This window comes from Nodosilinea sp. AN01ver1, assembly GCF_050565655.1.
Lineage (GTDB): Bacteria > Cyanobacteriota > Cyanobacteriia > Phormidesmidales > Phormidesmidaceae > Nodosilinea.
Map to the genome: position 1 here is coordinate 1 of NZ_JBNXVS010000043.1, position 53,681 is coordinate 53,681.

General features: G+C 53.0%; 52 protein-coding genes. 31 read left to right on the plus strand and 21 right to left on the minus strand.

Going from position 1 to position 53,681, the window contains the following annotated elements:
* The first annotated feature begins 115 nt into the window (after nt 1-115).
* Nucleotides 116-1,438: a hypothetical protein gene (locus ACQ4N7_RS24035; protein WP_430713983.1), complete on the plus strand. Its 1,323-nt coding sequence runs from the start codon at nt 116-118 to the stop codon at nt 1,436-1,438.
* A gap of 796 nt (nt 1,439-2,234) precedes the next feature.
* Here the strand turns inward: ACQ4N7_RS24035 and ACQ4N7_RS24040 are convergent.
* From ACQ4N7_RS24040 to ACQ4N7_RS24050, 3 genes are all read right to left on the minus strand, one after another.
* Nucleotides 2,235-3,290 (minus strand): PDDEXK nuclease domain-containing protein, encoded by a 1,056-nt coding sequence (locus ACQ4N7_RS24040; RefSeq protein ID WP_430713984.1) that lies wholly within the window; start codon nt 3,288-3,290, stop codon nt 2,235-2,237.
* A gap of 323 nt (nt 3,291-3,613) precedes the next feature.
* Nucleotides 3,614-3,931, minus strand: a complete 318-nt coding sequence (locus tag ACQ4N7_RS24045) for a hypothetical protein (protein WP_430713985.1) — start codon at nt 3,929-3,931, stop codon at nt 3,614-3,616.
* On the minus strand, nt 3,928-4,527 hold the full coding sequence (locus tag ACQ4N7_RS24050; protein ID WP_430713986.1) for a ParA family protein: 600 nt from the start codon (nt 4,525-4,527) through the stop codon (nt 3,928-3,930). The genes ACQ4N7_RS24045 and ACQ4N7_RS24050 overlap by 4 nt, the downstream gene beginning before the upstream one ends.
* Nucleotides 4,528-4,912: 385 nt before the next feature.
* Between ACQ4N7_RS24050 and ACQ4N7_RS24055 the strand changes: the two genes are divergently transcribed.
* The 3 genes from ACQ4N7_RS24055 to ACQ4N7_RS24065 all read left to right on the plus strand — a co-directional run bounded on the left by ACQ4N7_RS24055 (nt 4,913) and on the right by ACQ4N7_RS24065 (nt 6,701).
* Nucleotides 4,913-5,461, plus strand: coding sequence for a tyrosine-type recombinase/integrase (locus ACQ4N7_RS24055; protein WP_430713987.1), 549 nt, complete (start codon nt 4,913-4,915; stop codon nt 5,459-5,461).
* 170 nt (nt 5,462-5,631) lie between these two features.
* Nucleotides 5,632-6,321, plus strand: coding sequence for a hypothetical protein (locus tag ACQ4N7_RS24060; RefSeq protein WP_430713988.1), 690 nt, complete (start codon nt 5,632-5,634; stop codon nt 6,319-6,321).
* On the plus strand, nt 6,321-6,701 hold the full coding sequence (locus tag ACQ4N7_RS24065; RefSeq protein WP_430714031.1) for a type I restriction-modification enzyme R subunit C-terminal domain-containing protein: 381 nt from the start codon (nt 6,321-6,323) through the stop codon (nt 6,699-6,701). The genes ACQ4N7_RS24060 and ACQ4N7_RS24065 overlap by 1 nt, the downstream gene beginning before the upstream one ends.
* Here the strand turns inward: ACQ4N7_RS24065 and ACQ4N7_RS24070 are convergent.
* Nucleotides 6,604-7,023 (minus strand): ribonuclease III family protein, encoded by a 420-nt coding sequence (locus ACQ4N7_RS24070; protein ID WP_430713989.1) that lies wholly within the window; start codon nt 7,021-7,023, stop codon nt 6,604-6,606. The two genes, ACQ4N7_RS24065 and ACQ4N7_RS24070, sit on opposite strands and share 98 nt — an antisense overlap.
* Before the next feature lie 946 nt (nt 7,024-7,969).
* Here ACQ4N7_RS24070 and ACQ4N7_RS24075 point away from each other — a divergent pair.
* The 11 genes from ACQ4N7_RS24075 to ACQ4N7_RS24125 all read left to right on the plus strand — a co-directional run bounded on the left by ACQ4N7_RS24075 (nt 7,970) and on the right by ACQ4N7_RS24125 (nt 19,094).
* Nucleotides 7,970-8,524: a hypothetical protein gene (locus ACQ4N7_RS24075; protein WP_430713990.1), complete on the plus strand. Its 555-nt coding sequence runs from the start codon at nt 7,970-7,972 to the stop codon at nt 8,522-8,524.
* Nucleotides 8,525-8,738: 214 nt separating this feature from the next.
* The gene (locus tag ACQ4N7_RS24080; protein WP_430713991.1) at nt 8,739-9,137 is read left to right on the plus strand and encodes a hypothetical protein; all 399 of its coding nucleotides are present in this window, start codon (nt 8,739-8,741) and stop codon (nt 9,135-9,137) included.
* Nucleotides 9,138-9,343: 206 nt separating this feature from the next.
* Entirely contained in the window at nt 9,344-10,018 is a 675-nt protein-coding gene (locus tag ACQ4N7_RS24085; protein ID WP_430713992.1) for a PD-(D/E)XK nuclease family protein, read from the plus strand.
* A gap of 72 nt (nt 10,019-10,090) precedes the next feature.
* A complete protein-coding gene (locus ACQ4N7_RS24090) occupies nt 10,091-10,702 on the plus strand; it encodes a restriction endonuclease subunit S (RefSeq protein ID WP_430713993.1) in 612 nt (203 codons plus the stop codon).
* Entirely contained in the window at nt 10,702-12,276 is a 1,575-nt protein-coding gene (locus ACQ4N7_RS24095) for a type I restriction-modification system subunit M (RefSeq protein WP_430713994.1), read from the plus strand. Before ACQ4N7_RS24090 ends, ACQ4N7_RS24095 begins: the two co-directional genes overlap by 1 nt.
* Nucleotides 12,277-12,356: 80 nt before the next feature.
* Nucleotides 12,357-12,971: a Uma2 family endonuclease gene (locus tag ACQ4N7_RS24100; protein WP_430713995.1), complete on the plus strand. Its 615-nt coding sequence runs from the start codon at nt 12,357-12,359 to the stop codon at nt 12,969-12,971.
* The gene (locus ACQ4N7_RS24105) at nt 12,968-13,603 is read left to right on the plus strand and encodes a Uma2 family endonuclease (protein WP_430713996.1); all 636 of its coding nucleotides are present in this window, start codon (nt 12,968-12,970) and stop codon (nt 13,601-13,603) included. Before ACQ4N7_RS24100 ends, ACQ4N7_RS24105 begins: the two co-directional genes overlap by 4 nt.
* Before the next feature lie 50 nt (nt 13,604-13,653).
* A complete protein-coding gene (locus tag ACQ4N7_RS24110; protein WP_430713997.1) occupies nt 13,654-14,838 on the plus strand; it encodes a restriction endonuclease subunit S in 1,185 nt (394 codons plus the stop codon).
* Nucleotides 14,838-15,140, plus strand: coding sequence for a nucleotidyltransferase family protein (locus ACQ4N7_RS24115; protein WP_430713998.1), 303 nt, complete (start codon nt 14,838-14,840; stop codon nt 15,138-15,140). Before ACQ4N7_RS24110 ends, ACQ4N7_RS24115 begins: the two co-directional genes overlap by 1 nt.
* On the plus strand, nt 15,130-18,384 hold the full coding sequence (locus ACQ4N7_RS24120; RefSeq protein ID WP_430713999.1) for a type I restriction endonuclease subunit R: 3,255 nt from the start codon (nt 15,130-15,132) through the stop codon (nt 18,382-18,384). Before ACQ4N7_RS24115 ends, ACQ4N7_RS24120 begins: the two co-directional genes overlap by 11 nt.
* Nucleotides 18,381-19,094: a M48 family metallopeptidase gene (locus ACQ4N7_RS24125; RefSeq protein ID WP_430714000.1), complete on the plus strand. Its 714-nt coding sequence runs from the start codon at nt 18,381-18,383 to the stop codon at nt 19,092-19,094. Before ACQ4N7_RS24120 ends, ACQ4N7_RS24125 begins: the two co-directional genes overlap by 4 nt.
* Before the next feature lie 170 nt (nt 19,095-19,264).
* Here the strand turns inward: ACQ4N7_RS24125 and ACQ4N7_RS24130 are convergent, their stop codons facing one another.
* From ACQ4N7_RS24130 to ACQ4N7_RS24170, 9 genes are all read right to left on the minus strand, one after another.
* On the minus strand, nt 19,265-20,386 hold the full coding sequence (locus ACQ4N7_RS24130) for a hypothetical protein (protein WP_430714001.1): 1,122 nt from the start codon (nt 20,384-20,386) through the stop codon (nt 19,265-19,267).
* Nucleotides 20,379-20,750, minus strand: coding sequence for a hypothetical protein (locus ACQ4N7_RS24135; RefSeq protein ID WP_430714002.1), 372 nt, complete (start codon nt 20,748-20,750; stop codon nt 20,379-20,381). The genes ACQ4N7_RS24130 and ACQ4N7_RS24135 overlap by 8 nt, the downstream gene beginning before the upstream one ends.
* A complete protein-coding gene (locus ACQ4N7_RS24140; protein WP_430714003.1) occupies nt 20,747-23,197 on the minus strand; it encodes a Piwi domain-containing protein in 2,451 nt (816 codons plus the stop codon). Before ACQ4N7_RS24140 ends, ACQ4N7_RS24135 begins: the two co-directional genes overlap by 4 nt.
* The gene (locus ACQ4N7_RS24145; RefSeq protein ID WP_430714004.1) at nt 23,194-24,120 is read right to left on the minus strand and encodes a PD-(D/E)XK nuclease family protein; all 927 of its coding nucleotides are present in this window, start codon (nt 24,118-24,120) and stop codon (nt 23,194-23,196) included. The genes ACQ4N7_RS24140 and ACQ4N7_RS24145 overlap by 4 nt, the downstream gene beginning before the upstream one ends.
* A gap of 5 nt (nt 24,121-24,125) precedes the next feature.
* The gene (locus ACQ4N7_RS24150; protein ID WP_430714005.1) at nt 24,126-24,482 is read right to left on the minus strand and encodes a helix-turn-helix domain-containing protein; all 357 of its coding nucleotides are present in this window, start codon (nt 24,480-24,482) and stop codon (nt 24,126-24,128) included.
* 221 nt (nt 24,483-24,703) lie between these two features.
* Nucleotides 24,704-25,723, minus strand: a complete 1,020-nt coding sequence (locus ACQ4N7_RS24155; RefSeq protein WP_430714006.1) for a sensor histidine kinase — start codon at nt 25,721-25,723, stop codon at nt 24,704-24,706.
* Nucleotides 25,710-26,453 carry a response regulator transcription factor gene (locus tag ACQ4N7_RS24160; RefSeq protein ID WP_430714007.1) on the minus strand — a complete coding sequence of 248 codons (744 nt, stop codon included), beginning with the start codon at nt 26,451-26,453 and terminating at the stop codon, nt 25,710-25,712. The genes ACQ4N7_RS24155 and ACQ4N7_RS24160 overlap by 14 nt, the downstream gene beginning before the upstream one ends.
* A 112-nt stretch (nt 26,454-26,565) precedes the next feature.
* Nucleotides 26,566-26,982 carry a hypothetical protein gene (locus tag ACQ4N7_RS24165; protein WP_430714008.1) on the minus strand — a complete coding sequence of 139 codons (417 nt, stop codon included), beginning with the start codon at nt 26,980-26,982 and terminating at the stop codon, nt 26,566-26,568.
* The gene (locus ACQ4N7_RS24170) at nt 26,979-28,097 is read right to left on the minus strand and encodes a ParM/StbA family protein (RefSeq protein WP_430714009.1); all 1,119 of its coding nucleotides are present in this window, start codon (nt 28,095-28,097) and stop codon (nt 26,979-26,981) included. The genes ACQ4N7_RS24165 and ACQ4N7_RS24170 overlap by 4 nt, the downstream gene beginning before the upstream one ends.
* 310 nt (nt 28,098-28,407) lie before the next feature.
* Here ACQ4N7_RS24170 and mobF point away from each other — a divergent pair, with 310 nt between their 5' ends.
* The 8 genes from mobF (at nt 28,408) to ACQ4N7_RS24210 (ending at nt 38,865) form a co-directional block, all read left to right on the plus strand.
* Nucleotides 28,408-31,863: a MobF family relaxase gene (gene mobF / locus ACQ4N7_RS24175; RefSeq protein WP_430714010.1), complete on the plus strand. Its 3,456-nt coding sequence runs from the start codon at nt 28,408-28,410 to the stop codon at nt 31,861-31,863.
* 480 nt (nt 31,864-32,343) lie between these two features.
* Entirely contained in the window at nt 32,344-33,207 is an 864-nt protein-coding gene (locus ACQ4N7_RS24180; protein WP_430714011.1) for a class I SAM-dependent methyltransferase, read from the plus strand.
* 439 nt (nt 33,208-33,646) lie between these two features.
* Nucleotides 33,647-34,129, plus strand: a complete 483-nt coding sequence (locus ACQ4N7_RS24185) for an AAA family ATPase (RefSeq protein ID WP_193965931.1) — start codon at nt 33,647-33,649, stop codon at nt 34,127-34,129.
* 581 nt (nt 34,130-34,710) lie between these two features.
* Nucleotides 34,711-35,313: an arsinothricin resistance N-acetyltransferase ArsN1 family B gene (locus ACQ4N7_RS24190; RefSeq protein ID WP_193965932.1), complete on the plus strand. Its 603-nt coding sequence runs from the start codon at nt 34,711-34,713 to the stop codon at nt 35,311-35,313.
* A gap of 318 nt (nt 35,314-35,631) precedes the next feature.
* Nucleotides 35,632-36,294 carry a hypothetical protein gene (locus ACQ4N7_RS24195; RefSeq protein ID WP_430714012.1) on the plus strand — a complete coding sequence of 221 codons (663 nt, stop codon included), beginning with the start codon at nt 35,632-35,634 and terminating at the stop codon, nt 36,292-36,294.
* 127 nt (nt 36,295-36,421) lie between these two features.
* Complete coding sequence (locus ACQ4N7_RS24200; protein ID WP_430714013.1) at nt 36,422-37,396, plus strand: alpha/beta hydrolase; 975 nt, start codon at nt 36,422-36,424, stop codon at nt 37,394-37,396.
* Nucleotides 37,397-37,450: 54 nt separating this feature from the next.
* Complete coding sequence (locus ACQ4N7_RS24205; RefSeq protein WP_430714014.1) at nt 37,451-38,011, plus strand: DUF3916 domain-containing protein; 561 nt, start codon at nt 37,451-37,453, stop codon at nt 38,009-38,011.
* A 140-nt stretch (nt 38,012-38,151) separates the two neighbouring features.
* Nucleotides 38,152-38,865, plus strand: a complete 714-nt coding sequence (locus tag ACQ4N7_RS24210) for a tetratricopeptide repeat protein (protein ID WP_430714015.1) — start codon at nt 38,152-38,154, stop codon at nt 38,863-38,865.
* 219 nt (nt 38,866-39,084) lie between these two features.
* Here the strand turns inward: ACQ4N7_RS24210 and ACQ4N7_RS24215 are convergent, their stop codons facing one another.
* Nucleotides 39,085-40,356 (minus strand): hypothetical protein, encoded by a 1,272-nt coding sequence (locus ACQ4N7_RS24215; protein WP_430714016.1) that lies wholly within the window; start codon nt 40,354-40,356, stop codon nt 39,085-39,087.
* 363 nt (nt 40,357-40,719) lie between these two features.
* Here ACQ4N7_RS24215 and ACQ4N7_RS24220 point away from each other — a divergent pair, with 363 nt between their 5' ends.
* Nucleotides 40,720-41,337, plus strand: coding sequence for a TrmH family RNA methyltransferase (locus tag ACQ4N7_RS24220; RefSeq protein WP_430714017.1), 618 nt, complete (start codon nt 40,720-40,722; stop codon nt 41,335-41,337).
* Nucleotides 41,338-41,436: 99 nt separating this feature from the next.
* On the plus strand, nt 41,437-41,931 hold the full coding sequence (locus ACQ4N7_RS24225; protein ID WP_430714018.1) for a DUF4279 domain-containing protein: 495 nt from the start codon (nt 41,437-41,439) through the stop codon (nt 41,929-41,931).
* A 339-nt stretch (nt 41,932-42,270) separates the two neighbouring features.
* Here ACQ4N7_RS24225 and crtL read toward each other — a convergent pair whose 3' ends face one another.
* Nucleotides 42,271-43,524: a lycopene beta cyclase gene (crtL, locus tag ACQ4N7_RS24230; RefSeq protein ID WP_430714019.1), complete on the minus strand. Its 1,254-nt coding sequence runs from the start codon at nt 43,522-43,524 to the stop codon at nt 42,271-42,273.
* 819 nt (nt 43,525-44,343) lie between these two features.
* On the opposite strand from crtL, the gene ACQ4N7_RS24235 reads away from it, so the two are divergent.
* Nucleotides 44,344-45,564, plus strand: coding sequence for an ankyrin repeat domain-containing protein (locus ACQ4N7_RS24235; RefSeq protein ID WP_430714020.1), 1,221 nt, complete (start codon nt 44,344-44,346; stop codon nt 45,562-45,564).
* A 629-nt stretch (nt 45,565-46,193) separates the two neighbouring features.
* Entirely contained in the window at nt 46,194-47,072 is an 879-nt protein-coding gene (locus ACQ4N7_RS24240) for an IS982 family transposase (RefSeq protein ID WP_430714021.1), read from the plus strand.
* Between the two features lie 62 nt (nt 47,073-47,134).
* Here the strand turns inward: ACQ4N7_RS24240 and ACQ4N7_RS24245 are convergent, their stop codons facing one another.
* The 6 genes from ACQ4N7_RS24245 to ACQ4N7_RS24270 form a co-directional block, all read right to left on the minus strand.
* Complete coding sequence (locus tag ACQ4N7_RS24245) at nt 47,135-48,262, minus strand: peptidoglycan DD-metalloendopeptidase family protein (RefSeq protein WP_430714022.1); 1,128 nt, start codon at nt 48,260-48,262, stop codon at nt 47,135-47,137.
* Nucleotides 48,246-48,668, minus strand: coding sequence for a hypothetical protein (locus ACQ4N7_RS24250; RefSeq protein WP_430714023.1), 423 nt, complete (start codon nt 48,666-48,668; stop codon nt 48,246-48,248). Before ACQ4N7_RS24250 ends, ACQ4N7_RS24245 begins: the two co-directional genes overlap by 17 nt.
* Nucleotides 48,669-48,670: 2 nt before the next feature.
* A complete protein-coding gene (locus ACQ4N7_RS24255; RefSeq protein ID WP_430714024.1) occupies nt 48,671-49,219 on the minus strand; it encodes a hypothetical protein in 549 nt (182 codons plus the stop codon).
* Entirely contained in the window at nt 49,219-50,487 is a 1,269-nt protein-coding gene (locus ACQ4N7_RS24260) for a hypothetical protein (protein WP_430714025.1), read from the minus strand. The genes ACQ4N7_RS24255 and ACQ4N7_RS24260 overlap by 1 nt, the downstream gene beginning before the upstream one ends.
* Nucleotides 50,471-51,133, minus strand: coding sequence for a hypothetical protein (locus ACQ4N7_RS24265; protein ID WP_430714026.1), 663 nt, complete (start codon nt 51,131-51,133; stop codon nt 50,471-50,473). Before ACQ4N7_RS24265 ends, ACQ4N7_RS24260 begins: the two co-directional genes overlap by 17 nt.
* Nucleotides 51,134-51,196: 63 nt before the next feature.
* Nucleotides 51,197-51,715: a hypothetical protein gene (locus tag ACQ4N7_RS24270; RefSeq protein WP_430714027.1), complete on the minus strand. Its 519-nt coding sequence runs from the start codon at nt 51,713-51,715 to the stop codon at nt 51,197-51,199.
* A gap of 200 nt (nt 51,716-51,915) precedes the next feature.
* Here ACQ4N7_RS24270 and ACQ4N7_RS24275 point away from each other — a divergent pair, with 200 nt between their 5' ends.
* The 4 genes from ACQ4N7_RS24275 (at nt 51,916) to ACQ4N7_RS24290 (ending at nt 53,609) form a co-directional block, all read left to right on the plus strand.
* Entirely contained in the window at nt 51,916-52,104 is a 189-nt protein-coding gene (locus ACQ4N7_RS24275; protein ID WP_323351522.1) for a ribbon-helix-helix domain-containing protein, read from the plus strand.
* Complete coding sequence (locus ACQ4N7_RS24280; RefSeq protein ID WP_430714028.1) at nt 52,105-52,563, plus strand: hypothetical protein; 459 nt, start codon at nt 52,105-52,107, stop codon at nt 52,561-52,563.
* Nucleotides 52,560-52,868, plus strand: a complete 309-nt coding sequence (locus tag ACQ4N7_RS24285) for a hypothetical protein (RefSeq protein WP_430714029.1) — start codon at nt 52,560-52,562, stop codon at nt 52,866-52,868. Before ACQ4N7_RS24280 ends, ACQ4N7_RS24285 begins: the two co-directional genes overlap by 4 nt.
* A 345-nt stretch (nt 52,869-53,213) precedes the next feature.
* On the plus strand, nt 53,214-53,609 hold the full coding sequence (locus ACQ4N7_RS24290) for a hypothetical protein (protein WP_430714030.1): 396 nt from the start codon (nt 53,214-53,216) through the stop codon (nt 53,607-53,609).
* Nucleotides 53,610-53,681 lie beyond the last annotated feature (72 nt).

Genomic DNA, 53,681 nt, shown 5'->3' on the forward strand with positions numbered 1-53,681 from the left:
GGTGTATCAGCCACAGTAAAGAGACGTGACCAGTGCAGAATTCCTGAATTTTTGAGTCTCGTAGTCACTGCCCTATAAAGGTTTCAGGAGATGTGGCCCATTTTTACACGAATCGGTGCCATACCCCCTAGAGACCATCGGCATCACCCGCACCCTGCTGATTCGCTCCAGCTGGAGCGGTGGCCTGCACCTCTACCTCCCCTTTGCCGAGCTTGTCAACACCTTTAACCTGGCCGTCACCCTCAAAGAATGCCTCACAGCCCAAGGATTTCGGCTCCAAGCAGGTCAGCTCGAAATCTTCCCCAACGTCAAAGCCTACGGCGTTCAGACCTTCATCGAATACATGGGGCACCGGCTGCCCCTCCAGCCGGGCAGCGGCTCCTGCCTGCTTGACGATGCCCTCAACCCCATCGGCAGCAGCCTAGCCCGGTTCTTCTGGCTTTGGGATGGCGCAGCTGGTCACCAAGACATGGAGGCCCTACTCCATGCGATGAAAATTGGCCGTGACAACCACCGCAAGCGACCCAAGCGCCGCAGCCACCCAGTCGAAAGCTGGCGACACGACCTCGACCTTGAGATTACCGAAGGCTGGACAGACTACGGCCAGACCAACCACCTGCTCAAAACCATCGCCTGCTATGGCCGCGTCTTCGATGGCCTCGAAGGCCAAGCCCTGATCGACTACACCCTGCGCATCGCCCTCCACTGCCCTGGCTACGAGCAATACTGCCGCCACCAGCACGACATTGAGCGCAAAGTCACCGCTTGGGTTAGAGCCGTCGAAGGCTACTACTGGCCCCTAGGTACGACACCCACCCGTGACACCAGCCAGCCCAAAAACAACCTGGTGCCCTTCAACCAGCAGCAGGCCGAAGATGCCCAGCACCGCATCTGTACGGCCTATACCGAGCTAGAGCAGGCCGGAGAGCTGCCTGAGCAGATTACCGCACGAGCCAAGGCGATCGCTCAGGTGGCCAAAGTCAGCCAGCAGACCCTCTACAAGCACCTCAGCCTCTGGCACCCTGCCTACCAAAAGGGTGTAATAGCCCAGCTAGTAAGCGTTCTAGCCCCTGAAGAGGTGAATTCTGAATCCGTACCAGAATCGTCAGAACCTTTTGAAATCAAGGAATTACACCCTTCGGGAAGATATATGAAGGGTGAGGCGCTTTGCGCCGGTGATTTGGGCTCGGCTTCAAACTCTTTTTTTCCGGAAGGGGGGGTGCGGGGGGATGAGCCTGCTTTTCCACAAGAGGTAGAGCCTGCGGCCTACGACCCAGCTCTACATGAGCAGATTCAACAGCAGATTAGGAGTCTGGGGTGGTCTGCGCTGGTGATTCGCCAGTTTATTGCTGACCAGTTTGAGGGCAAACGCTGGTCTGAGCTGACTGAGGATGAGCGATTGCTATTGCTCTATCATCTGCGTGTGGTCGATAGATAAACAGGGTGATTCAAATTAGAGGGTCTAGGCCCCTCAACCCCTTACCTGTCAGTCTTTTCAGGGTGACCCAAATTAGCTTACCAGAGACGTTGCTCCAGTCTGTCGAGTTTGTTCATCAGTGTCTGATTCTGCCCCCAGGGTATTTATCCTGCAAGGCGTAGGACAAATTGCTCGTCTGGATAGGCCTCAGCAAATGCCCGTATGTGTCAGGTTGGTTCGCGAAAGGCCCTTTATATTTGGGAATTCCCGTTTTAGGTCGTTGGCCAAGCGCCCAATTTAGTTCCTATGTATTGTGTCTAATGTCGCTGCTATTTCAGAGAATAATACAAATGATCTATATTGTCGGATGAGTATGGACACCCCAGATTTGACTAAGCAATTGCTGGCTTTAGCTGATTGTCTATCGGAGCCAGGACTCAGTGAGCTGACTATCCGGAGAGAAGATGGCGAACGCGTTCGTATCGTCGTAGGCGATGAATTCACACACATGAGACAAGACTACAAAAAAAGACGTGATCGTGATTGAGATGTCTTTATTAGGGTGCTGTGGTGCGTGTATGGGTTTTTTGGGATGGGTGACAGCATTGGGGTACCCCAGTAGACCCTGATAAATAGGGTGACCGACATTGGGGAAGTGAGGTGCCCCAAATGGCTGTATGGCAATACTTTCAGGGTGACCGAAATCGACACGGAAGCCCGCATCTGTGATGGACTATCTCAATTCTGGGGATCCGATTCTGCAATAAGAAGCCTGGATTTGGCTTTAGTAAGGAAGGGTATGGGTAAGCTACAGGATTTAGGGCTCATCAGGCTGATCGTCCCCTAGCTCTTTCACAGCGGCTTCCAACTCCATTTCTAGCTGCTCGGCAGTCGGCAGGCTTTCCTGGAGCTGTTTGGGTAGCTTGTGGGTTGACACAGCAATCGGCGTGTTGACGTTGCGCAGGGCGTATTCAGCGATCGTCTTGTTCTTCGACTTGCATAGGATGATGCCGATCGTCGGGTTGTCGTGCTTCTTCCGGAGGAGGTCATCAACAGCCGAGACATAGAGGTTCATTTTGCCGGAATACTCGGCCTTGAACTCCCCCATCTTGAGGTCGATGATGATGAAGCAGCGCAGTTCCAGGTGGTAGAACAGCAGGTCGAGATAGAAATCTTCGCCACCGATGTTGAGATAGTACTGGCTGCCAACAAACGCGAAGCCAACTCCCAGCTCCATGAGGAAGTCCCGGATGTGGGCGACTAGGGCGTTCTCCAGTTCCCGTTCCTGAAACTTCTTGCCCAGAGGCAGAAACTCCAGATGATAGGGATCCTTGATTAGCTGTTGCACCAGATCGGACTGGGGCGAGGGTAGGGTGCGCTCGAAGTTTGTGATCGCACCACCTTGGCGTTGAAACAGGCCGCTCTCGATTTGTAAGACCAGCACATTGCGACTCCAGCCGTTTTCAACGGTTTGCTGGATGTACCAGAGTCGTTCGGTGGGGTCTTTGACCTTTTCGAGAATGACGCAATTATGCTTCCACGGAATTTGTCCACCAGCCTGGTGGACAAATTGCTCGTCAGGCCATGCTTCCGCAAAAGCTCTCATATACATGAGGTTTGAGCGCGAGAAACCCTTCATATCGGGGAACTCTCGCTTCAGGTCTTGAGCCAGGCGTTCAATGACCTTGCCGCCCCAACCTTCTGCCTGCTGCCGTGCGAGAATCTCACGACCAATCTGCCAGTAGAGCAGGATTAGCTCCCTATTGACCGCTAGGACTGCTTTAATCTGTGCTGACTGGATCCGCTTCTTCAGTCCACTGAGCAGGGCAAAGTAGTTTTCTTCCTCAGGGAATAGGGCTGGAGTTTTGGGCATAAAGTAATAGTCATTTTGGGGATCGGCGGCAATGAAGGGACGTGCTCAGCACAGGAATCTCGAATCTTGTAACCACTGTTCTATAAGGGCTTCAGGTGATGTGGCCCATTCTCACATGAATCGGTGCGATCTCCCTTAGATGTCGAACCGCTTAGATGTTCAGCTGTCCAAACATTCAGCCGTCTAAACATCGGAATGTTTGGACACTTGCAAGGCTCCCAAGTAAATGTTCTTGTGCCACCGTTCTCCAGCTATTGCAAATCCAACTGCAATAAAGGTGTCTACTCTAAAATAAATGTCCAATCATCTAGGCGTCTAAACATCTAAGCATCTGAATGTTCGTCAAGCCAAGCTGCGATCGCAGCTTCGGCAATGTCGCTCATTTCCATTTCCTCATCTAGACTGGCCCGCTTCAGCCTGCGGTGCAGATCCTGAGTCAAATAAACAGTAGTGCGCTTAAAATCCTTGCTGCTGCTTTTGGCTTTGGATGCTGAGACGCCTGGCTGATTAGATGCTTGGATGTCCAAATGTTCAGGCGTCTGAGCATTTGGAGCGGTTGTGGATGTCTCGAAGTTTTCTGCTTCGGCGGGCTTCTGCTGAGCTACTTTAAGCAGGTTGGCAAATCGGTTTTGGTCACTCACGGTAATATCTCCTTTCCGATCGCGGTGTAGCAGCTCCAGGCGATACCCGCGTAACTATCACCTTTCACATCTTTAACAAGGCACCCATCGAGCGCTGCCCTTTGGAAAGCGTTTAACCTGCGAATGCCACCGGTGAACAGAGGCAGTCCTGCGGCCAGCAGGGACGCTCTAGCCTCTGCCCCGGCTGTATTAGGTTTTGGGGGAATAATGGTAAGCAGCACCCTGTATTCTGCCTTGAGCCCTTGCAGCGGTTCCACCATTTGGAGCATCGCCCCCATGCTGAGCGCGTCGGGGCTGCATGGAATAATCAGCAGGTCACACCCCTGGGCCAGGCTGGCCAGCTCATCAGACGATGGCCGAGCGGCTGTATCGATGACAACGTGGGAGAACTTGCCAGACATTAGCAGCTTGGGCGCTTGCATCTCATCAGCCACGGTGAAGGGTAGGCGATCGTTAGCCGCCCACTGGAGAGCAGAGCGGTTGCTGTCGCCATCGACTACCAGCGTTTCCTCCAGTCCTTGCAGATACCCTCCCATGTGAATAGCGGTTGTGGTCTTGCCCACTCCACCCTTAAAGCTGACGACGGTTATGATCACTGCCTCAACTCCTAAATTATGCTGTGAGGATAGCAGATGTCTGGGAGACCGAACGTTTAATCGTCTAAATTTCTGGATTTCTGAGCATTCAGGTGCTTAAGTGCTCAGACATCTAAACATCTAAACATCTAAACATCTAAACGCCTGAACGTCTGAACCTTCTTCAGGCTCATTCAATGTAAGCAAGGCTCGCGGTGACTTGCTCCATCTCGCGATTCTAACTGTGAGACGACACAACGAAAGATCAAGGGTTTTGAGGCTGTCTCACCTGAGACACCAAGCCGCCCCGTGCCCCAATACCCCGAAACCCTTATAAACCGTTGATTTCTACTCTACGAAATCTCAATTTTGTCGAGTAAGATAGGGCAGGCGCACTACGGATCCGATGAGCACGAACGGACAGGCGAAGGTATTGACCCACGACGAAATTGCCCGGCTGTTTGCGGCGATGGACTCTCCCCGTGATCGGGCGCTATTCGGCATCATGCTCTACTGTGGGCTGCGGGTGAGTGAGGCGATCGCCCTGCGCCCTAGCGATATCAAGGGAGAGGTGCTGGTGCTGCCGGCGAAGGCGACCAAGGGTAAGCTGGCCACTCGGCAGATCGACATCCACCCCCGGCTGGCGGCGTTGCTGGCGGCCTACGACAACGGCGGTACTGAGTACCTGTTTCCCGGTCGCCATGGTCGCGGTAAGCTGGCGCGATCTTCGGCAGACTGGCTGCTCGGCCAGTCTCTGGCCTGTGTCGGACTGGAGGGGGTGGGGATTAGCACCCACAGCTTTAGGCGCACGGCGCTGACCAACTTGAGCAATGCGGGGGTGCCGCTGCGGGTGATTCAGGAGATTAGCGGCCACCGGAGCTTGGCTAGTTTGCAGCGGTATCTGGAGGTGAGCCCGGAGCAGAAGAAGAGGGCGATCGCGGCGCTGTCGTTTTAAGACCCTAAAGTATCGCAGCTTCTCCAGTTTAGGGGCTACCAAGTGTTGGGCCTCTATCCTCACGCGATTGCCAACTGCCCCTGCGTAATGCCTTAAAAAATCATGAATTGATTATCTCGTGCATGAAAACGCTATAATGTGCGTGGATGACTTAACTTATGGAGTTGGGTATGGCGTTTCGAGCAGATGAAGCAGTCCAACGGGGGTATGAAGAAGCGGAAGCGTACCTTATTCCAAGGGGGCAAGACGTTGATCAATCCGTTAGGGAACACAGCAAACAGGTCTTGGCGCAGATTGTGGATGAGATCGGCCCTGCGGTTGACAGTTACCCGTCATGGCATCCATTAGTTTTTAATCATGATGGACGGCACCCCATAACGACGCCGGGAAGAGAGTGTGGATATAAAGGCCTTGACCACACACGGTATTTTGCGCATGGGTTCATCACGTGCCCCTATGGTGATGGTCAAGAAGTAATTGATTCAGTAGAGGCGCTGCCAGCTCACCCAGTCGCTTACATCGAAGCAGAGCGGATAGACGCCAAACTCTACCATCCTCGTACAACACCTATATTGGTCAAGTGCACTTGGGATATACCTGCATCCAAGGTCAATCAAAAAGACCTTTCTACAAAAACAATACCCTTGGCTGTTGCCATGCCTCTGCTACTTAGCCAGGAGCTGCCGTGCTGGGAATGGGCTGACGTCGCAGAGACTTGGGAAAATATGCGCCCCTACTTTTTAGGTAGCCCCCATGGTGCGCGGTCTTCCCTGTTCGTAAGCCAAGAAACTGGCCAAGCCATGAAGCGAATATGGAACTCAATTATCAATACCGGGATGTTTGGGCCAATCAAAGTTTGATGCCTTACCCTAGCTCCCCGGTAAGGCCGCTGCGCTTCGTGCGGACCAGACCTCTGAGGAATTGCCAGCGGCAGTGGCTAGAGCGCATTGGCCAGCAACTGAAGAAAGAAACGGTGATGGATAAAGCTGCCCTAGACCAGGGACAGTTCAAGGCCCAGGGCGGCTTTAAGCGCATCGACAAGGTGTTTGGAGGCCGGATAGAGCAAGCACTAACCGACCTCAATGCCCAAATCTGGCTGGATGCGAGCTATTATCAGCAGCAAGCTGTCGCCGTCAATGCTCTTAGCATTTGTGGAAAAGCTGTTGGATATAAGCAGTTGCTTCCTCATATCCAGAATCTAAAAAATAGGCTCCGATCACAGCTTCAAAAGCACCGCTAAGATTTTTTTCATTATCACGTCCACCTTGTAGTTCTTCACCTCGGCCAAGGCGAAGTTGCTCACCAATCTGAAGTAACCTGGCAACCTTAGCCAATTTTTTGTTCTTAACCAATGGTTTTCTCGTCTCCGTGAGTAGTCCTTCTTTAAATTGTGGGTATTGCTCATAAAGCATGGCCGTAACCACACTACCCAACAGTGCATCTCCTAAATGCTCCATACGTTCGTTGTCTTCACCGGCATTCAGGTGCTCATTGACGTATGAGCTATGGGTCAAGGCTTGCAGTAGAAGTTCAGGATTATGGAAGACAGGTAACTGATACATGAGGTTTTTCTCGTCGTAATGGTTTACATTACGCACCACGCGTAGCCCAAATTAGCCCACACCAAAATGTGGGCTGAGACGTTGCCTAAAGGCTCAATGAACGAAAACGGGAACGCTTGAAATATTTATGCCTCAAGCTCGCGACTGCTAAAGTTCTAAGACTTTAACTAGCTAATCTCCATAAAACAGAGCATTCGGTAGAACCGAACAGCGAGGAGTCAAACCAAGCAAGGTGTGCTGTCTAAAAGCGCATCTTGTTCCTAGCATTCAGGGGATCCGCTCCGCTAAGGGAGTAGTTGCTGCTTGGGGCATAAATATTGCAAGTGTTCTAAAGCACGTCCAGTTGAACAGCTAGAACAACGCTGGGTTTTTCGAGGTACGTAGCTACTGGTGTAACCTTTCAAACATAGAAATGTCAATACGGGCTTAGCGAAACTACAGCTACCCTCTTTGATTGCGCATCTCAGTCTCCAGCCCGATCGCGTTGGCGGTCCAGCTTCGCCTCTAGCAGTCCTTCATACAAGGCCCTAAAGTAACGAAGCTGCGATTTGGGGCAATTTAGTTCCTTTGTATTGTCTGGATAGCTGTACCGCAGGCAACTCTTCAACGAAAAAATGAGAGTTTCAGCCTCTAAAAACGATAAATATAGGCCGTGTACTACTCAGTTCCGAAGAAAATTAGCTCAGGGCTAGTCCAAGTGGTGTATTACCTGAATACCCTGCTGCTTAAGGGATTGACCGGTAAGTTGCCCCAGATTGCAGCTCCGCCACTTTAATGCCTGCTAGTTGGAACCAGGTGAGGGGGCTGAACGGACGGTCACGGTTCACTTAGGTTACGCGGAGGTATGTTGGGGCATCAACAACGCTAAGAGGGGGTAGTGGCGAGAGATTCTGAAGTCCTGGGCATCTTAAATCCAGCCACTCCGCTAATGTATACGGCCCAGACAATGCAAGAAATCGACCGCAAAAACTTTGCCTCAAAATTTGGTGCCTTTCTCAAAAAGTTTAAGATTCCCGCGCGATCAGCTGCGGCTGCCATTGGCTGCTCGGAGGCGACGATGAACCGTCTCTTGCGGAAAGAGGTGCATCACTTGTTGAAGAAGCCCTCGCTACCCACAGACGAGATGCTAAAACAGGCCGGAGCCATGATGGCCATTGGGTATATTCGCTATTCAAAATTGTCCAAAGCTGAGAAGCGGAAGATCTCTGAGTCGATCGGCGGATTGGCAGGGGGTGTTATTGGCTTGGGTAGCATTACCTCCGTGATTGCAGGGCTGGGGTCTGTAGCGGGTCTCTCAGCAGCTGGCATTTCGTCTGGGCTGGCGGCTATGGGAGGTCTGGTGGGGAGCGGTATGGCGGCGGGAGTGGCGGTCGCAGCAGTTATTCCTGTGGCCGTGGGGGCTGTGGGAGTAGGCGTAGGAGTTGGCATCAATCAGGTTTGGAGACAAACTTCCTTAAATTTCACTAACTTCGACTCCTACTGGGAGATGGTTGAGGCCTGATAGACGTGGCGTTGTAAATCTCAGCGTAGATAGGTCTGACTATGGCGATGGAGTGGTCAGAGGTTGAAATGGCAGCGGCTCAGATTTTCCGGGTCTGGGCTAGTGGCGGTGACCTGGATTGGGCTAGGCGGGCCTGGGCGTTGCTTACAGAAGCAGGGTTAGCGGACGGTACCAACGGACTGGAGCGCTGCAAGGGTCGCTTCGCCTGCTGGGGTTGGCTGACTACTACTACAACTTCTGCAAGATCTATCGAGATGAGCCGTTGGAGCCCGACTACCTGAACTGGGCCGAGGAATTGTCGATCGCACCTTTTCGCCTAGGACAGTTGGTGGACGCAGAGACTGCACTGAATGACGAAGCGGACGAGGGCAGGCTCTACCAGGACGCTCTTGATGAGCTGGTGCCCATCTTTGAGGATGAGGTGATTGAAGCCCTCCATCAGGGGTATGGCGATCGCCGTCGGCTTTTTATCGCTCTATGGCGCAGCAGCCTGCCCGAAGAGGCTAATGACCCAAACCACCCTGGCTACCTGCCAGACCAGGCTGTGCTGAGTGCGCGAATGAGCTGTGGGGAAACGGCTTCAGCCGCCTTTGGCTGTTGCGTAATGCCGTAGGTCAATGACACCTTTGCCGGCCTCTAAAATTTCAGTAACCCGATTTTAGAAGTAAATGCTTGACGCTGCTAAACGACTGTGCCAGGATAGACCTGGTTGCAGGAAATTCTGCACCAATCCGTTTTTAGAAAGCGGAGAGGCTACGAAAAAAGGAGCGCTGCCGCTTTGGCTAAAGCTCCTTTGTACTTTTACTTTATGGACTCATTATGACAGCACGCGTTCTCAATTCAAGCGACTTCGACGATTACTCCCGTCGGGGCGATCCGTTCTTGCATCCCAACTGGTTAGCTAAGTATCTGGCTGGAGATCGCCAGTGTCTCTATGCCATGTACGGGCAAGCTAACTACCTGTTGCCCAAGCCCGACAGCGATTTTGACCTGGAAGGTTATAAATTGCGGCATCAGGCTGCCTTGATGGACTACGTTGAGCAGCTGCGTCAGGAGGGCTGGACGGTATACACCGAAGACTCCAACGCTTGCAAGCTTACCTCCAAGGCTGGGGCAGTTATCTCGGGGCAGATGGATATCGTGGCCATTCGCGGCGACGAGGTTTTGATCGCTGACATCAAAACTGGCCGACCGGCCTCGAAGGATATTGCCCAGGTGCAGCTCTATATGGCGATTGCTCCGGCAATTAAGCTCCATGGGATTGACCAGGTTCCAGCAGGGCGGTTGGTGTATCCCGAAGGACCTTTTGACCTTGACCCGGCAGAAATCACGCCAGAGTTTAAGGCTCGCATTGCCGAGCTGATTCAGCCGGTGACCCAGGCAGAGCCGCCGCTGCCTACCCCCAGCGCTCGTGAGTGCCGCTGGTGCCCCATTGCCCATGTGTGTTCGCACAAAGTGGGTGACGTGGCCGAGGGTGAGGCCGACTGGCTGTAACCCAGTTCTCTGCTGGTGGCCGGGCATGGGCCTGTGTCACCAGCGAACCCCTATGATCAGGGTCTACCTACTATGAAATTTGTTCCGATAAAAGATATTGCTGTCCTCCGCTCGGGGTTTACGGTGCGGGGCAAAGTTGAGCCCATCCCTCTAGACGAGGTGACGAAGGATAATGTGCGCCTTGTGCAAATGAAAGATCTCGATGAATACAACCGCTTTCACCTGGATGAGGTGTATGCCGTTGACCTCGACAACGTCAAGCCGAGCCACTATTTGAAGCCGGGCGATGTGTTGTTTCGCTCTCGGGGGGTGACCAACACCGCCGTCCACATCGGTGATATTCCCTTTGGTCTGGTGGCGGCTTCGCCTCTGGTGGTGCTGCGGGTGGAGCCAGGTCGGGCCGATCCGGCCTATGTAACCTGGTACCTCAATTACCCAGGGCAGCGGCAGATTAGCCGCCTGTCGGCAGGCACCTCCGTCCCTGGTGTGAATGTTGCTGATCTGGGCGATGTTCAGGTACCACTGCCGCCTCTTGCTACTCAGCGGGCCATTGCCGACCTGGCTGATCTGGGCCAACAGGAGCAAGCCCTGATGGCCCAGCTAGCTGACAAACGACAGACCTATCTCCATGCCCTGCTGAGCCAGTGCGCCCAGGGCCAAACCAAACTAGGAGCCTTAGCCTAATGACCACCACGGTATCGACATCAGACCCCAAAGCTGCCAAAAAAATCAGGCAGGAAGAGATTCAGGGGGTGCTCTGGGCGGCCTGTGACACCTTTCGTGGTGTCGTTGACCCGTCGGAATACAAGAACTACATCCTGGTGATGCTGTTTTTGAAGTACATCAGCGACATCTGGCGCGATAAGTATGCCCAGTACGCCAAAGAGTTTGAGGGCGACGATCGCCGCATTCAGCGCCGGATGGAGCGCGAGCGGTTTGTGCTGCCAGCGGGGGCTAGTTTCTATGACCTCTACGAGCAGCGCGGGGCCGACAACATTGGTGAGCTGATCAACATTGCCCTGGAGGCCATTGAAGAGCATCCCCAAAACAAGGCCAAGCTCGACGGGGTGTTTCGCAACATCGACTTTAACTCAGAGGCCAACCTAGGCAAGACCAAAGACCGCAACCGACGGCTGAAGAACCTGCTCGAAGACTTCAACAAGCCGGTGATGGATCTGAGCCCGTCGCGGGTGGATGGCGACATTATTGGCAATGCCTACATCTATTTAATTGAGCGGTTTGCCTCCGGGGCGGGGAAGAAAGCTGGGGAGTTCTTTACCCCTGCCCAGGTGTCGAAGCTAGTGGCCAAGCTGGCTCAGCCCAAACCGGGCGATCGCATTTGTGACCCTGCCTGTGGTTCTGGCTCGCTGCTGGTCTATGTGGCCAACGAAGTTGAGAGCGACAACTGTTCCCTCTATGGCCAGGAGGTGAACGGCAGCACCTGGGCGCTGGCCCGCATGAACATGTTTCTCCACGGCAAAGATGGAGCCCGTATTGAGTGGAGTGACACCCTCAACTCCCCCGCCCTGGTGGAGCTGGATGATCTGATGCGGTTCAACGTAGTGGTTGCGAATCCGCCCTTTTCGCTGGATAAGTGGGGTGCTGAGGAAGCCGCCGAAGACCGGTTTAACCGCTTTTGGCGTGGGGTGCCACCCAAGACCAAGGGCGATTTTGCCTTTATCACCCATATGATCGAGACGGCGCTCCCCCGCGAGGGCCGGGTGGCGGTGATTGTGCCCCACGGGGTGCTGTTTCGCGGGTCGAGCGAGGGCCGTATTCGCCAAACTCTGATCGAAGAAAACCTACTGGATGCGGTGATTGGTCTGCCGCCCAACCTGTTTCCCAGTACGTCGATTCCAGTGGCGGTGCTGGTGTTTGACCGGGGCCGTGAGGGCGGCGGTGCCCACGCCGCTCGCCGCGATGTCATGTTCATCGATGCCAGCCGCGAGTTTCAGCCTGGCAAAAATCAAAACACCCTGCTCGACAAACACATTGAGCATATCGTCGATACTTATCTGGCTAGGCAGGATGAGGACAAGTACGCCCACGCCGCCCCCATTGAAGAAATTGAAGAAAATGACTACAACCTCAACATTCCTCGATATGTGGATACCTTTGAAGAGGAGGAAGAGATCGACATTGCCGCTGTGCAAAAGGAGATCGAAAGCCTAGAGGGCCAGCTTGCCCAGGTGCGCAGCAAAATGGTGGGCTACCTCCAGCGGCTGGGCGTTGAAGTTGGCACTGGGGGCGATGCCTAGCCCCTCATCCCCAGGTTGAGGGGCAGGGGTGAGGACATAGCAGGAATGCTGGATGAGTTAGAGGATTTCAGGAGGTTGACATGATTGTTCAGGTCGCCAAACGACACTACAGCCCCAAAGAGTATTTAGAACGAGAGACTCAGGCTGATTTTCGCAGCGAATATCGCAATGGGGACATTGTGCCAATGGCCGGAGGAACGACCAACCACAACGAGGTTGTGACTAATCTGTGCGTGCTGAAGCCGCAGCTGCGGGCCAAGGGGTATCGGCTGTTTACCGAAAACGTGCGGGTGTGGGTCGAGCGCTACCGCATCTACACCTACCCGGATGTGATGGTGATTGCCGGAGAGCCGGTCTACCACGGCACGGGCACCACCACCGTTACCAACCCCAGTTTGATTGTGGAAGTGGCCTCTAAATCGACCAAAAACTACGACCAGGGTGACAAGTTCGACTACTATCGCTCGCTGCCCAGTTTTAAGGAATATCTGCTGGTGGAGCAGTACCGCTGGCGGGTGATGCAGCACCTGAGAACCGAAAACGGCCAGTGGTTGCTGACCGACTACGAAGCTGAGGATGCCGTGGTTGACCTAGTCACCCTTGGGCTAAAGCTACCTCTCGGCGATATCTATGCCGGGGTAGATTTTAGCCTGCCCGAAGAAGAGAACGCCCCAAACCCGGAGGGCATTGTATGACGGCAACGTTAACCGCCCCCAGCCGCTGCATGGTGCTGCAAGGGGTGAGCTGGAGCACCTACCAGGCGCTGATCCACGATTTGGAGTCGGATGCTGGCAAGCGCTTGACCTATGACCAAGGAACGTTAGAAATTATGGTGCCGCTGCCGCCCCACGAACGGTATAAAAGCCGTCTGAGCCGCATTGTTGAGGTGACGACGGAGGAAACGGAAACTGAAATTGCCAGCCTGGGCTCGACTACCTGGAACCGGGAAGACTTGCAGAAGGGGCTAGAGCCCGATGCCTGTTTTTACATTCAAAACGAGCGGTTGGTACGTAGCAAGGACGAGATCGATCTGGCAGTAGACCCACCGCCTGACCTGGCGATTGAAGTGGACTATACCAGTAGCTCAATTGACCGCATGGCGATCTATGCGGCACTGGGGGTGCCGGAGGTGTGGCGGTTTGATGGTGAAACGCTGACCCTCTATGGTCTAGAGGCTGGAGAATATTGCCCCCAAGAAGCCTCTGCCGTGCTGCCGCTGTTGCAACGAGCCGACATTTTACGCTTTTTGCAGGCTAGCCAAACGATGGGCGAAACTACCTGGGTAAGAGAGTTTCGTAAATGGGTCAGAGGAAAACTAGCCGAATAGCACAACTATAATTAACGAGATTTTGGAAATAGATTATTGAGGCTAAGAGATTGTCTAAAGGAATTTGGCCGTTAAAAAAACTAGAAAATTTATCTATTAAACCCATCTCTTATGGAATTGTTCAAACGGGCGAAGGAATTAAGGACGGTATTCCTTGCGTTCGAGTTATTGATCTGGCAAATCGATTAATTGATGTTTCCCGAATGATTACGACAACTGAGGAGATTAGTAATAGCTATAAGCGAACAATTCTGGAGAAAGACGAGTTGTTGATCGCGCTTCGTGGAGAAATTGGGCTGGCAAAGCTTGCTGACTCCAAGCTCATTGGTTGTAATTTAACAAGGGGAATCGCAAGAATCTCTCCTAACCGTAAAATTATTGATCCAAGGTATTTGCTTTGGGCTATTCGATCTGATCACGTTCGCGGCGATTTACTCAGACGAGTGAATGGTTCGGCATTACAGGAAATTCCTATTAAAGAGCTTAGAAAAGTACTTGTTCCTGTTCCTGCTCTAGAAGATCAGAGGCGGATAGTTGAGGTGCTTGAGGCTTGGGATAGTGCGATTGCCCTCACCGAACAACTCATCACCGCCAAGCAGAAGCTTAAGAAAAATATCTCTCAGGTGCTTTTTGAAAGTCTGCCATGTGAATCAATAAAAGTTAAAAATATCTGTTCTAGCATCGTTCCTGCTAGAAATAAGCCCAAGAAATTTGATGGAGATATACCTTGGATTACGACGGTAGATTTGGAGGATGAGTTTTGGGTGGAAAAGTCAAAACTAAATTTAGCTGTCAGCCGTCAAGAGCTAAATTCAATTAAGGGGAAAACTGTACCTAGTAATACGGTTATCATGACCTGTGTTGGGAAATTTGGAATTGTTGCTGTAGCGGCACGAGAATTAGTAATCAATCAGCAGCTTCATGGCTTTGTCTGTGGTGGTGAAGTCATTCCTGAATATCTATGTTGGGCTTTGCGCTCAAAAGAAAAAGAAATGCTGGCTATTGCGGGTCAGACAACAGTTTCATATTTGAATAGTTCTAAGTGCGAATCTATATCTGTAAAGCTGCCGTCGATTTCTATTCAAAAGAGAATTGTAGAAATCTTAGGTAATGCTCAAGACGAGATTAATAGTCTGATGAAATATAGGAAAAAATTGCAGAGGCAAAAACAAGGTCTAATGCAAAAGCTTTTGACTGGAGAATGGCGGGTTCCGGTTGATGAGGTGGCGGCGTGATGGCTGAGGTATTGACCAAGCAGGCTATTTTGGGACGGCTGCGAGAGCAGTTAAACACTGTCCAGAGTTTCGGGGTGCAATCTCTAGCCCTATTTGGCTCCGTAGCCCGCGACGAAGCTACCGAAACCAGCGACCTCGACTTTTTGGTCGAGTTTGAAGGCGCAGCAACCTTTGATCGCTACATGGATCTCAAATTCTTTCTCGAAGACCTGTTTGAGAAGCCTGTTGATCTGGTGATTAAACATACCCTAAAGCCGCAAATTCAACAGTCTGTTTTAGCAGAGGTGATTTATGTCACCTAACCAGGTTTCTGACGTTGGTGGGTTTTATGAGTCAGGGTATGCCCAGTTTCGGTTAGACGAAATGTGTCAATCACAGATTCCGGCGCTGCAACTCTTGATGCAGATGGGCTACACCTATCTGCCCCCCGAAAAAGCCCTTGCCCTGCGCCAGGGCAAACGCAGCACCGTCCTGCTAGAGCCCATTCTGCGCCAGCAACTACAAGCCCTCAACCACATCACCACCCGCGACCAAACCTACCGCTTCAGCGAAGCCAACATTCAAGAGGCCATACAGCGGCTCAAAAACGTTAAATACGACGGCCTGCTCAAAACTAACGAAACTCTCTACGACCTGCTCACCCTGGGCACCAGCCTAGAGCAAACCATAGACGGCAACACCAAAAGCTATAGCCTGCGCTATGTCGACTGGCGCAACTGGCAAAACAACACCTTCCACGTCACCGCCGAGTTCCCTGTCGAGCGCACCCGCAGCGCCGACACCAAACGACCCGATATTGTCGCCTTCGTCAACGGCATTCCCTTCATCATCATCGAGTGCAAATCGCCCAAGGTCGATGTAGACGACGCGGTTAAGCAGCTGATCGACTACCAGCGCGACGAAAACATTCCCAAACTGTTTACCTACGCCCAGCTGCTGGTGGCCACCAACAAAAACGCCATCAAATACGCCACCGTGGGCACCGGCTCCAAATTTTGGGCTGTCTGGAAAGAGGAGCTGATCCCCGACGACACCATTGCCCAAACGATTAACACCCCCCTGCCCGCTGATCAAACCCCGCCCCTGTTTACCGAACCCTTTGCCTCAGCCCGGCTTTTCTTTGAGCAGTTGGCCAGCGGCGGAGAGCGGTTGCTCACCGATCAAGACCGCACCCTCTACCGCCTCTGCCGCCCCGACCGGCTACTAGAGCTGGCTTACCAGTTCACTGTGTTTGACGGTGGCATTCGCAAAATTGCCCGCTACCAGCAGTTTTTGGCCGTACACAAAATCTTGCGGCGCATTGCCGAGGTTGACGGCGAAGGGCGACGCCAGGGCGGTGTGGTCTGGCACACCCAAGGCTCGGGCAAATCGCTCACCATGGTGATGATGGCCAAGGCCCTGGCCCTCAATACCGAGATTCCTAACCCTCGGGTAATTGTCGTAACCGACCGCACCGACCTCGACCGGCAGATCAAAAACACCTTTCACAGCTGCGGCCTCTACCCCGAACAGGCCAAATCGGGCCGCCACCTGATTGACCTGGTAGAAGAGCGCCAGGCCGACGTGATCATCACCCTGATCAACAAATTTGCTGCCGCCCTCAACGTGCGCAACTTTGCCGACCCCTCCCCCAACGTGTTTGTGCTGGTGGATGAGAGCCACCGCAGCCAGCACGGCAACTTTCACCCCCGCATGCGGCAGGTCTTCCCCAACGGCTGCTACCTGGGCTTTACCGGCACCCCCCTGATGCGGAAGGAGAAGAGCACCTTCACCAAATTTGGTGGCCTGGTGGATACCTACACCATCGACCAGGCGGTGGCCGACGGGGCGGTGGTGCCCCTGCTCTACGAAGGTCGCCACAGCGAAACCGAGGTCAACCAAAAGGTGATCGACACCTGGTTTGAGCGCTACTGCCAGGGCCTAACTGACAGACAAAAAGCTGACTTGAAAAAGAAATACAGCCGCATTTCTTCGATTAACAAAGCCGATCAGGTGATCTACGCCCGCGCTTTTGACATCAGCGAGCACTACCGCCAAAACTGGCAGGGCACCGGCTTCAAGGCTCAGCTGGTGGCCCCCGGCAAGCGCGAGGCGCTGAAGTATTGGCAGTATTTAGAGCAGTTTGGCCATGTGGCCTCAGAGGTGATTATTTCGCCCCCCGAGGTGCCCGAGGGGGATGACGAATCGGTGGATCGCTCCTCTGACGATGCTGTGGTGCAGTTTTGGCAGCAGATGATGCGCCGCTACGGCTCTGAGAAAACCTACAACGAACAGCTGATCAACAGCTTTGAGCATGGCGACGAACCCGAAATTTTGATCGTGGTGGATAAGCTTCTGACCGGCTTCGACTCGCCCCCTAACACCGTGCTGTACCTGACTCGCACCCTGAAGGAGCACACCCTCTTGCAGGCGATCGCTCGGGTCAACCGCCTCTATGCCGACGATGCCACCGGACGAGAAAAAGAGTTTGGCTACATCATCGATTACGTGGGCGTTTTAGAAGAACTGGAGACCGCCCTGGCGGCCTACAGCAACTGGCAGGGGTTCGATGCCGAAGACCTGAAGGGCACGGTGGCCCATGTGCAGAGCGAGATCGATAAGCTGTCCCAGCGCCATGCCAACCTACTTGATCTGTTTAAGACCATTGCCAACCGGCACGACGAGGAAGCCTACGAGCAGCTCCTGGCCGACGAGGATCTGCGGGAAGACTTCTACGAAAAGCTCTCGATCTTTGCGCGGACCTTGGCGATCGCCCTATCTTCCGAGCAGTTTCTAAACGAGACTCCCCAACGCACCATTGACAACTACCGAGCCGACCTGAAGCGTTTCCAAAATCTGAAGGCCGCCGTTAAACTCCGCTACTCCGATGTCGTCGATTACCGTGACATTGAGCCCCAGGTGCGCAAGCTGCTAGACACCCACCTGTCCTCTACGGAGGTCACGCAAATCGTCGGCATCTTCAATATCTTTGACGATGTGGCCTACGAAGCGGCCCTGGGCCAGCAAAAGACACCCGCTTCCAAGGCCGACCTGATTGCCAGCGCCACCAAGCGCAGCATCACCGACAAAATGGAGGAAGACCCCGCCTTCTACCAGCGGTTCTCGGAGATGATTCAGCAGACCATCGACGACTTTCGCGCCAAGCGCATCTCCGAAGCCGAGTACCTAGAGCGGGCCAAAGACATTCGCGAAGCGGTGGTCAACCGCAAGCACAGCGACCTACCAGCCGAAGTCGCCGCCGATCCAGACCTGATGGCCTTCTATGGCCTGGTGAAACCCCAAATTGAGGCCCACGTCACCGAGGCCGAGGCCGTGCAGCCCACGGTGATTGAGACCGCCCAGGCCATTTTGACCATCATCAAAGACCAGGCGATCGTTGACTGGATGGACAATGACGACATCCAAAAAGTCATGATGAACCGCATTGATGATTACCTCTATGATGTCTTGGGTGATCACCACGGCATTCACCTCGCCCCCGAAGAGATGGATGCCATCATCGAAGCCTCACTGCATCTAGCCCGCCAGCGACAACTCAAAAAATGAGCCCCTCCAGCCAGACCGTTACCTACGGCGCAGACACTATCAGCTATGCCGTTCAGTACAGCGATCGCAAAACCCTGGATATTTCCGTCTATCCCGATGCACAGGTGATCGTCACTGCTCCCACCGGCGCTGACCCAGACACCATCGAAGACCGCGTCAAACACCGCGCCCGCTGGATTCTCAAACAGCAGCAGTACTTTACCCAGTTCGCGCCCCGCACCCCGCCCCGCCGCTACATCAGCGGTGAAACTCACCTCTACCTGGGCCGCCAATACCGCCTCAAAGTTTTGCCCGCCGCCGACACCGCCGTAAAACTGATCGGCGGCTACATCCGCATCCACACCCCCCACCCCGAGAACGCCGACCACACCTGCCAGATGCTAGAGCACTGGTACCTCAACCGCGCCCAGCTCAAATTCCCAGAGCGCCTACAAGCCTGCCTGCCCCCGTTTACCCGGCGAGGGCACGCCGCTCCACCCCTGCACATTCGCCGCCTCACCCGCCGCTGGGGCAGCCTCACCGCTACCGGTACCCTCATCCTCAACCGAGATCTAATTCGGGCCTCGACAAGGGCGATCGATTACGTCATCACCCATGAACTCTGCCACCTGGTCTACCCCGACCATGGCCGCGACTTTGTCGAACTCCTCACCCGCACCCTCCCCGACTGGGAACTCCGCAAACACCGCCTAGAACAGCAGCTCTGTTAATGCGAGATTTTTGGGCGATCGCTGAACACTAAGGCTTGGCCCAAGCTAGATAGGGTTTCCTGAAAAAAGTTGGGAAGCTTATGGAGCAGGTTATTCAGAGTGGATCAAATAACCTTGACTCTCATCAATAACCTCTATACCGTCCGCACTAACGCAGTGTTAGCCTGTAGTTACTGACGAGCACACTCAGTTAGTAGTGTTGCAACTGCTTGCTTTTCCCATTCAACATAACCAGATGGATTTCTCCAGAATTGCTCCCATGCTTCATTGAGGAGTGTATGAACAGGATCATTAACTGACGGGGTCGCAATTCTAACCTTCATATCTTTTACTGCACCCCATGCATACTCTGCAACTTTACTAATAAGATGGCTTGGATAACAGCGATGATACTCTGGCTCTCCAGTCGCTGAGATTTCTTCTAAAAACTCACCCCACTGCAATTGAATCCGTTCTGCTACATCATGAAAGCCAGAAAGTTTTAATGCATAGAGCATTGCAATCATTCGCGCATTATCACAGGGGTGAGAAGTTGCATGCATAAGCGACAACTCAAAAGGATCAGTGCCACGCTTGATTGCTAGATGAAGATGGGACCATACAAATGCAGGCCCCAAAGTATAAACTCCATACAGATCACAGAAAAACTCCTCTATCCAGAACTTAATCCATGAACGCTGCCAAGCATGAAGCATGTCATAAATATTAGGACCACGTCGCTCTTCAGCTTTAAGCTTCTCTTCCTCAAAATAATTAAGTACATGCATTAAGGCATCTCGATAGCGATTCTGAAATAGTTCTAAAAGAGGATCATTTTTTTCTGTAAATAAAGGGTGAGCTAACTCATGATATAAATCAGGAAGATGTAGTAAAAACCTTCCTTCAATCAAGGGAACGCACATTAAGTTAAAGCTTGGGTATATGCAAAAATAATTCTGAGATAAAGTTGTGACTGTTGGAATCAAACGAGGATAATTAATTTCACGTGCGATTTTATCAATCAACATATTTAATTGATGGTCTGTGTCAGAGGCTCGATTTAATGCTGCAATCCCCACAGTCTCAATTAAATCCATATCTGACACAATTCTTTTAAACACACGAAGGTGCTCAGGGCTAAATGCCTGATTCTCAAGAGATTCGAGTGCTAGAATTGATTCATCGACATACTGTTTGCATGTTGATCTAAGAGCATCATAATCTCTAGGAAGATTTCTCGGTATACTATCTGTTAAGACTCGCCCTCTTTCAATCATTTGTGGAATTACGCCTGCAAGATAATCACTAAGCATTATTGCCTCTCATTCTTGCAAAAGTATTTGCGCGCTCGTACTCTAGAGATTTTGCCAACTTTTCAAGCTTCAAAATATCACTCTGCGCAACTTTATTTTCCAACAAGGCTTGGCCTAGTCTAGCCCATTCAGCCATATTTTTTTTTGGGCTATCTTGGAGCAATGTAATTAACAGTTGAACATCCAGATCACTTGACTTCTTAGCCAAGCCAATCAGCAAATGTCCTAATTTTTTCTGCTGGTCAGAAATATCTCTAGATGCGTTTTCTTGTTGCTGCTTTAACTCGATTAGAGTCTGGTCTAGGAGCTTAGCACATTCTGCAAGTCGGGCATATAGCGTCGAATATAAACCGATAGTGCTCATTTAATTGCCTCATTGTTTGTCGAATTATTGTTAGCAATTTCGTCAGGATTTTCTTCGGTCTCTAAACCTTCAGAAAAATCAAAGCGAAGTGCATCTTCATCATATTCACTAGCATCTTCACCTAGTCTTCGATCATTAATCTTGGTTGTAATAGGATAACGACTACAATCATCAGGCTTTGTCCATGCCAAGGCTGTCAAATAGAAAATATCTTCAAGACAATTCTCGAATGGCATTCCACCTTCAATATATTTGACATGCAAAGGCTTGGATGTTCCTCGATTTAGAAAAGGTTTTCCTGTTGAAGAAAGATATCCATCATTCCCAAAAACATAATGGAACCCAATTTCAGGATTGTCAGTAGCTTCTTGAATCTGGTAAACAACCTTATTAGATCCAGTAACAGTTTTTTTATTTTTTGTTGTGGAACTAAATATACGCAGGGAAACTGGTTCAGATTTGGAAATTTCTAGCATTGTAAGATTGACATTTTCTGGCAGTACTCCTTTTTGCTTCAACGAATTTATTGATTGCTTTACACCCTCGATTTCGCACATGTACATTCGGCCATCACGATGGATGACAATATTTGATATTGGGTAGTTTACCCGTTCTAATTCCTTAGTTAAAATATCGTTTAGGCAAGTTTTAATCTGCTCACTAGTCAATTGCTCTTTCTGCTTTGAGGTTACTGGTGGTAGAGTCCAAATTCGACTACCATCTTTGTTGACAACAATGTAGCCCGCTGTATTGTGTTTGACATCAATTCCGATAGTAATATCTGCATGTAAGGACGTTGCCAAAACAAATGGCCATCGTTCATTTGTGAGTAACACCTTATTTAAAGCAACATTACGAAGATACCCTTGCAGTTTTCCACGCTTCTCAGGGCGCACTGTATAGAATGGTTGACCATCCGCCTGATACTGTGACTCATAACATTCTTTGCCAGTTGAAGAGTGAATTGTAGCTACATACAGTTCGTGATCCTTAAGTTCTCTAAGAACTAAAGCTGCTAACAGATCATGTTGACGGGGAAAGGCAAATTTGTCAGGCAGCATAACGACGCCATATCCGAGACAAAGCTGGTTAAGTTCTACAGTCTCCAGAATTGCTCTGCCTTGCTCTATATAAGTACGGAAACCACGATCCTGATAAAAGAAGACTTGAGGGTCATAGCCACCACCTTGAGGGTAGAGCTTATCAACTGCTTTTTTTAGATCTTTGATAAACTCAGAGCCGAAGCTGTCTCCAACAGTCTGAGGTAGTAAAAAGTACTGGCGCTCAAATGGTTCTTGCACATAGACACCAGCTTTTGGGTCACTTAATAACTCTAATCTCTTCTTTCCTACGCACTCAAGAGTCACTTGCTGAGAATCATGGCTGCCACGAACTGACAAGCGATGCCCATTCCCAAAGCGATAATCTGGGAGAGTGAAAAATTGTTCTGAGAGCTTTTCTGAATTGTTACTGACTTCAAGCGTAAGATCGCCAAAAGAAATTCTTTGGAGATAATTCTCCACCGATTGTTGAATTAAAGAGCGGCGGTTGTCAGGCTCTAAAACAGTATGTGGATGATACTTTTGGACGGCAGAATCCGTTGTTCCATAAACCAGGTGACATAATGCAGCAATTGCTGCTCGATCATTATTTCGGTTGTCAAAGTAGTGGACTACTGCTGAATTTTGAGCAACCAAAGCCAGGTCTCGAGGAATCGGTTTGCGAGAATGACTGATTGCATAATCTAGGAGAGAAGTAAAAGTATCACCATCTGGGATCATCTCCTCTGTTACGTTTAAATCTGAAAGCTCACTCAACTGTATTTCATACCACTGATGTCCAAAACGATAGATACAGCGCTTTGCTTTGTATTGCTGGAATGTTTGTTCATTCAAATAGTTTGGAAGTGGTTTTTTGCTAACAAATTTGTGTTGTACGTCAACACAAAGGCCGATTCCACTATCTTTAGTAAAAGTTGGGCGTGCAGAAAAACCTCTAAACAAAGATATGCTTCCAAAATCTCGGCATGGCTGTTTTTCAAAAAACGGTTTTCCAGCACCAGGTTGCCAAAGCTTCGAATGATTAAATAAGTGGGACTGAACCATGAAATGGAGAAATCGAATACAGATCTCATCATTTTGTGGATTGCGTAGCGAATAATCTAATTCAAAAACTTCATTAGTTGATGAAAAATATGCAATGCCTCGAATAATTGGATAACGGTCTGGCACTTCTGGTGCATTAGCAGAAACAACCAAGAATGGTTTATTTTCAATCTCTACAATTGTTACCGGGTGTTTCAGCTTATAACTCAATCGTTGAATCAAATTTTGGCGATTTTGATAATATTCTGAGTGATGCTTAAGACCCCGTATTGTATACAGGCGATATTGAGTTGAAAGCTCCGAAAGATTTAGGAAAGGAAATATATTAGTTTCAATAATCATGCTGTTTCCCAACAAATAGATTGATAGTTACAAGACTGGCAAGCTTCAGCAGAAGATGCGGGTAAAAGTTCTAGTGAATTCAGATCAGCTTTTTTAGAATTTCCTATAACAAGTTGCATAGTATGAATACTTTCAGCCATGAAATTCTCGATCTCAAGAACTTTAATTTCGTTTAGTTGATAACGCCGAATCTGTTTTGTCAACAACTGTATTTCCCATAATTGGTAATCTACTTCACTCCACTTCAGTAGATTAGGGAAGTCCCTGTGTGGTTTACATCTTTTCAGGGCTAAGGCGTAAATCCCTAATTGCTTCCAAGCCTTGTAAACGCCAAAGAAGTGAACTTTCCAATCAACTATTAAGGGTGCTTCGTTTCGGTAAAATGCAATGAGATCAGGCACAGCTCGCACTGATTCACCTGAATGGGAAAATACAAGTGCTCTTTGAGGTATGAGATACTCAGCCTGAAGTAGTTTCTCAAAAATCTCCGAGTTCTCGAACAAGTTTACAAGTGCTTGATTAACTTCAGATTGCGCATGTGCTATTTCTGCGTCAGAGACTTCTTTCCCATACTCTATAGAGTGCAATGCAGCAAAATCTTTTCCTACTTTGGTAGGCGAAAAGTTTGGTTCATGAAGTGGATGTCTTAGAGCAAAATTAAGCTGCCTCTCAAATAGCTCATTTGCTTTTCGCTGCACGACTGAAAGCTTTGGAATATATCCTGAATTTAATGAAGGAATGATTACCTCGCTGATAATTGAATCTACAACATTGCCTCGCCAAGAACTAATGCTTTGTAGCTTACTCAAAAGATAAGCTTTATGCCTCAAAAAATCTTTGGCTCTGGCATTAGAAAGACAACTTTTGTAATACCACTGGCGTTGACATCTTTTGAAAGTTTTTGATGTAGATAAAGACCACATGGCTACTATTTTTTCTGGCTTCGTTTTGTACGCAGATACTTTAGATAATCAGCAAGTTCATCTACCTCGTCTGTTGTAACTGGCCCTAGTCGAGCAGAAATATCTGTAAGTGAAGTGTCTAGCTTCTCGTTGTCAGGCACTGGATAACCTGCAAGTTCCAGAACACTGGAGTAGGGAATATCATATAAGTCACTAAGCTTGCGTAACATAACTGGAGACGGAGAACGAATCTTTCCCCTCTCTAATTGGCTGAGATAAGCATTGGAAATCCCGGTCTTGGCTTCAACAGCTCGTAGTGTCAGCTTCTTATGCTGACGGGTAGACGCGAGAAATGGACCTAGATTGCTGGATTCTTTACTCATTTTCTAATTCTAGCAAGCTTGCTAAATCTGTCAAGCAAAATAAGCTAAATGATATTGTCTTTCTTTCAGGCGTAAGCATATTTTCTTGATAGGGCTCAGGCTTGAGTGCCGAAATTACTTGCTCATTTCCCTTGGTGATGCAGGAAACTCCTGAAACCCCTGCGGCTAAAGGATTCTCGCTGAGATGGCAGATTTGGGATTTCTCTAGGAGCGAACAAAGGCTAAGCCACCGGCAACGAAAACGAAAACCGACTCCCCTCTCCCATCTGGCTTTCCACGGTAATAGCACCCCCCTGCAACTCCACCAGGTCTTTCACAATCGTCAGCCCCAAGCCTTTGCCGCCTGGGTTGCACCGCTGCGCCGCCTCAGAGCGCCGGTGCAGCTTAAACACCTCTTGGAGGTCAGCCGCCTCAATCCCCAGTCCAGTATCGACAACCGCCGTCCAGACGAAATTGTGCTTCACCTCAACCTCAACCGTAATGCTGCCCTGGGGCGTGTACAGCACCGCATTCTTCAACAAGTTCTCCAGAACCTCATAGACCTGGTCGGGATCGGCCCACACCGAAGGCAGGGTGTCAGGACATCGAACCGGAATCGTCCGGCCTCGGGCGCTGGGCAGTGACGACACCAACTCCACCACCTCACCGATGATGGCGGGCAGCGCACACACCTGACAGCGGGTCGGTAGATAATCATCCATCCGCTTTGAATAGTCCGAGATCGCCTCCGCCAGCCGGTTCATCCGCTCGATCTGCCGCAGCTGCTTACCCAACAGGTCAGGCGTCAATAGCCGAGCCCCTTGGCGGGCCAACTCCAAATCCCCCTTGAGTACCGTCAGGGGCGTGTTGATCTCATGCATCAGCACGGCCAGCCGCTGTCGCCGCCGCTGCTCCACCGTCTGTAGACTCATCGCCAAGCGGTTAAAGTCAACCGCCAACCGCCGCAGCTCCGGTACATCGCTCAGGGGCGCTCGCGCCTCTAAATCCCCTGCCATGAACGCCGCCATCGCCTGCCGCAAGGCCTTGAGCGGCCTAACGATGATTTCTCCCGACGAAAGACTCAGAAAAACGACCATGACGATCACCGCCAGGCCGACTTCTAATCCCCCCTCCGCCAGGGAGGGATAGATCGCCGTAAGGCTCAGCGCAATCAGCACCCCCAACCCCAACGTCAGAATGTGGGAGGTCAGCAGCTGCATCTGCAATGGCGCAGAGCGCCAGGCCTGCCTAATAGATCGCATCTTCAAACTTGTATCCCACCCCTCTAACGGTTTTAACCAACGGATTTACCTTCTCCGATACCCGTAGTTTCGAGCGGAGTGCTCTGCGCAATCGCTTGACGCAAGAATCGACCGTATTGTGGTCATCCCCAGGGTGGTCGAGACCCCAGATATCGTCCAATAACTGCGATCTGAGGTAGACTCGCCCTGGCTGCTGGGCCAGTTTCGCCAGCAGGTCAAACTCCAGCGCCGGGAGCACCAGATCAACCCAAGGGTCGCCGGGCGACGCCCGGACACTGCAATGCCGGTGCGTCTGGTGCAGCCGCAAACACCGATGCCGAATCAACGCCTCATCGGCCCCGACCGCATGGTCGTCATGGCGTAGCTCGCGCCGCAGCAACGCCCGCAGCCGAGTGATTAATAGGTCTGGGCTAAAGGGCTTAGTCATGTAGTCATCGGCCCCGGTGTCAAAGCCCCGAATCTCATGGGTCTGTCCCCGCCGTGCCGTCAGCATCAAGATATAGGGGTCTCGCCTCAGCGCCAGCCGCCGGACATGGGTACAGACCTCAATGCCATCCATACCGGGCAGCATCAAATCTAGAACGATGATATCGGGCTCCAGCTGCTTGCATAGCTCCAGCCCCTGCTCGCCCGTCTCGGCCAGATAGCTGGTGTAGCCCGCCGCCTGAATACAGGCCTGAATGGTATCGGCCACATCCGCGTCATCTTCAATGATTAGAACAACCGCCATGGGAATTGTTAGAGCAAGGGCTGGCCAGCCCCGCCAGTACCAGCGGAGCCATATCTAGGATAGAGACTGTTGCTTGGCCAAGCCGGTTCTCGTGTCGTCTAAAAGAAGGCCGCTAAAAATCATCCAGGCCCGCCGCCGCCAGATCCACCGCGACATCAATAAACGGTTCAGGTTCAGCCTGCACCGTCGCCCGTGACTCCGCCGCCCTCGGTACCGCAGACAGCGGCTGAGGCCCAGGAGCCTGAGCCATAACAAGCACCGGCGTTGCCCCAGAGATCGCCAAAAACCGGTTCTGGATCTGTAGACTGCGCAGCTGCATGTCCTCCAGCAGGGTTTGAGCTAAAGCCTGAAGCTCCGACTGGCTCAGCTCTGGCTCCAACGCCCAGGGCAGGTAAAACACCTTTAGTGCCCTGAGCACCGCTTCCCGCAGCGATACCGCCGGGTTAGTTTTCAGATAGGTGAAGAGCCGCCCCGCATCCGAATCCACTTCCACATCCAGGCGCAAGATCACCCGCTGCCGACGGCTCATGCCCGCACCTCCTGGAGTGCCTTGGTGCGGGCATGAGCCCTGGTGGCTAACCACTTCACCCCGCCATAGCAGTCAGCAAAGCGCACCTGATCGATCTCAGAGGTGACCTCCTGAAGCCGGTACGCCATTTCTTGAGCAAGATCGGGCAGCCAGTTGGGCGTCGCACCGGGCAACGTCGCCAGGTAGTCCGTCAGATGAGGCCGCAAGAGCGTCGCTGCGGTACCACCACCAATTAGCACCTCATACTCCGTCAAATCGAGGGCAGCAAAATGCTCGCTTAGGTGGTGCCGCACCTGCTCCCAGTAAAACGCCTCCGCCTCCTGCCTGCGCTGGGCCAGCGGAAACACCTTGCCCGGCTGGTCGGGAAACTGCACCGCCTCCTGCTGGGTTAACAGCGCCTGCATCAGGTAGGGATTCTCCGGCTCACAGAGGGTTTGGGCCACCGCTTCCAGGAAAGCGACATAGCCCAACTTTTCCGAATCACTGGGCTTTCCCGTAGGAGGCTTGCCCTGGCGAAACACCAGAAAGCTCAAATCTCGGTGGCCAATCATCAGCACGACATAGTTTTGGCGGCTGGCCTGATGCTGCTGAGCATGGTGCTGCTGCTTGCGCCAGAGCACCAGCCCCGCCGCCTCCGGCAGCACCTTAACGCTATCCAGTTGGAGATCGTAGGCTTGTCCGCGATAGAAAAAGCGACCCGTTGCTTGCAGCCGCTGAGTCAACTCCTCGGCCTCAGATAGGTACTCCTCAAAGGGCAGCGCGATGCCGATATCCAAATGCAGGGTTTTCAGGTGATGGGTGTGGGCCATTTCCCCCACCGCGCCCAGGCTGCGGAGATGAGCCAGGGTGCTCTTGCGTAGGGTAGCTGTAGATTTGTTCGGTCGCCCCTCGGCATCCTCGGCCAGGGCATAGGCCTGATTGTTCCACTGGAGATAGGCCCCAGCCCCCAGGCCACCGCCGTACTCCTGGCCCTGGTGACGCAGCACCTCTAGCTCCGAGGGCGGCAAATCTGCCACCTTGGGTGGACAGGCATAGCCGTAGCAGCGGTTGCCATCGGTTAAACAGGCCTTGGTGCCCGACATACCAAGGTCGATAAAGAGTTGATGGGTAGCCATGGTTGGTTCCTCCAGCAGAATGGGCTATCAGCGTTAGACGCGAACCCCAGGTGACCAGGCCGGGGCAGAGGCGTCAGACGTCGTTAGATGGTTTCTCCAGCGGAATGGGCAATCAGCGTTAGACGTGAGCCCCAGATGACCAGGCCGGGGCAGAGGCGTCAGATGTCGGTGATTGGCGCGCAATCTGCCCCGACTTTAGCGGGCAACTCGGGCAGAATCCGGGCAGCCCGCGCCCGGATTCTGCCCGAGTCGTCCCTTACGGTGATGGCTACGCCCAGGAGGACGATGCTGTTGAGCGATTTTCAGCCCCATGCTCTCGATGTGCTCGGTCTCCGCTGCCCAGGCCGAAACCTACTACGAAAAAGACGACTACTACACCGAGGGCACCGACGCGGCCCGCTCAGCTGCTCGGTGGTACGGCCAGGGCGCGAGCACCCTGGGACTCCAGGGCGCGGTCAAGCCAGAGGACTTCAAAGCCCTGCTCCACGGCACCGCTCCCAACGGTGAATGTCTCCACGCCCGCGCCATCGACCCCACCCGTCACCGGGCCGCTACCGACTACACCTTTTCAGCCCCCAAGAGCGTCTCCATTGCTGAGCTGGTGCAAGGTGATCCGCGAGTGATCTCAGCCCATAACCAGGCCGTCGATACCGCCCTAGGCGTTTTGCAAGAGCGCTTTGCCCAAGCCCGTGTCAGCACCCCCGAAGGACGGCAGCGCGTGGTGACCGGCAACATCGTCGCGGCGGTGTTTCAGCACGACAGCAGCCGCGAACTCGACCCTCAACTGCACAGCCACTGCGTGGTGATGAACACCACCCAGCTTCCAGACGGCAGCTGGCGCAGCCTCAGCAACGAAGAGATTGTGGCCAATCAAATCCTGCTGGGGGAGATCTATCAAAACGAGCTCGCCTACCAACTGCGGCAGCTGGGCTACGACATTGACCCCCAGGGGAAGGGGCAATTTGAATTAAGCAACTACAGCCAGCCCCTGCTCGGCACCTTCTCAACTCGCACCCGCCAAATCGAAACCTACCTCCAGCAGTGGCAGCAAAACCTAGACGAAACGCAGGGCACCCCGCTCCATGCCAGTCAGAAAAAGCAGGCCACCCTGCGCACCCGCAAACGCAAACAGGCGGTGCCCCGTGAGGTGCTGCTAGCGGCCTGGCAGCAGCAGGTTAGTGACCAAAATCTCACCCTGCCCGAGGTGCCCCACCAAGAGAGAGAGCTATCCACTGCCGCCCACCATCAGGCAGACCAGATGGCCCGCGCGGGCACCGCCCACGCCTCAGAGCGAGAGTCAGTTTTTCGCCGGGGGAAAGTAGAACGCTTTGCCCTAGAACATGCCCTGGGTGAAATGCCCTTTGCGGTCTTGCACCAGGCGATCGCGGCCCAGGGCGAGCTGCTGTCCGTCGAGGCCGTAAAGGACAAGTACACCACCACCGCCGCGCTGCACCGAGAGCGAGACACCATTCAACTCATGCACCAGGGGCAGCACCAGTGGGCACCAATTCTGAGCGAGGCCGAACTCCAGGAGCAGTTGCCACAGTGGCCAACCCTAAGTGCTGGTCAGCAGCGAGCGCTCACCCTGGCCCTGACCAGTCGCGATCAGATGTTGGCCTGGCAGGGTCTACCGGGCAGCGGTAAGACCTTTGTATTGCAGGCCTTCAAGCAGAGCGCAGAAGCCCAGGGCTTTTCAGTACGAGGGTTTGCCCCCAGCGCCGAAGCGGCCAACGTGCTGGGCAAAGAAGCCGGGCTACCGACCGATACCGTAGCCAGCTTGCTACATGCCCCAGCACCCGATCCTGCACCTGAACAACGAGAAATCTGGGTGATTGACGAGGCCGGGCTGCTCTCCGCCAAAGATGCCCATGGACTCCTGAGCCTGGCTGTGGATTGTCATGCTCGCGTCATTCTCGTGGGCGATACCCGCCAGCTCTCGGCGGTGGAGGCAGGCAACCCGTTCAAAAGCTTGCAGGCCGGAGGCATTCAAACCGCCTTCCTCGATGAGTCCCGACGACAAAAGACAGCAGCCCTGAAACAGGCCGTTAACCTGCTGGCCACCGACCAGACAGAAGCCGCCTTTCAAACCCTGGTCGGAGCGGGCGCGATCCAAACAATCAAATCCCCGACAGCACGCCTCCAGCAGGTGGTCACCGACTACCTGGACCTCGACGAGGCAGAGCGCGACAAAACTCTGCTGCTCGCCGGAACCAACCAAGAGCGCCTGGCCCTCACCACCCTGATTCGCACGCGGCTTCAGGCCCAGGAGCAGTTGGGAACCGACGGCTTTACCCTGACCTCGCTGCGGCGCAAAGACATGACCCAGGCCCAGTCAGGCTACGCCGCCCATTACGCCAGCGGCGATATCGTCATCGTCAACCAGCCGTACAAACGCCAATGCCTGGTGAAGCAGCAGCCCTACCAGGTGATCCAGGTGGATGCCTACCGCAACCGACTCACCTTGGCCAATGAAGCTGGTCAAATGCTGGAGATTGACCCAACGGCCTGCCCCAACAAGACGGTCTATACCCGCCAGGCAATACCCGTTGCCGTGGGCGATCGCCTGCGCTGGACACGCAACGACCGGGCGCAAAACCTCCGCAATGGGCAGTCCTTTACCCTGGCCGCCATCGATGCCCAAGGCCAGGCCGAGATCCGCTACTCCGATGGCCGCTGTGATGCTGTGGACTTAACCGGCTTGCAGTACGTCGACTACGGACTGGTGAGCACCACCTACAGCGCCCAGGGCAAAACCGCCGACCGAGTGATGGCGCTGATGGATGCCACCACCAGCCAGGAGTCGTTTTATGTGGCCGTTTCGCGAGCCAAATACCAGCTCTCGCTCTACACCGCCGACCCGGATGACCTGCTGCGCCAGGCGCAGCGATCCTCAGCCAAGGAGAACGTCAGTGACTATGTCCCGCTCTTTAATTTGGTGACTACCCATGCCCAGACCCAGGAAAGTACCCCCGCCGCCGCCCCCTCAGCAGTGGGCAGTCGAGATGCCGCCAGGGCTCTTGGCCGATGCGCTGGTGAGCGCGTTGCAGCAGGCCTTGCTACCACTCCAGCAGCAGATCGCGGGGCTCCAGCAGGACAACGCCCAGCTGCGCTCTCAGATCGAGGCCTTGGTGAGCCACCAAGCCCAATCGGAGCAAGTGCTGAGGCAGCTGACCACCGACCACAGCCACCTCCAGCAGACCTTGAACGCATTGCTGAAGGGGCTAGAGGCTGGCAGCAGCAGCGACAGCTCCAAGCAATTGCAGGCGCTCTTATCAGCCTTAGTGACACAGTTGAGCGAGTTAAGTCAGCGGGTGAGCAGCAATCTCGATGGACAGGAGCGATCGCTCGCCTTGCTCATGACCTCGCTCGCGGCCTTGAACGACGACGCCAGCAGCGGGAGCAACAACGGGAGCGGATCAGCGCCGAGCAGATGATGTGGGCTGAACGCCTGGTGCCGGAGGTGAGAGGTATCCTGACGCTAGCCAGGAGGGCTGGCCAGATGGAGCAAACCGGGCCTGACACCTGGGTACTCAAGGGCCGACACTACACGCTGTCGTTTTGCCAAGCGACCGACACGATCTCCCTGGTTGCCCAGGATGGACGCGGCGAGCTGCTCCAACTTCAGCGACACCAGGGGGCCTGGCAACCGCAGCTGGCCCAGGGCCTCACGGTAGAAGATGTTGGCCAAATCCAAAAGGCTCATCGGCTTCTCCATCAGGCGATGCAGCCACCCCAGCGCTCTCGTCAGGTTGAGATGGAACGCTAAGGCGAAGCTCGTAACCCATCGTCTGGCTGTCCCCTCTTTCCCAAAAAACGCGATTCTGATGGGGTGATCCAAATAGCTGGGAGGAAGGGTTTCAAACGGCTATTCTGAGGTGCTTTGAGGGTGATCCAAATCAGGCGGGATTAGCAGTTCAAGCGGGTTCACGGTCAAAGGCCAGACTGGGATCGGGGCTATGCACCCTAAGCAAATGTGCTCGGTGACAGTGGCCATCGTGAGTGGACTAATTGTCCCTATTTGGCTTGTGCCAGTTCTCCAAAGTCCTGATAGCTTCGTTCAGTCCTCTCTCTACCTCAAACCCTAGTCAAGGGAGCCGAATTCGAGACGGGGCAAGAGTTTGAAGGTTAAGGCATAGCTTGCGAGGTTATGTGTGGGCAACAATCAGCGTTACTTTTGAAGCCCTATTGGATAGAAGCAAATTTTCTAGCTAAACTTTCAGTATCTCAATCATTTGGAGGTGAGACAGTGAGTATTGATATGGGCAAGTCAACTAATAAAGGGACTGCCATGATGAAGTTCGCTCATCAATTTCAACCTAATGTGATTTTGCAAGATGAATATGTCAGTTGGTTTTTTGACGATTCTACAGCAAAGTCTTTACAGGAAAATTCCCTCAATCTTAATGTAGAACCTGTCGATGATTCTCAGAGATTTCAGCAGATCTCGTATTGGTATACAATTTTGAGAGAAAAGTATTGTGATGAAGTAATTGTAGATGCTCTCGCTTCTGGATGCAGACAACTTCTTCTACTTGGATCGGGCTACGATACGAGGTTTTTTCGAATTTCTGCTGTGCGAGAGAGAGCTACTGCCACATTTGAAGTTGATTTGCCAGAGACAATTAATAATAAGAAAAAGTACTTATCCGATAAGCTGGGACATATTCCTGAAGGGCTAACACTTATCCCTCTTGACTTTAATCATGACGATCTCAACAGTCTTGATCGCTATGGATTTGATAACACTCTTCCAACAGCTTATGTTTGGCAAGGAGTCAGCTATTATCTGCCCAGAGAGAGCGTATCCCAAGTTTTAGACTATATTAAATCGCAAATGACACCTGATTCAGTGCTGGTCTTTGATTGCTGCTCACCCCTGATGACTTACAAGAATGACCAAGTTCCAGGTATAGCATCTAGTATTGATCAGCTTTCTAAAATTGGTGAGCCATATTTGTTTGGTATGTATAGTGATGAGATGAAAAATTGGCTAGAGGAAAAAGGATTTCAAAATATTGAGATTCTGCAACAGGATGACCTAGAGGATAGAGTCTTACACAAGCGTACACTGCCAAGCAATATGTGGTATGTGGTGTCAGCTAAAGTGTAATGGATTCCGTCTCGCTAACAACTTCAATTCAGTGAGTGAACAAAAGCTGTTGTTACTAAGTTTGAGAGCTATCTGCCACCGCTGGTTGAGAACGTTGGCGTGCGGTGAGCAAAGTGATAGATATTAAATAACTTCCATGTTTAGAAAATGAGCATTTACATTAGTGATGGTAACAGTTTAGAAGTGGGCGGGTGGGTGTCTGAAGGTTAAAGGCTAGGTGTTTGGCAATGGGCATCTGTTCTCTCAGATCGGTGGAAGGCGGCGCTGGTGGAGTGGATAGGCCAGTATCCGCAGCTTTCGGTGCTCGATGGCGACTTACCTCCATACCTGTGGGGGTAGCTTGCGGCGATTAGTTGAGTTCAAGAGTCGATTCACAGTGGGTTATGGGCAACGTTAGACAATCGCGCAGTTTGGCCACAAATGCTTAAAAACTATGATCATGAAAGCAGTTGTATATCTGATGTGTGGATTGCCAGGCTCTGGTAAGACAACACTCGCAAAACGACTCGAATCTGAAAGCAGAGCTATGCGATTTTCTATAGATGAATGGATGCTCAATTTTTATGGTGAAATAATGTCACGTGCAGAGTTTGACGAGCGTTCTGAGCGGTGTGAGAAAATGATTTGGAACATTGCTGAACGTTTGCTTCTGCTAGGATTCTCCGTCATTTTAGATTTTGGCTTTTGGAAGAGAGAGAAAAGAAGAGAATATCAAACCCGTATCAATAAAGCAGGAGCACATATGGTCTTGTATTATGTGCAGACTCCTTACGAAGTGTTACAACGTCGACTTGAAACACGGAACAAAAAATTACCTGATGGTGCATTTTATATTTCTGCGGAGATGTTACAGGTTTTTGTGGCCCAATTTGAATATCCAACTGAGGCGGAGGGATTCGAGATGGTAGAAGTGCGGTCTTGATATGTATTAACAACGACTTGAAAAGGTACTGTATCTGACCGCCTACAAGCAACCTACTTCCTGAAATATCGACTTTGAATGGCAGAATGGCACTGTGGGGAGGTAGCTGAGGTGATTATCGATCAAGCCGAGTGCTCAATGGCATTAACCTCCTGAAGGCTTGTGGGTTGAGTAGTTGCCTGCTCGCACAACCTGTTCTGGCTTGTCCCGCTCCTGTACCCACAGGAGCGGGGCATAGCTGCATGGTAATTTGTCCAGCGCAGTGCTGGACAAATTGTGGAACGTTTCACGAAAGAGGTGCCGAGAGAGATTGTGATGCTGCTTTGAGGGGCGGGCAACTCCTGGGCCATTATGCAGCCTAATCGGGTATGTACTATAGCTAAAATATTGGAAGACTTTCCGTAGTTATCCACCCAGATCCGGATAACATGCGGAAAGTTTTCAGCGATCTTGCGGATTAAGGCAGATATACGGAAACTTTCTGCCTATTCACCCTGATAGGGGCAATATGTGGAAACTATCTCTCTGACAAGATTGTTGTGCTGCTGCGTGTGGCTTAGTTGTGTATCACAATAGTTCATATGTCTTCAACTTCTATTATTAGGCTCGCCAGCAAGAGTGACGCTGCTCAAGTTCAGGACATCTATGCACCGTTCGTTCGTGACACGCCTATCTCGTTTGAAGCTGAGCCGCCTTCAGTTAAGGAGATGCAGCAACGTATCGAAGATACTCTTCGCCAGTTCCCTTGGCTGATTTGTGAACATCAAGCCGAGGTTGTTGGTTACGTCTATGCCAATTCGCACCGTGCCAGAGCCGCTTATTTGTGGTCGGTTGACGTGTCAGTTTATATTCATCAACGCTATCATCGCTCAGGTGTGGGCAAGGCTTTATATTTATCGTTGTTCGAGATTCTGAGACTGCAAGGGTTCTGCAATGCTTATGCAGGCGCGACCTTGCCCAACCCGGCCAGCGTTGGTTTGCACGAAGCTCTTGGGTTTCAGCCGGTTGGTGTTTATGAAGCTGTTGGTTATAAGTTTAGGGCATGGCATAGCGTTATATGGTGGCAGTTAGCGTTGCAGGAACGTTCCGTAACGCCTGCCCTTCCACTTCCTATTGGGGAGGTTAAAGAGCGTGCTGAGTGGCAGGCAGCTTTAAATACTGGCTTGCCGTTCCTCAAGTTGTAGGTGCAACCGATCAACCTCAGCACAACAAGGCGCTGCACTCGACCACCCATAGCCTGCGCTTTGGTCGTTCCTCCCGTCGCTCCGGCTTCTGACGGCGGGGGAGCTTGGTTGTTAGGGGCTTAAGTTTTCGGTGGGGACGTTGGGGCACCATAGCTTGGGTCGTTATGCGGCTTAGCCCTTGATGAGAGATGAGAACAGTTCATAAATGCTAATTGCCAAGGGTTAGTATTCTCAACGCTGCTAAGTGTTACTTTCGAATTTAGATATTTTGCTGCTAATTCTTGTAACGTAGAGCTCAGTGTTAAGAGGGGTATAAGGATGAGTCATTCTGTTGAAAAGCAGGCTGTGCCTGTTGAATTCTTTGAACAGATTCACATTGATAAGAAACTGCAAACATTAGTCGATCATTTATGGGGCTGCGGAAATGGGATGTTTTCCTGGTTCACGCGATTTACTATGGCTAGCTCTAGAATCTTGCCAAGCCCAATAGATGAATTCAAAGAGGATTACAAAGCAATAGCAGAGATGTTAGGCAATCCCTTTGAATCTGAAGCGGACTTAGAGGGTTACTGCGCTCTCTTGGAACAGCAATTGGAGCAATTAAAAGCGGATGATCCCTTTCTTATGCAGCGAAAGGTTCATTTTGACACACGGACAGATGAACAAGTTTATTCATTCCTATTGGAAGAGCTAAAGATAAAGTTTCTAACATTAGATGCTGAATTTGCTCACACAGCGATCTGGGGAGGTGAGCGCATTAATCCAAAATCAGATTTGCTTTACCTTCTTCCAGGCGAAGTTAACGTTATTGCTAATGTTATTAGTCAAATTGAAGTAGATGAATTACTCAGCCATTTTGATGATTTGAAATATGATTCCAATTATTGGCTTGAAGAATGCCGTAAAACTATTCAAGCATTCAAAACCTGTTTCACAGAAGCATCTGAACGGCAACAAATCATTCTTACTAAAACAATTTAAGTTAAATGTATATATTGAGATTGGTGAGGTTACGGGCGTAGTTATAGTCTATCTGTTGGAGCCGATATCAACTACCGCTAATAATTTTGATGTGATACGTTGAAATTGCCAATTTAGAGTGAAGACCGTGAGCATCAAGTTGAATAAGGACTCTCGAAAACGGAATCGGCTTCTGACTGTTGTGACGGTGGTTTTTGCACTTGTTTACTTGTCAACCTGTTTGTTTCTGCTTGTACGGCAGCGCCATCTGATTTACCGTCCTGCACTAGAACTGTCGTTGCATCCCGATGCTTCAGACTTCAACCTCCCATATGAAGATGCCTGGATCCCAATTTCAGATTCTCAAGCACGACTCCACGCTTGGTGGATTCCTGCTCCTACAAAACAAGAAAACTTTGTCCCTTTAAAGGATGAACCTACAAACATTCTCACTTCTCCTAAAGTGATGCTGTATCTTTGCGGGGTCGGACGCAACATGGGGGACTACAATTATTTGGCACGTGTGTCAGCCTTTCGGCAGCTAGGCTTTTCAGTGCTTGTGTTCAATTATCGGGGGTATGGTCTCAGTAAGGGAGACTTTCCTAGTGAGTTGCAGGTCTATCAGGATAGCCGAGCAGCTTGGAATTACTTACAGGATGTGCGCCAGATACCGCCAGAGCAAATCATAATTTATGGCGAATCTTTGGGGGGAGCGATCGCACTGGACTTAGCCATAAGGTATCCAGAAGCAGGGGGGCTAATCATGCAGAGTTCCTTCACCTCAATGGCAGAGGCAGTTAGACATAAAGCATTCCTTCAGATTTTTCCAATCAATTTTCTTCTCAGTGAACGGTTTGATTCGCTCTCAAAAATTCAATCTCTCAAAATTCCGGTTTTATTTTTACATGGAAAGTCTGACTCAGTTGTGCCATTTGAGATGAGCCAACGCCTTTATAACGCCGCTTCTGAGCCAAAACAATTATTTATTATTTCTGGGGCTGACCATGTAAGAATTTATCAACCTGGGGAGCAGTCATACCTAAAAGCTATTCAAAAGTTTGTTGAGTTAACACAACAGCAAAATACCAGCCAGCCTCCTAACTATTCTGGTGCAGCGGATTGAGCGAAACTGCTTGTGGTGTTACAAAAGTTTTGACAACCGCTGATCAGAACCGTTATGGCTCAACGTATGCCACGACAGATCAATGTCGGCCCAAGACAGAAGAAGCTGCGTGGAATTCCACGACGGCTACGGGCACTTAAAACTTGGGCATCGAGATTTGATGGTTACTTCCCAAGCCAAGAAGAATTGCATGGCCAGCGTTATTGGAACTGGAAAATTCCGGTTCACTGGGGTCTTGTCGAAGGCCGCTATACAAACTCTGAAATCCAGAAGGAGTGCGCCCAATCGCTCATCAATGCATGCTCGGCCCTAATTAAGGCAAAGCCAGAATGGGCAAGTGCATATCGCGTAACCTGCAGCATCTGCATCCCAGATATGTTCACAAGCGAGTTATGCATATACCTTGATGAGCCATACTATCAGAGCCATACCGCCCCCCTTAAGACCAAGTATGGGCATCAAGAACTGATCGAGGGGCGCAGCTTAGCCGCCGAATGGGGCCGTTCACTACCATCTCATGTCAAAGAGAAGGGGGTAATCTGGTGCTACAACGCCTCCGAAGGAGGTGATGACCATTATGTCAGCCAGCACTGGGTATATGGCGAGGTATCTTAGTTCGCGCAGCCTCAATAACCTCGCTGCGGCGATCGCCCTAACCTGGCGTTCCAGGCGACGCGGTCCAGGGCGGCAACTACACCCGAGGGTGTCTGCGCGCGTCTGAACTCTGCGTTAGGCCAATGAAAGGAGGCGCTCAGTTGAGAGACTACCAACAGCTTCTGAATGAGGCAATGGATGCGGCTGAGGCCGGCAAGAACACAAAGGCGATTAAGTTTCTTAGTAAAGTCGTTGCCGTGTATCCGCAAGAACCGCAGGCGTACTTTGAAAGGGCGATAGCCTTCCTCAACTTGGACAAAGATGCGGAAGCACGAACCGACCTGGAAGCCGCACTGACTTTGCGGCCCGACTACCCTGGTGCGAGAGAATGGCTTGCTAGGGTGCTCACCGGGCAAGGGCATAACCTATTAGCAGCCGAATTGCAGTTGAAGGCGGTACTGGCAAGCGGGGAGAGCCATGATAAGTGGGCGGTGAGCCCCCAAGCCTGGGCCGATTGCGCGAACTACTTTCTAGAGGCCAGCGAGGTTCAGAAAGCACGAGAGACTTTGGAACTCTACTTCGCGCGGTATGAAGAAAGGGTTGACGCATATGCTTGTTATGCGACGGCCCCTTGGAGGATATACGCGTCCATCCTGGCGAAGACAGGAGAGGTTTCAGCCGCCCTTGATTTCGCTCAGAAAGCTGCTCTACACCCCGGTCACGCCCCGGCAGATGAATTCGTCTGGATAGAGTGCCTTGCCCACTCGGGCCAACTGGAAAGGGCAAGGAGTGAGTTCGCTAAAAGAGCCGATTTCAAAGGCACAGTATCTTACGAATTAACGAGCAAAACATTACAAGGGCTTGGGCAGGCCTAACAACAGCATGCACCCGATGCCCCTTCAGCGTGCCTCTCATACACGTTGAAGGGAGGCGCGGGTGATGCCGGGCGTTAGACCGCTTGTAATCAACTATTTTCTGAAATATCGCTTTGAATAGACAGAACAACACTGCTGGGAGGTAGCTCAGGTAACTACCGATCAAGCTGAACTCGAGGTCTCAGCGCCTGAAATCCAAGAACCATTAAAGGGTGATACTTAGGGTTTCATGTACGCTTCAGCCCGCGCGATTATCTCCTCAGCATAGAGGCGTTCTTCAGGGCTGGGGTTAACTGTCAGGGCCTGCTGTGCATACTCAACTGCCCGCGGCATATCGCGGTAGTGCTGTCCTTGAATGCCTGCCAACATTAAGTAGGTTGAGGCCATGGGCAGCAGGTCAAGTGATTTCAGGGCCAGGTGTTCAGCCTGGAGATAGTCAGCCTGATTATAGGCATCGGTAGAAAGCATCTGGAGCGTGGTTGCTCGGGCCTCATGGTACGTCTTTAACGACGGCCAGGGATTACTGTTCGTCCAGCGATCGCCAATAATTTCAAATTGTTCTGCTGCCCGGTCAGCCCGTTGAGCCAATGAGGCATCGTAGGTGTAGTAAAAGCGGGCGCGAAGGTTATCGGGGTAAGCTGCAAAGATACGGCTATAGCTGGCTTCCATCTCGCCCCAGACCCCTGGTTGAGTGAGGAAACCCTCGTGCACTTTGGCAACGCCGCGATAAATGCCGATGGGCACAAGCCCCAACAGCGGCTTGTTAGCTGCTTTAGCAAGGCGATCGCACTCCTGCGCCAGCTGTAGTAGGCGGGCTTCATCCCCCTGCCATTTGGCCTCTAAAAGCACCGATTTGGTGCCCCAAATGTCGATGTGGTACGGGTTTGCGGCTATACCCCGTTCGTAATAACCTTGCCAGACCGACTCTGGCAGCGACAGCCCCCGCGCCACATTCAGCAGGGATGACCATACGTTGGGGTCGTTTGGATTGAGGGCCGCTGCTTTTTCCAGGTCGGCTTTAGCCAGTTCCATAGACTGCAAGAAGGGGGGCCAAGCGTCGTTGGGCACCCGAGCCGCTATGCTATTGCCGCGAATCTGCCAGCCGTGTTTGAAGTGCAGGTTGCCCCGAACAACATAGGGAATATGGGAGTTAGGAAATTTCGCTATCCATTTGTCAACGACAGCCAAGCTCTCAGCGAGTTGCTGCTCGTCGGCCTCGGTGTAGGTGCGATCGCTGTGGGCGGGGAGATTAGCTAGGTTGTTGTACAGGCGATTGAGATAGGCCGATGACAGCTCATCGGTGCGTTCGCGCTGCAGGCTGCTGTTGACGAACTCTCCAAGTTTGGCAAAGTCGCGATCGCCATACAGTACGGTACTCCAGCTTTCGGTGTCTTCTACAACGGTATAGCGGGCCAACGATGCTGGCGCTGTCGAGGGCTCACCGGCTACGCGCTGCGCTGCGGTCGCTTGGGCTGGGTTGAGGACTCCCATTTGGGCCAGTTTGGTTAAACTACAGCCGGGAAGAAGGAGCAACGTGCCCAAAAGGATGGCTGGCGCTAGAGACCGATGCTGCGACATAAATGACGGTGGAGATGGCAGCTCCAGCCTAGCCGCGCATACGGGCTGACACCCTGAGTGATGCTACCGGAGTTGTGAACGATTTTTGGGCATTGTATTGGGTACTGGACTGTCAACGGTGATCATGTTGATTTACCCCTGATGTTGTCCGATGCGGCAGTGCCGAACAATGCGCTTGCACACCGACCGCATTCCGGTTCATTGTTGAGATTGAGAAGTATTCTGCGGCCAGTGCAGCGGAACGTTAAACATCAAAGCAATACAGCTAGAAACTTTATGGAAAGCGAAAAAAATCAAAAGAGTTCGCTCCGACAACGTGCGGAAGAGATGAAGCCTTATAGATGCAAGAACTTAATCACTGTTATCGAAGATCCAAGTGATATCAAGAATATCGGTACGGTTATAAGAAACGTAAATGCATTAGGAGTAGAAAAAGTATATGTTGTAGATCCAAAGAGAGCCTTGCCTGATGATTGGCAAGAAATGCGAGAGAAGAAATCACTCTCGAAAACCTCTGTATCGGCGATCAAATGGAGCTTTGTCAAAAGATTTGATAGCACCGAGGCTTGCCTTGAGCACTTAGAGAAAAACCGATTTGTGTCTATTTTCACATCTCCACACATCAAGGGGATGAAGAACGTTGTCCTAGATGAGGCTGACTACACCATTTATACCAAATTGGCTGTGTGGTTCGGTAATGAGGCTAGAGGCATAAGCGACTTAGCCATACAGCACAGTGAAATGTGCGTGAGCATCCCCATGTTTGGCATGATTGAGAGCCTCAATTTGGGCACAACATCGGGAATAGTTTTGTACGAAGTCACCAAACAGCGCCGTGAATATCAGAGCAAATATCGATGGCGAAAAAAGCGAGGCGAAAAAATTGATGTCTAACACTGCGTGGCAGCGGACTGCCGCTCACCTCTGGCGTTAGACCGCTAAATTTTAGTAGGGAAGTCATTTTATTATTGCTGAGGCTTAGGAGATTTTGGAGTGTCAAGTTCTAGCATGGGCTCTTCTGATGATGTTTTGATCATTGGTGGCGCAGTTGATAAAACTAGTGTTACTCTTGCCATTTATGGCGAAGACTTAATTCCTGAAGAGATATCACGACTGATGGGATGTGAAACGGAATTCATTCGACGTGGAGAAAGGAGAAGCCCTAGAGCTAACCCCTATAAGCAGAGTGCTTGGCTTTTCAATAAAAAGGGAGAAGCCCCGACTACCGCTGAGGAAATAATTAGAGAGATTTTGTCGAATTTATCAACGGATGCTGCAGCTTGGAAAGAGATTTCATCCAAATATGATGTTCAAGTGCGAATAGCGATTCATATGGAAAATTGGAATAAAGGTTTTGATCTCAGTGCTGAGACTGTCCAGCAAATAGCAAACCTAGGAGCAAAGATGGTATTTGATATTTATGCTTATGTTGATGACGAGGTTAATGAGTCGTTAGACAATGTTCTGGGGAATCTGCTTGAGAAATAGACTGGAAGAGGTAAAAAGCTCACCGCTGTCTAACAACCCCAATGCACACCGACCACCGAAAGGTTATTGGTTGCAGTTCGAGGCTACTTACGGCGGGTGATTGGGAGCGTTAAACCGTCTGCAATCAACCTATTTCCTAAAATTCGACTTTGAATGGGCAGAATGACACTGCTGGGAGGTAGCTGAGGTGACTATCGGTCAAGCCGAGTGCTCAATGGCCTTAACCTGCTGAAGGCTTGTGGGTTGAGTAGTTGCCTGCGCGCGCAGCTAGTCGTTCTGGCCACCCCACCCCTATACCAACAGGTCACCCTGCTTCCCTCCAGATGGCTAAAGTCGAGCTTAGGCTTGGGCCGCTTGCAGGCTCAAAAATTGCCAAAAAAGCTGGCTCTCTTGGCCAGGGAACTGCATTAAACCCCAGCGTACGTCATTGGGAGCTTGCACAAAGAGCTTTACCATGGCCGCCACCAGTTGAGGAGTAGAGAGTTCATCGGCTAAAAAGCCCGACCATTGGTGTTGGGGGATGCTAAAGAAGGCGTCGAAGAAATGCTTGAGCTGCTGCTCGTCGAAGCGCATCAGCTTTTCTAAGCCGAAGCGGTAGAGGTAGTATTTCCGCAGCCGATCAGCTGGCCACAATCCCTGCCAACCGGTGCGGGCGATTTGCTGGGTCGGACTTTGCGGATCGGCTAGGGCTGAGGCTAAAGCATCGGCCAAACTAGGAGCGCGGCGCAGTAAAGCGCCCATCATATAGCCCGACGCCGGGTTTACCATACTGGCGGCTCCGCCGAAGGCTACCACCGGCTGCTGTAAGTCCGGTAGGGGCAGAGTCATGGGGAACAGGCAGCGCTCTACTTCGTGGACTTCCGTAATTTCGATACCACGAAACTTGAGACGCTGGTGTAGGCGGCGCTCCAACACATCTAGGCCCATGGCTGGAGCCAGAGCTAAGGACGTTTCTTCTACGAGGTAAACATCCTGGCCGAAGTCCATGGCGTAGAGAAAAGTGGGCGGGGTCTGGGCTTTTTCCAAGTCGGAGAGGTGATCGCTGCGAAAGTCCTGATGAACGAATCGCTCGGGCTGCACCGGCGGGGCCGAGAAACGTCCCACGATGCCGTAGGCGGCTTGATAGGCCACTGGCCCTCGGTTCTGGCGCTTGACGAAGACCGGATTGTGACCGCTGGTGTCCACCACCACCCGCGCCTTTAATTCCACACCAACATCAGTAGTGACAATCGAACCCAAGTCTTGATGAGTAATACTTTGGGCTTGGGCCATCTGCCAGCTCACTCCACCCGCCGCGCAGCGATCAAGCAGGTAACGCTGGAACTTAATTTTGTCGAACAGGCCGTAGGTGCGATTGTGCTTTACTTCCCCTTTAGCGTAGTAAGAAACCGTGTTCTCCCAGCGATGACCCAGGAGATCGCTCAAACCCAGAGCCGTTAGCTCGTCTTCCCAAATGCCGTAGGTGTTGGGCCAAGGTTTATCCACAGGCGTAGCGGTCAAACCGCCCACCTTGAGACCCCGTTCTGCGAGGCTAGCCGCGATGAGCGTGCCCGCTGGCCCCGACCCAATGACTAAAACATCAAAATCGCACATGGCAAAACTTCAAGGAGATTTCAAAATTGTAGCTGCTCAACTCCACTCACCCTTTCCCGCTCCTGTGACGAGGTTTCAAGCCTTTCACCCACTTCCGTTAGGCACTCGTGATCTGGCGTCGTTGGGTGGCAAATGGCGATAGCTCCTGGCTAGATTCTCACCCCCTAGGCGTCATCAGGCGTCAGATAGCATGGCCTTGTGGCTGGCTATGCCCAGGAGGGCTATGCTTCCGAACCCTTCAGACCTTAGTTACTTCTGGCAGGGAAAAGCGCTCCTAAACCCCACCCGTCAATCGGTTTAGCGATTTTGCAGGCGGGATAATCTCAAAAGGTCCTTTGGCGGAGTGCGAGGGGTGGGGTAGCGGCGGCAATAACCCAAAATGTCCGGTCAGACTTTGGTTGGGATTAACTGGTGACCTACGCAATAACTAGACCCAACTCCAACGGCTAACCAACGTGTTTTCAACCCCTGAGTTAACGGGTAAGCCACTTCTTGACCGTCACTCATCACACCCTTACCTGCCTTTCATCACCGTTGAACGTATGCCGCCTTAATTTTTGATGTGCCACTTCAAAGGGCGGAATGTGGATCCGTCGTGAGCCATCGGACCAGCGCTATAGTCCCAGCAGGATCAGTAATGCTCAGTGGCAGGTTGTTGCAGGGCGATCGCCAGCACAGTGGCTTTGCTGCCCCCAACACTGAATGATCGCCTGGCAGATTCTCCTTGCTTATCGTCTAACCGAACGTTATTTGGTTCAGGTACTTATGGGTTATGGCTTCCTATCCTCTTTTTTCCGTCGCCAGGGCCCTGGCTTCAAAGTGGCGGCAGTCACTGTGTTAACAGCCCTGGGCACTGCCGCTACGGCGTATGTGCTAGCGGAGTCCGGGATTGTCTCGCCGTTTTGTCAGACGCTGGTCGCCCAGTTCAGCCCCTTTGGGAATTCCGATCAGGCAGTCCTCAGCGCAGCCCTCAGCGCAGCCCTTGACCAGGGGGGAGACTTGAACCAGCCCTGCCTGGTATACGGTGAACAGTGGTTGCCGCTGAACTACCTGCTCTCTACCGATGACGCCCTGGCCCAGCGGTTGATCGAGCAGGGCGTCGATGTCAACGCCCAAGACGGTGAGGGTAATACACCCCTCCACCACGTCGGCGCATCCCCGACCTTGGCTCAAGCCCTGCTATTTCAGGGAGCAAACGTTAACGCCCGCAACCAGAATGGGATTACCCCATTGCACAACGTATTTGGCGAAAAAAATGTGGCCGTGATGGCCCTGCTGATTGAGGCCGGGGCCGAGGTCAACGCTCAAAACAATGAACAACTGACGCCACTCCACCTGGCCTACAACACAGGGTCGCCCGAGATTGCTGACCTGCTGATTCGCCACGGAGCCGACGTCAATGCCCTCAGCAACCAAAACTTTACGCCTTTGCACTACGCCGCCTGGTCAAACTCAGGGGTGGCAGAACGATTGCTGCAAGCAGGCGCTGATCTAACCCTACAAAACGATGCTGGCGCGGTCATTCATACCCCCTCTTTAGATCCAGCGGTGCTGCAGCTGCTGCTTGACTATGGGGCAGACGTTAACCTAGCCAATGTTGCGGGGCAAACGCCCCTGCATGTCCATCGATTCAACCTGGAGCTGATCGGCCAGCTGTTGGACGCCGGAGCCGATGTGAACCGACAGGATAGCCAGGGTAGAACGGCTCTGTTTGATGTCAACCTGGAGGTGGCACAGCAACTTCTGGCCGCCGGGGCCAATCTGATGGTTCAAGACCATCAGGGTAGAACGGCCCTGCACCAGGCCGTGCTGGAAGAACAGAGTTTCTTTGGCCCGGAGTTAGTGGCGCTGTTTTTAAGTCAGGCTCAACCTCGATCTGGCCTGGTTCAGGTTAGAGATCACCAGGGCGAAACGGCCCTTGAACTAGCACAGCGTCTGGGCAAGACCGAGATGGTCAATCTGTTGCAAACCGTGTCAGATCAGTCCCACGACGACGGGGCGGAAACCATTAAACCCCTTCAGCAACGGCTTCAGGCCTAAGACTGCGATGTGGCAGATCGAGAAACCCGGCGGTTGCTCATCGCTGCGTCTGACCTGACCGCGGCTGATCAGGTTGAGGGCGATCACACTATCGCACCCCCTCCACGCGATCGGACCTCCCATCTAAAAGCCCTTGCCGTCTGGTGGTAGTGGCGTTTTGGGTCGGTTTGACGCCACTTACCGCCACTTACCGCTATTTACTGCTTTTCCTCGCCAGGGCTCTCTGTCTCTGCCTCCCTGGGCGACATGGGACGTCATGGGGCGACACCGAGCGTCAAACGGCGCAGCAGCCCTAGCGGTGAGGGTGGCTACGCCCTAAGAGGGCTACGCTTCCGAACTGTTCAGACACTACGCCATCCCTGGCGGGGTGAAATGCCCATAAACTCCTTCTAACAAGCGTTTTAGCGATTTCCGGAGGCAGGCTGATTGCAATAGGCTCTCTGCCACTGCCCCACCGCCCAAAGCCCCTTTGATGGGTTGTGGGGGGTGGGCGGCGGCAGCAATAACCAACAAAATGCCCCCAGCAATCGCCAGGGGCATAGGTGAAATTCTATTTAACCTCAGTTCGGGATAAGGAAAGGAGGGGCTTTGTAAGTTGAAATCAACCAGAGAATTCAGCAGGCCCCTCTATGGACAGTTTAGAAGAGCTGTTTTGCCACATCGATGATTTCTGCCAGTCGTTCGAGCCGAAATGGCACCAGATGCTGCTGGGTGAAGGCGTTCAACACCGTCAGCGCCAGCGATCGCTGAGCTTGAGCGAGATCATGACAATTTTGGTGTGTTTCCACCAGCAGCACTATCGAAACTTCAAAGCTTTCTACTGCAAGCATGTCTGTGTGCATTGGCGAGAGGCCTTTCCTGGACTGGTCAGCTACAACCGCTTTGTGGAATGGATGCCCTCGGCCCTGCTGCCGTTGTGCGTGTACCTGAAGCACTGTTTTGGTGCCTGCACCGGCATCAGCTTTATCGATAGCAGCAGCCTCAAGGTGTGCCATAACCGTCGGATTCGACGCCATAAAGTGTTTCGCGGCCTAGCGGCCCGTGGCAAAACGTCAGTGGACTGGTTCTTTGGCTTCAAGCTCCACTTGGTGGTCAATGACAAGGGTGAGTTACTCAACATCCAGATCACGCCGGGCAATACCGACGACCGCAAACCCGTCGAGGACTTGCTTCAAGGCCTCCATGGCAAGGTCTTTGCTGACCGCGGCTATGTCTCTAAAACCCTTGCAGAACGGCTCTTTGAGACTTATGGCATCGAGTTCTTTGCCAAACCTAGACGCAACATGAAAAACCACCTGATGCGGCTCACGGACAAGTTACTGGCCCGCAAGCGCGCCATTGTCGAAACCGTCATTGACCAGCTCAAGAACATCTCCCAGATTGAGCATTCCAGGCATCGCAGCCCTATCAACTTCATGGTCAATGTCATCTGTGGCTTGATTGCCTACTGTCATCAGCCCAAGAAGCCTTCCCTCAATCTTGACTTCGCCCTTCCTCCATCGGCTTAACCCGAACTCAGGTTATTTACGCTAGACAGCTTACCCCTGCTATCGCCCCCACTGCCAAGGGCCTACTTCTCCCGATTCTCCTGCCTTAGCCGGTGAAACTTCTCCGCCGCACTGTCGGCATAGCTCTTGATAGACTCATAGCCCGCCTGGGGTCGCGTATCGTGGGCCAGCTCAGGATTACCCGAATACCACTCCGCCGCCACCCGCTTCACCGCCGTGTTCATATCGTGGCCCGCCTGAACCTGGCGCTGTAGCGCACTCTCCAGCTTGACCCCCACGATCTGCTGCTGCATCTCGGGGTTCTGCAAAAACTCCTGGGGCGACACATCGCGGCCCAGCACCTCGTAATCCCAACCGCAGTTGCTCTTGGGCTTGCCGTCCCAGGAGCAATTGAGATTCTGCGGCATCACCTGCCCCAAACCCAGCGCCCCCGTGTCAGGGTTGACGGCCTTGGGGTCACCGCCCGACTCCTTGGCGACGAGCGCCCGGTAGAGCGCGATCGTATCCCCCAGCTTTTCGCTGGGCTTACGACCATTCAGCGTCCAGACTAAGTAACCCTTCTGCGGCACCTGAGCCACGCCGCCTTGTAGCTGCTCCCAGTGCAGGTGAGCGCCCGTGCTGCCGCCCGTATTACCCGTCTTGGCCACCACCGCCCCGGCCCGGTGCTCACCCCCCTTGCAGTGGGACAGGTGAGCCGCCCTGAAGGTAATCTCAGGGAACGCCGAACTGGTCATGTCCGCCACGGTGCCATAGCCCTTCGGGTCACTCCAGCAGCGCACCGACACCCGATCGCCCGCGTAGCCGATCGCATGGATTGCCACCCCCTCCGGCGTCGGCAAGTCAATGCCCGAGTGCATCCGCATCTCCTGGTGGATCGGGTGCATCCGCAGGCCAAAGCCCGAGTTGACCGTGTAGCCCGCGATCACATCACCCTTGCTGATCAGGGACTTGAAGTCATCGTCGTAAAACCCAACTACTGCCTCCGCCACGGCACTGACTTTCCTGAACCGTGCACCCCACGATTCATTGGTTTCCTGATCGACCATCACCCAGACTGAAGTAGCGATCGCCCCCACGCAGCCCAGCTTGAGCACCAGCTCGCCCGCCTGCATCGCCGTGCCAATCACGTAGCGCCAGGTGGGCGGCAACTCCGACCAGTGGGGCTTGATGCCCTTAACGGTTGAGCTCACTGTGGGTCACCTCCCCCTCCGTCACCGTCACATCGAGGGCCAGGCCGTTGTCCAAAGCCCAGCGATAGACTCCATTACCCAGGGCGCAGGCGGGCTGCCCCAACCACTCCAGGGCGATCGCCTCCGACTCCCCCACTAGCGCCCTGCGCAGCTCCGCCTTAGTCGCATCGAGGGCAACCGGGTCAGGAGCCATCGCCACACAGGCTTGAAGACGAGCATCGTTGCCCTGCACCCTGGTTACTAGCTGCCACGCCGCAGGCTGATGGGTGTTGACCCACGACCTCGCTCCATAGATCGGGTTGTAGAACCGCCCCCGGCCCGGCTGTTGCAGGTCTAAAAACGCGGCCCCGACGAACAACGCTGCCAGGGCCAGCAGATATCGGGTTCTGATTCGCCAGAACAGCATCGCTACTCCCCAACCTTCACCGCGCGAGTGTAGGGACGCGTTTCGATGGGCTGTCCCACCTGTTCTTCCCCGGTCAACACCTTGTGAGCGCTGCCCGCGATGCTCTGCGTCGGCACTACCAACATGGCCCCAAAGTTAGTCCCTGCCACCACCGGATTCCAGACATCGCCCCCGGCCTTGACTGCCGAACCCTGGAGGACATTCAGCCCCGCCGAGAGCACAAACAGCCCGCCCCACACGCTGATGAAGGCTCCACCCATCGTCTGTAGCGGGTGGTTGCGCAAACAGCTGAGGCCGCTGCGAATCACCGGGAAAATGCTCCAGGGGTCGGTGGTAGGAGTAATGACAAAGATCGGCTTGCGCTTGCCGCTGGTGGCATCAAACCAGCCGCCATCCTGCACGTTAGAGCGCATGGCATTGCGTGGCGCGAGCTGGACACCGCTGCCCCGACCTGGAGAGGATAGCTGAGGCGTGATGTCGATGATTTGCCCGTCGATGATCTCGGGGCCATTGTTGCTGTTAGCGAGTTGATTGTTCTTAGAGCTAGCCATTAGGAATTTTCCTCAATGATGGATTTGATGCGGTCGAACAAGTCGCAGCCCTCCTGGTACTTGTGGCCCTGGTAGCCCAGCACCTCCTTAATCACCTTCGAGCGCGACATCCCCTGGGCCAGGGCGTTGGTTACGGCGATGATCAGGGGCAGATCTGGCCCCTGGGAGGGCTTTTGAAACTCGGTTCGGTTTGTAACCGATTCGGCTGTATCCATTGCTGTGCCGTGGTTACCGCGAGTTATGCCACCAGTTATCGAGGCCGAACTTAGTTCGGGCACTTCGTAGGCCACCATCGGCAGCCATTCTTTGATTTCTGAGTGGTAAAAGACCGCCTGCTTCGGCGAGAACGAGCGCTCAAAAATCACCCCATCCTCGATTGGCGGAATGCTGGTGTCAGACTTCCGCAGGCTCTCCAGATGGCTCTGGCTGCTGGGGGTCTGAATGGTGAGCAGGTCAAACGTGGCCCGCATCCCGCCGCTGACCCCGATATCGCCTACCAGCGACGACTGAGTAATCGCCCATAGGGCGCGGTCGTCCGTCTCTCCCGACGACAGCTCCATCGTGAGCTGCGACTTGAGGAACCCGTCGTACCAGGCCTTAAAAGCCGTCTTCATCATTGCCAGCTCGTCGATGATCAGCACCTTGGGCCGCTGAGGCAGCTGCCGCCAGGCAAAGATGAATTTCTGCATCTGCTCACAGATGTCGTCGATGTCCTCTTTGCTCTCTAGCGAGTCAGCCATAAACCCGAGCACGTTGTCGGCCTGCTTCCAGTAGCTATGCTCCTTAGGGTGGTACTTAGGCTGAATCACCCACACCACCGCGCCCTGCTTAACCTGGGCCTGCCGGTAGGCGTGGGCCACCGTTAACCCCTTGCCGACCCGTGGGTTAGCTGAGATTAAGGTAGGGCGCATACGAGCCGCGAGAATGGCGGCAGGGTTGCCCACCCGGAAAGACTCGGTGGCTCCAGCGAAAGGAACTTGACCGTTCCAGCCCTGCGGCTCGGGTTGAATCGGATAGCCTGCGATCGCCACCTTAGGCTGCTCTCCACCCAACGCCCAGGCCACCCCACAGCCCACAGACACCAGCCCAAACACCAGCGCCGCAGGCAGATAGGGGTAGGTTTTCTCGTAGCGAATCTGAGATCCATTGGCGAAGGCCTCCAGGTCAGCGGGGGTGAGATTGCTGGCGGGCCGTTGCAAGCCACAGAACAACCCCAAAGCAGCTGCCCCAATGGAGCCATAGAGCAGATGGTTAGTCTCTAACTTCATGGGCCTGCACCTCTTCAGACAAGGAGTGTTGCCGGTCGTGGTACTGCACCAGATTCTCGATCGCGACCACCGCCAGGTTGGTCGGCGGGTCCTGGGGCAGCGCCGCCATCGAGCGGGCCACCTCCACGGCCTCGACCCGGAAGAGCGCCGCCTGGGCCTGCCGCCAATCGCGATCGCCCTTGGCGGCATCTAACATCACCTGGGCATCGCGCTGGTAGCGGTTGAGGGGGCAGATGATCTGTTGCTGGTAACACGGGTCGGTGGGCTTTAGAACGTCCTGCTCCGCCTGCTGGCGATAGCGGTAGGCCTCATTGTTGAGCACCGACCGACCGACATCGGCCAGCACCAAACGGCTGTCTTCGTAGTTGCCCGAGAGCCGGTCTTGAGCCGCAGCCAGCACGTTCTCGTAGTTAGGGGCGGGCAGTTCGCTCTGATAAGTGCCCTCGTCACCCGTGCGGCCCGACTGAGCGAACGCGAAGGCAATGCCAGAGAGGGCAGCCACCGCGATGCCACCGGCAGCCCAGTAACGGCGGTTCTGCCACCAGGGAACGGGGGCCAGGTAGATGTTTTGAATAGGCGATGCACCGCTAACGACCTCGCGACGGTATTCGAGGGGGACGGCAGGGGGAGTGAATTTAGCTTCCATGGCGTTATAACCAGATTTACGGCGTTAACAGGATGAAACCGGCGGTTATCAGGGCTAAAACCCCTAACCAGCAGCAGCGGTATCGGGCGTATCTGCAACGACGCCCAACTCCTTTCCCACGGTTTGTTGCAGTTGCGCGTGGGTGGCCAGGGCAGAGTTCATCTCGGCAACGGCCATTTCGTGGCCCAACTGACGACCTGACTCAGCCGCCATGTCCAGCAGAGCATTTCTAAAGCTGGCCTGGTTGCCCTTAAACGCCCCCAGCGCCTGGGTGAGTTGCTGCTGTTGAAAGTGGCGGCTCAGCTCGCTGTTGACACCCCGAGTTGCCAACGGCGGGGGCGTGTAAACCGAGAGACCAGTGCCCAACACCTCAACGTGCTGCGACGGTGGAGCAGGCGGTTTGGCAGGGATAAACAGGGTTTGAGCGATGCTGTCCTGTTCAGCTGGACTCAGCAATGTAGGTAATCCCTTGCCCTGAGGCGTGCCTGAGATACCCAATGCAGTCATCTTGCGCCCGATTTCAGTGTGGGAGACCCCACAGACCTCGGCAAACTTGCGAATCGATAGGGGGTGACGTTCCACGTCGTTACACCTCTTGTTACAGCTCGAAACTTCGGTAGATCAATGCTTTAAGCGGATTAGTGGAACCCGGTTGTTCCGGTACGTTCCACGGATAGTTACAGTATTAACATATTCAAAGCATATTGAGATGTGCTTTGAAGCAAGCTTGCAGCTTATAGCTGCTTTTGAGGTGATCTGAAGTAGTATTAAGGCGTATTTTCATGACTGAACTGATGCCCAGGCGGATCACAATCACACTGCCGGACACTGTTGCTGGCGATTTGCAGCGCTGGGCCGATGCAAGGGGACAGGCGATAGCTACAGCGGCGGCGATCGCCATTGAACTATCAATGCGAACTGCAAAAGAGCAGGGCGAAATTCCCCCTAATCAACCAGTTGAGGGTAAGTAGATGACCTATAGCAGCGATCGCCTAGACCGCATAGAGGCCATCCTGGCCGAAAACGCTCGGCAGCTTGTGGAGACCCGGCAGTTGGTGGAAAGCAACGCCGCTGGCCTGCGAGAAACCCGCGCCATCACCGACAGCAATGCCCGTGCGATCGAGGCCTGGGGTAGCCGTATTGAGGAGGTGCAGGTAGACACAGAAGAGGCCACAAGCTCTACCAGGGCCGATCTGGCTGTGCGGATTGAAGACAACGCCCATAACCAGGGCATTGACCGGGTGCGCTTTGACCAGCTGCATGAGGAGCACACCCAGCGCTTCAATACCCTGCTGGAAGAAGCCAGGGCCGACCGACAACGCGCTGACCGCGATCGCGCCCTCAACGAAAGTGAGCACCGGGCCTTTCGCGAGACGTTTCAGACCATGCTGGCTGAGATTGCCCGGCTGTGGCAGCGGGTGGCAGGATGACCACCGGAGACAAGGCCAAACGCACCACGGTTGCGATCGCCCCACTATCGGTCGATGGTTTCCATGTGCCTGATAGCTTTTATTGGATGAGCCAAACAAGCGCTGCTGATTCTGTCGATCTAAGGCGGCAGAACGGCTCGGATTTTTTGCGGTTGAAGGACATCAAATCCTTGTTAGGCAAGGGTTCCACGAGTCAGATTTTTGAGGCAGAATCCGACGCACTGCGTGAGCAGGTGGCCGGGCTAGAACAGCAGCTCCACGACGCTGGTCTAGAGCCCTGGCAGCTACCGCAGACCGAGCGGTAACCACAGTCTTTTGTTGCACGTAAGGAGGCCGATACCACCCCCAAAACCCGATGAAATCAAATATCTAGAGTCTGCTTGCCCGGTTTAGACACCTGTACTATGATCCGGCAATGATTGACGCCCCGTTGGGCTGACCACCTGGCGACCGCGTGAATCAGTGTTAAGCGTCCTGACCAGACCCTTAATACGCAAAAAGAACCGGCAGCAAATGCCACCGGCTCTTTAAAAAGCGAAAACCCGAGAGGACCAGTTCCCGAGTCGCGCGTTCAATGCTATGCGGCTATGGTAACACCGGATCTCTCTCGGGGCAATACCTATTGCTCTTTTTAGGAGAGAGAGGACCCCATGACCGCATCGATAGGATGGGGCGAGGAGTCGCGTAAGACTCCCCGTTCCGAACCCCTTCCCGCTGACCCCACAGGCCAGCGGCTATGTGAAATCTTTGGCCACTACCCGTGGAACTTCATCCGCGCCGACCTGCCGGATGACGCCACCACCAAAGCTGCCTGGACGACTGTCACTACCTACCCGCTGCGGCCCCGCGTCCTCTGGAACCACTGGCAAGACGCCAACCAGCTGATCGGCGTCCGCTTCACCCACGACACCCGCTACGCCCTGCTCGACCTCGACGCTGGTGGCGACTACTGCACCGCCGAAGGCGTCGCTCAGATCCGCGCCGCCCTAGAGGGGTATGGCACCGATTCGTGTAAAAATGGGCCACATCTCCTGAAACCTTTATAGGGCAGTGACTACGAGACTCAAAAATTCAGGAATTCTGCACTGGTCACGTCTCTTTACTGTGGCTGATACACC

Coding starts and splice junctions, on each gene's coding strand:
- ACQ4N7_RS24185 (WP_193965931.1), top strand. CDS start 33,647: ATGAAAGCAGTTGTATATCTGATGTGTGGATTGCCAGGCTCTGGTAAG.
- ACQ4N7_RS24095 (WP_430713994.1), top strand. CDS start 10,702: ATGACCACCACGGTATCGACATCAGACCCCAAAGCTGCCAAAAAAATC.
- ACQ4N7_RS24250 (WP_430714023.1), bottom strand. CDS start 48,668: ATGCTGTTCTGGCGAATCAGAACCCGATATCTGCTGGCCCTGGCAGCG.
- ACQ4N7_RS24155 (WP_430714006.1), bottom strand. CDS start 25,723: ATGCGATCTATTAGGCAGGCCTGGCGCTCTGCGCCATTGCAGATGCAG.
- ACQ4N7_RS24115 (WP_430713998.1), top strand. CDS start 14,838: ATGGCTGAGGTATTGACCAAGCAGGCTATTTTGGGACGGCTGCGAGAG.
- ACQ4N7_RS24165 (WP_430714008.1), bottom strand. CDS start 26,982: ATGAGCCGTCGGCAGCGGGTGATCTTGCGCCTGGATGTGGAAGTGGAT.
- ACQ4N7_RS24100 (WP_430713995.1), top strand. CDS start 12,357: ATGATTGTTCAGGTCGCCAAACGACACTACAGCCCCAAAGAGTATTTA.
- ACQ4N7_RS24060 (WP_430713988.1), top strand. CDS start 5,632: ATGGCGTTTCGAGCAGATGAAGCAGTCCAACGGGGGTATGAAGAAGCG.
- ACQ4N7_RS24055 (WP_430713987.1), top strand. CDS start 4,913: ATGAGCACGAACGGACAGGCGAAGGTATTGACCCACGACGAAATTGCC.
- ACQ4N7_RS24240 (WP_430714021.1), top strand. CDS start 46,194: ATGGACAGTTTAGAAGAGCTGTTTTGCCACATCGATGATTTCTGCCAG.
- ACQ4N7_RS24040 (WP_430713984.1), bottom strand. CDS start 3,290: ATGCCCAAAACTCCAGCCCTATTCCCTGAGGAAGAAAACTACTTTGCC.
- ACQ4N7_RS24275 (WP_323351522.1), top strand. CDS start 51,916: ATGACTGAACTGATGCCCAGGCGGATCACAATCACACTGCCGGACACT.
- ACQ4N7_RS24065 (WP_430714031.1), top strand. CDS start 6,321: ATGCCTTACCCTAGCTCCCCGGTAAGGCCGCTGCGCTTCGTGCGGACC.
- ACQ4N7_RS24085 (WP_430713992.1), top strand. CDS start 9,344: ATGACAGCACGCGTTCTCAATTCAAGCGACTTCGACGATTACTCCCGT.
- ACQ4N7_RS24090 (WP_430713993.1), top strand. CDS start 10,091: ATGAAATTTGTTCCGATAAAAGATATTGCTGTCCTCCGCTCGGGGTTT.
- ACQ4N7_RS24135 (WP_430714002.1), bottom strand. CDS start 20,750: ATGAGCACTATCGGTTTATATTCGACGCTATATGCCCGACTTGCAGAA.
- crtL (WP_430714019.1), bottom strand. CDS start 43,524: ATGTGCGATTTTGATGTTTTAGTCATTGGGTCGGGGCCAGCGGGCACG.
- ACQ4N7_RS24265 (WP_430714026.1), bottom strand. CDS start 51,133: ATGGAAGCTAAATTCACTCCCCCTGCCGTCCCCCTCGAATACCGTCGC.
- ACQ4N7_RS24130 (WP_430714001.1), bottom strand. CDS start 20,386: ATGCTTAGTGATTATCTTGCAGGCGTAATTCCACAAATGATTGAAAGA.
- ACQ4N7_RS24290 (WP_430714030.1), top strand. CDS start 53,214: ATGACCGCATCGATAGGATGGGGCGAGGAGTCGCGTAAGACTCCCCGT.
- ACQ4N7_RS24190 (WP_193965932.1), top strand. CDS start 34,711: ATGTCTTCAACTTCTATTATTAGGCTCGCCAGCAAGAGTGACGCTGCT.
- ACQ4N7_RS24145 (WP_430714004.1), bottom strand. CDS start 24,120: ATGTGGTCTTTATCTACATCAAAAACTTTCAAAAGATGTCAACGCCAG.
- ACQ4N7_RS24150 (WP_430714005.1), bottom strand. CDS start 24,482: ATGAGTAAAGAATCCAGCAATCTAGGTCCATTTCTCGCGTCTACCCGT.
- ACQ4N7_RS24075 (WP_430713990.1), top strand. CDS start 7,970: ATGCAAGAAATCGACCGCAAAAACTTTGCCTCAAAATTTGGTGCCTTT.
- ACQ4N7_RS24105 (WP_430713996.1), top strand. CDS start 12,968: ATGACGGCAACGTTAACCGCCCCCAGCCGCTGCATGGTGCTGCAAGGG.
- ACQ4N7_RS24205 (WP_430714014.1), top strand. CDS start 37,451: ATGGCTCAACGTATGCCACGACAGATCAATGTCGGCCCAAGACAGAAG.
- ACQ4N7_RS24280 (WP_430714028.1), top strand. CDS start 52,105: ATGACCTATAGCAGCGATCGCCTAGACCGCATAGAGGCCATCCTGGCC.
- ACQ4N7_RS24140 (WP_430714003.1), bottom strand. CDS start 23,197: ATGATTATTGAAACTAATATATTTCCTTTCCTAAATCTTTCGGAGCTT.
- ACQ4N7_RS24260 (WP_430714025.1), bottom strand. CDS start 50,487: ATGAAGTTAGAGACTAACCATCTGCTCTATGGCTCCATTGGGGCAGCT.
- ACQ4N7_RS24285 (WP_430714029.1), top strand. CDS start 52,560: ATGACCACCGGAGACAAGGCCAAACGCACCACGGTTGCGATCGCCCCA.
- ACQ4N7_RS24215 (WP_430714016.1), bottom strand. CDS start 40,356: ATGGGAGTCCTCAACCCAGCCCAAGCGACCGCAGCGCAGCGCGTAGCC.
- ACQ4N7_RS24220 (WP_430714017.1), top strand. CDS start 40,720: ATGGAAAGCGAAAAAAATCAAAAGAGTTCGCTCCGACAACGTGCGGAA.
- ACQ4N7_RS24125 (WP_430714000.1), top strand. CDS start 18,381: ATGAGCCCCTCCAGCCAGACCGTTACCTACGGCGCAGACACTATCAGC.
- ACQ4N7_RS24255 (WP_430714024.1), bottom strand. CDS start 49,219: ATGGCTAGCTCTAAGAACAATCAACTCGCTAACAGCAACAATGGCCCC.
- ACQ4N7_RS24160 (WP_430714007.1), bottom strand. CDS start 26,453: ATGGCGGTTGTTCTAATCATTGAAGATGACGCGGATGTGGCCGATACC.
- ACQ4N7_RS24120 (WP_430713999.1), top strand. CDS start 15,130: ATGTCACCTAACCAGGTTTCTGACGTTGGTGGGTTTTATGAGTCAGGG.
- ACQ4N7_RS24070 (WP_430713989.1), bottom strand. CDS start 7,023: ATGTATCAGTTACCTGTCTTCCATAATCCTGAACTTCTACTGCAAGCC.
- ACQ4N7_RS24170 (WP_430714009.1), bottom strand. CDS start 28,097: ATGGCTACCCATCAACTCTTTATCGACCTTGGTATGTCGGGCACCAAG.
- ACQ4N7_RS24195 (WP_430714012.1), top strand. CDS start 35,632: ATGAGTCATTCTGTTGAAAAGCAGGCTGTGCCTGTTGAATTCTTTGAA.
- mobF (WP_430714010.1), top strand. CDS start 28,408: ATGCTCTCGATGTGCTCGGTCTCCGCTGCCCAGGCCGAAACCTACTAC.